59 protein-coding genes (2 of these 59 only partly in view) are annotated in these 53968 nt (G+C 64.1%); 27 read left to right on the top strand and 32 right to left on the bottom strand.

Features of this window, described 5'->3' with window-relative positions:
• The 5 genes from uvrA to ACNJX9_RS20875 form a co-directional block, all read left to right on the top strand.
• A protein-coding gene (gene uvrA, locus ACNJX9_RS20895) for an excinuclease ABC subunit UvrA (RefSeq protein ID WP_057755683.1) crosses the window boundary here: on the top strand, nt 1-1312 show its end. 1664 nt of this gene lie to the left of the window's left edge; the window shows 1312 of its 2976 coding nt (coding positions 1665-2976); its start codon lies beyond the left edge, outside the window; it ends in the stop codon at nt 1310-1312.
• A 79-nt stretch (nt 1313-1391) separates the two neighbouring features.
• Nucleotides 1392-1955, top strand: coding sequence for a DinB family protein (locus ACNJX9_RS20890; RefSeq protein ID WP_439404010.1), 564 nt, complete (start codon nt 1392-1394; stop codon nt 1953-1955).
• A gap of 126 nt (nt 1956-2081) precedes the next feature.
• Nucleotides 2082-2669, top strand: a complete 588-nt coding sequence (locus tag ACNJX9_RS20885) for a YcxB family protein (RefSeq protein WP_439404009.1) — start codon at nt 2082-2084, stop codon at nt 2667-2669.
• A gap of 12 nt (nt 2670-2681) precedes the next feature.
• Nucleotides 2682-3332 carry an HAD-IA family hydrolase gene (locus tag ACNJX9_RS20880; RefSeq protein ID WP_439404008.1) on the top strand — a complete coding sequence of 217 codons (651 nt, stop codon included), beginning with the start codon at nt 2682-2684 and terminating at the stop codon, nt 3330-3332.
• A gap of 443 nt (nt 3333-3775) precedes the next feature.
• Nucleotides 3776-5845, top strand: a complete 2070-nt coding sequence (locus tag ACNJX9_RS20875; RefSeq protein WP_439404007.1) for a DUF1217 domain-containing protein — start codon at nt 3776-3778, stop codon at nt 5843-5845.
• A gap of 195 nt (nt 5846-6040) precedes the next feature.
• On the opposite strand, the gene ACNJX9_RS20870 is transcribed toward ACNJX9_RS20875, so the two are convergent.
• The 3 genes from ACNJX9_RS20870 to ACNJX9_RS20860 all read right to left on the bottom strand — a co-directional run bounded on the left by ACNJX9_RS20870 (nt 6041) and on the right by ACNJX9_RS20860 (nt 9121).
• Nucleotides 6041-6901: a PCC domain-containing protein gene (locus tag ACNJX9_RS20870; protein ID WP_439404006.1), complete on the bottom strand. Its 861-nt coding sequence runs from the start codon at nt 6899-6901 to the stop codon at nt 6041-6043.
• Nucleotides 6902-6910: 9 nt separating this feature from the next.
• On the bottom strand, nt 6911-8518 hold the full coding sequence (locus ACNJX9_RS20865; RefSeq protein WP_439404005.1) for an acyl-CoA synthetase: 1608 nt from the start codon (nt 8516-8518) through the stop codon (nt 6911-6913).
• A gap of 105 nt (nt 8519-8623) precedes the next feature.
• Nucleotides 8624-9121, bottom strand: a complete 498-nt coding sequence (locus tag ACNJX9_RS20860; RefSeq protein WP_439404004.1) for a hypothetical protein — start codon at nt 9119-9121, stop codon at nt 8624-8626.
• A 93-nt stretch (nt 9122-9214) separates the two neighbouring features.
• Between ACNJX9_RS20860 and ACNJX9_RS20855 the strand changes: the two genes are divergently transcribed.
• Together ACNJX9_RS20855 and ACNJX9_RS20850 are read left to right on the top strand one after the other, a co-directional pair.
• Nucleotides 9215-9520, top strand: a complete 306-nt coding sequence (locus ACNJX9_RS20855) for a hypothetical protein (protein WP_057755713.1) — start codon at nt 9215-9217, stop codon at nt 9518-9520.
• A 138-nt stretch (nt 9521-9658) separates the two neighbouring features.
• Nucleotides 9659-9934, top strand: a complete 276-nt coding sequence (locus ACNJX9_RS20850) for a GNAT family N-acetyltransferase (RefSeq protein ID WP_439404003.1) — start codon at nt 9659-9661, stop codon at nt 9932-9934.
• 13 nt (nt 9935-9947) lie between these two features.
• Here ACNJX9_RS20850 and ACNJX9_RS20845 read toward each other — a convergent pair whose 3' ends face one another.
• A complete protein-coding gene (locus tag ACNJX9_RS20845) occupies nt 9948-10883 on the bottom strand; it encodes a tetratricopeptide repeat protein (RefSeq protein ID WP_439404002.1) in 936 nt (311 codons plus the stop codon).
• Nucleotides 10884-10986: 103 nt separating this feature from the next.
• Here ACNJX9_RS20845 and ACNJX9_RS20840 point away from each other — a divergent pair, with 103 nt between their 5' ends.
• Nucleotides 10987-11262 carry a GNAT family N-acetyltransferase gene (locus ACNJX9_RS20840; RefSeq protein WP_439404001.1) on the top strand — a complete coding sequence of 92 codons (276 nt, stop codon included), beginning with the start codon at nt 10987-10989 and terminating at the stop codon, nt 11260-11262.
• A 65-nt stretch (nt 11263-11327) separates the two neighbouring features.
• Here the strand turns inward: ACNJX9_RS20840 and ACNJX9_RS20835 are convergent, their stop codons facing one another.
• Nucleotides 11328-11741, bottom strand: a complete 414-nt coding sequence (locus ACNJX9_RS20835; RefSeq protein ID WP_439404000.1) for a DUF3597 domain-containing protein — start codon at nt 11739-11741, stop codon at nt 11328-11330.
• Nucleotides 11742-12074: 333 nt separating this feature from the next.
• On the opposite strand from ACNJX9_RS20835, the gene ACNJX9_RS20830 reads away from it, so the two are divergent.
• Both ACNJX9_RS20830 and ACNJX9_RS20825 read left to right on the top strand, forming a co-directional pair.
• Nucleotides 12075-12977 carry a DUF2189 domain-containing protein gene (locus tag ACNJX9_RS20830; RefSeq protein WP_057755721.1) on the top strand — a complete coding sequence of 301 codons (903 nt, stop codon included), beginning with the start codon at nt 12075-12077 and terminating at the stop codon, nt 12975-12977.
• A gap of 140 nt (nt 12978-13117) precedes the next feature.
• Nucleotides 13118-13942, top strand: coding sequence for a lytic murein transglycosylase (locus tag ACNJX9_RS20825; RefSeq protein ID WP_057755736.1), 825 nt, complete (start codon nt 13118-13120; stop codon nt 13940-13942).
• Nucleotides 13943-14032: 90 nt separating this feature from the next.
• Here ACNJX9_RS20825 and ACNJX9_RS20820 read toward each other — a convergent pair whose 3' ends face one another.
• A complete protein-coding gene (locus tag ACNJX9_RS20820; RefSeq protein ID WP_057755743.1) occupies nt 14033-14359 on the bottom strand; it encodes a hypothetical protein in 327 nt (108 codons plus the stop codon).
• A gap of 634 nt (nt 14360-14993) precedes the next feature.
• On the opposite strand from ACNJX9_RS20820, the gene ACNJX9_RS20815 reads away from it, so the two are divergent.
• From ACNJX9_RS20815 to ACNJX9_RS20795, 5 genes are all read left to right on the top strand, one after another.
• Nucleotides 14994-15146 (top strand): DUF1127 domain-containing protein, encoded by a 153-nt coding sequence (locus ACNJX9_RS20815; RefSeq protein WP_007590701.1) that lies wholly within the window; start codon nt 14994-14996, stop codon nt 15144-15146.
• A gap of 126 nt (nt 15147-15272) precedes the next feature.
• A complete protein-coding gene (gene trmFO / locus ACNJX9_RS20810; RefSeq protein WP_439403999.1) occupies nt 15273-16700 on the top strand; it encodes a methylenetetrahydrofolate--tRNA-(uracil(54)-C(5))-methyltransferase (FADH(2)-oxidizing) TrmFO in 1428 nt (475 codons plus the stop codon).
• Between the two features lie 7 nt (nt 16701-16707).
• On the top strand, nt 16708-17802 hold the full coding sequence (locus tag ACNJX9_RS20805) for a serine/threonine protein kinase (protein WP_439403998.1): 1095 nt from the start codon (nt 16708-16710) through the stop codon (nt 17800-17802).
• 76 nt (nt 17803-17878) lie between these two features.
• On the top strand, nt 17879-18460 hold the full coding sequence (locus tag ACNJX9_RS20800) for a CAP domain-containing protein (RefSeq protein ID WP_439403997.1): 582 nt from the start codon (nt 17879-17881) through the stop codon (nt 18458-18460).
• A 97-nt stretch (nt 18461-18557) separates the two neighbouring features.
• The gene (locus ACNJX9_RS20795; protein ID WP_057755747.1) at nt 18558-19736 is read left to right on the top strand and encodes an aminotransferase class V-fold PLP-dependent enzyme; all 1179 of its coding nucleotides are present in this window, start codon (nt 18558-18560) and stop codon (nt 19734-19736) included.
• Nucleotides 19737-19762: 26 nt separating this feature from the next.
• On the opposite strand, the gene ACNJX9_RS20790 is transcribed toward ACNJX9_RS20795, so the two are convergent.
• Nucleotides 19763-20224 carry a cupin domain-containing protein gene (locus ACNJX9_RS20790; protein WP_057756710.1) on the bottom strand — a complete coding sequence of 154 codons (462 nt, stop codon included), beginning with the start codon at nt 20222-20224 and terminating at the stop codon, nt 19763-19765.
• Nucleotides 20225-20350: 126 nt separating this feature from the next.
• Between ACNJX9_RS20790 and ACNJX9_RS20785 the strand changes: the two genes are divergently transcribed.
• Nucleotides 20351-21892 (top strand): winged helix-turn-helix domain-containing tetratricopeptide repeat protein, encoded by a 1542-nt coding sequence (locus ACNJX9_RS20785; RefSeq protein ID WP_439410093.1) that lies wholly within the window; start codon nt 20351-20353, stop codon nt 21890-21892.
• A gap of 14 nt (nt 21893-21906) precedes the next feature.
• Here the strand turns inward: ACNJX9_RS20785 and ACNJX9_RS20780 are convergent, their stop codons facing one another.
• From ACNJX9_RS20780 to yajC, 6 genes are read right to left on the bottom strand one after another with little or no spacing between them, the layout of a single operon-like run.
• Nucleotides 21907-23151 carry a threonine ammonia-lyase gene (locus ACNJX9_RS20780; RefSeq protein WP_439403996.1) on the bottom strand — a complete coding sequence of 415 codons (1245 nt, stop codon included), beginning with the start codon at nt 23149-23151 and terminating at the stop codon, nt 21907-21909.
• 45 nt (nt 23152-23196) lie between these two features.
• Nucleotides 23197-24060, bottom strand: coding sequence for a phytoene/squalene synthase family protein (locus tag ACNJX9_RS20775; protein ID WP_439403995.1), 864 nt, complete (start codon nt 24058-24060; stop codon nt 23197-23199).
• Nucleotides 24057-24440 carry an Mth938-like domain-containing protein gene (locus ACNJX9_RS20770; RefSeq protein ID WP_439403994.1) on the bottom strand — a complete coding sequence of 128 codons (384 nt, stop codon included), beginning with the start codon at nt 24438-24440 and terminating at the stop codon, nt 24057-24059. The genes ACNJX9_RS20775 and ACNJX9_RS20770 overlap by 4 nt, the downstream gene beginning before the upstream one ends.
• Before the next feature lie 60 nt (nt 24441-24500).
• The gene (gene secF / locus ACNJX9_RS20765) at nt 24501-25526 is read right to left on the bottom strand and encodes a protein translocase subunit SecF (protein WP_439403993.1); all 1026 of its coding nucleotides are present in this window, start codon (nt 25524-25526) and stop codon (nt 24501-24503) included.
• A 16-nt stretch (nt 25527-25542) separates the two neighbouring features.
• A complete protein-coding gene (gene secD / locus ACNJX9_RS20760; protein ID WP_057755760.1) occupies nt 25543-27141 on the bottom strand; it encodes a protein translocase subunit SecD in 1599 nt (532 codons plus the stop codon).
• A gap of 49 nt (nt 27142-27190) precedes the next feature.
• Nucleotides 27191-27559 carry a preprotein translocase subunit YajC gene (gene yajC / locus ACNJX9_RS20755; protein ID WP_057755761.1) on the bottom strand — a complete coding sequence of 123 codons (369 nt, stop codon included), beginning with the start codon at nt 27557-27559 and terminating at the stop codon, nt 27191-27193.
• A gap of 179 nt (nt 27560-27738) precedes the next feature.
• Here yajC and ACNJX9_RS20750 point away from each other — a divergent pair, with 179 nt between their 5' ends.
• Nucleotides 27739-28731, top strand: coding sequence for an ATP-binding protein (locus ACNJX9_RS20750; protein ID WP_439403992.1), 993 nt, complete (start codon nt 27739-27741; stop codon nt 28729-28731).
• Between the two features lie 179 nt (nt 28732-28910).
• On the opposite strand, the gene ACNJX9_RS20745 is transcribed toward ACNJX9_RS20750, so the two are convergent.
• Together ACNJX9_RS20745 and ACNJX9_RS20740 are read right to left on the bottom strand one after the other, a co-directional pair.
• Nucleotides 28911-30308 (bottom strand): peptidoglycan DD-metalloendopeptidase family protein, encoded by a 1398-nt coding sequence (locus ACNJX9_RS20745; RefSeq protein WP_439403991.1) that lies wholly within the window; start codon nt 30306-30308, stop codon nt 28911-28913.
• A 110-nt stretch (nt 30309-30418) separates the two neighbouring features.
• Complete coding sequence (locus ACNJX9_RS20740) at nt 30419-31069, bottom strand: protein-L-isoaspartate(D-aspartate) O-methyltransferase (RefSeq protein WP_439403990.1); 651 nt, start codon at nt 31067-31069, stop codon at nt 30419-30421.
• 240 nt (nt 31070-31309) lie between these two features.
• Between ACNJX9_RS20740 and ACNJX9_RS20735 the strand changes: the two genes are divergently transcribed.
• A complete protein-coding gene (locus ACNJX9_RS20735) occupies nt 31310-31681 on the top strand; it encodes a response regulator (protein WP_057756714.1) in 372 nt (123 codons plus the stop codon).
• 2 nt (nt 31682-31683) lie between these two features.
• Here ACNJX9_RS20735 and surE read toward each other — a convergent pair whose 3' ends face one another.
• The 12 genes from surE to ACNJX9_RS20675 form a co-directional block, all read right to left on the bottom strand.
• Nucleotides 31684-32451, bottom strand: a complete 768-nt coding sequence (surE, locus tag ACNJX9_RS20730; RefSeq protein ID WP_439403989.1) for a 5'/3'-nucleotidase SurE — start codon at nt 32449-32451, stop codon at nt 31684-31686.
• A 132-nt stretch (nt 32452-32583) separates the two neighbouring features.
• Entirely contained in the window at nt 32584-32949 is a 366-nt protein-coding gene (locus ACNJX9_RS20725) for a hypothetical protein (protein WP_057755774.1), read from the bottom strand.
• A gap of 97 nt (nt 32950-33046) precedes the next feature.
• The gene (serS, locus tag ACNJX9_RS20720) at nt 33047-34378 is read right to left on the bottom strand and encodes a serine--tRNA ligase (protein ID WP_439403988.1); all 1332 of its coding nucleotides are present in this window, start codon (nt 34376-34378) and stop codon (nt 33047-33049) included.
• Nucleotides 34379-34590: 212 nt separating this feature from the next.
• On the bottom strand, nt 34591-35403 hold the full coding sequence (gene tatC / locus ACNJX9_RS20715; RefSeq protein WP_057755777.1) for a twin-arginine translocase subunit TatC: 813 nt from the start codon (nt 35401-35403) through the stop codon (nt 34591-34593).
• Nucleotides 35400-35921 carry a Sec-independent protein translocase protein TatB gene (gene tatB, locus ACNJX9_RS20710; RefSeq protein ID WP_439403987.1) on the bottom strand — a complete coding sequence of 174 codons (522 nt, stop codon included), beginning with the start codon at nt 35919-35921 and terminating at the stop codon, nt 35400-35402. The genes tatC and tatB overlap by 4 nt, the downstream gene beginning before the upstream one ends.
• An 88-nt stretch (nt 35922-36009) precedes the next feature.
• Nucleotides 36010-36243: a twin-arginine translocase TatA/TatE family subunit gene (locus ACNJX9_RS20705; RefSeq protein WP_027529733.1), complete on the bottom strand. Its 234-nt coding sequence runs from the start codon at nt 36241-36243 to the stop codon at nt 36010-36012.
• A gap of 165 nt (nt 36244-36408) precedes the next feature.
• Entirely contained in the window at nt 36409-37161 is a 753-nt protein-coding gene (gene scpB, locus ACNJX9_RS20700; protein ID WP_439403986.1) for an SMC-Scp complex subunit ScpB, read from the bottom strand.
• 21 nt (nt 37162-37182) lie between these two features.
• Complete coding sequence (locus ACNJX9_RS20695) at nt 37183-38022, bottom strand: segregation and condensation protein A (protein ID WP_057755785.1); 840 nt, start codon at nt 38020-38022, stop codon at nt 37183-37185.
• Nucleotides 38019-38456, bottom strand: coding sequence for a hypothetical protein (locus tag ACNJX9_RS20690; RefSeq protein WP_439403985.1), 438 nt, complete (start codon nt 38454-38456; stop codon nt 38019-38021). Before ACNJX9_RS20690 ends, ACNJX9_RS20695 begins: the two co-directional genes overlap by 4 nt.
• A 45-nt stretch (nt 38457-38501) precedes the next feature.
• Nucleotides 38502-40052 (bottom strand): SPOR domain-containing protein, encoded by a 1551-nt coding sequence (locus ACNJX9_RS20685; protein ID WP_439403984.1) that lies wholly within the window; start codon nt 40050-40052, stop codon nt 38502-38504.
• A gap of 140 nt (nt 40053-40192) precedes the next feature.
• Nucleotides 40193-41983, bottom strand: coding sequence for an arginine--tRNA ligase (gene argS, locus ACNJX9_RS20680; protein ID WP_439403983.1), 1791 nt, complete (start codon nt 41981-41983; stop codon nt 40193-40195).
• Nucleotides 41984-41992: 9 nt separating this feature from the next.
• Nucleotides 41993-43201 carry a deoxyguanosinetriphosphate triphosphohydrolase gene (locus ACNJX9_RS20675; protein ID WP_439403982.1) on the bottom strand — a complete coding sequence of 403 codons (1209 nt, stop codon included), beginning with the start codon at nt 43199-43201 and terminating at the stop codon, nt 41993-41995.
• A 123-nt stretch (nt 43202-43324) separates the two neighbouring features.
• Here ACNJX9_RS20675 and erpA point away from each other — a divergent pair, with 123 nt between their 5' ends.
• Nucleotides 43325-43654, top strand: a complete 330-nt coding sequence (gene erpA / locus ACNJX9_RS20670) for an iron-sulfur cluster insertion protein ErpA (RefSeq protein WP_057755794.1) — start codon at nt 43325-43327, stop codon at nt 43652-43654.
• Nucleotides 43655-43953: 299 nt separating this feature from the next.
• Here the strand turns inward: erpA and ACNJX9_RS20665 are convergent, their stop codons facing one another.
• A complete protein-coding gene (locus tag ACNJX9_RS20665; RefSeq protein WP_439403981.1) occupies nt 43954-44376 on the bottom strand; it encodes a deoxycytidylate deaminase in 423 nt (140 codons plus the stop codon).
• 117 nt (nt 44377-44493) lie between these two features.
• Complete coding sequence (locus ACNJX9_RS20660; RefSeq protein ID WP_057755799.1) at nt 44494-45417, bottom strand: LysR family transcriptional regulator; 924 nt, start codon at nt 45415-45417, stop codon at nt 44494-44496.
• Nucleotides 45418-45593: 176 nt separating this feature from the next.
• On the opposite strand from ACNJX9_RS20660, the gene ACNJX9_RS20655 reads away from it, so the two are divergent.
• Genes ACNJX9_RS20655 through fdxA form a run of 7 tightly spaced genes read left to right on the top strand, consistent with a single transcriptional unit; the run spans nt 45594 to nt 52016 of the window.
• Nucleotides 45594-46628: an ABC transporter substrate-binding protein gene (locus ACNJX9_RS20655; RefSeq protein WP_439403980.1), complete on the top strand. Its 1035-nt coding sequence runs from the start codon at nt 45594-45596 to the stop codon at nt 46626-46628.
• A gap of 19 nt (nt 46629-46647) precedes the next feature.
• A complete protein-coding gene (locus ACNJX9_RS20650; RefSeq protein ID WP_057755803.1) occupies nt 46648-47463 on the top strand; it encodes an ABC transporter ATP-binding protein in 816 nt (271 codons plus the stop codon).
• Nucleotides 47463-48311, top strand: a complete 849-nt coding sequence (locus ACNJX9_RS20645; protein WP_083514644.1) for an ABC transporter permease — start codon at nt 47463-47465, stop codon at nt 48309-48311. The genes ACNJX9_RS20650 and ACNJX9_RS20645 overlap by 1 nt, the downstream gene beginning before the upstream one ends.
• A 25-nt stretch (nt 48312-48336) precedes the next feature.
• Nucleotides 48337-49689 carry an FAD-dependent oxidoreductase gene (locus ACNJX9_RS20640; RefSeq protein ID WP_439403979.1) on the top strand — a complete coding sequence of 451 codons (1353 nt, stop codon included), beginning with the start codon at nt 48337-48339 and terminating at the stop codon, nt 49687-49689.
• Nucleotides 49690-49700: 11 nt separating this feature from the next.
• Complete coding sequence (locus ACNJX9_RS20635) at nt 49701-50891, top strand: CaiB/BaiF CoA transferase family protein (protein ID WP_439403978.1); 1191 nt, start codon at nt 49701-49703, stop codon at nt 50889-50891.
• A complete protein-coding gene (locus tag ACNJX9_RS20630) occupies nt 50888-51664 on the top strand; it encodes an enoyl-CoA hydratase-related protein (RefSeq protein WP_439403977.1) in 777 nt (258 codons plus the stop codon). Before ACNJX9_RS20635 ends, ACNJX9_RS20630 begins: the two co-directional genes overlap by 4 nt.
• A gap of 16 nt (nt 51665-51680) precedes the next feature.
• Nucleotides 51681-52016, top strand: coding sequence for a ferredoxin (gene fdxA / locus ACNJX9_RS20625; RefSeq protein ID WP_439403976.1), 336 nt, complete (start codon nt 51681-51683; stop codon nt 52014-52016).
• A 47-nt stretch (nt 52017-52063) separates the two neighbouring features.
• On the opposite strand, the gene ACNJX9_RS20620 is transcribed toward fdxA, so the two are convergent.
• Together ACNJX9_RS20620 and ACNJX9_RS20615 are read right to left on the bottom strand one after the other, a co-directional pair.
• Entirely contained in the window at nt 52064-52840 is a 777-nt protein-coding gene (locus ACNJX9_RS20620; protein WP_439403975.1) for a class II glutamine amidotransferase, read from the bottom strand.
• A gap of 32 nt (nt 52841-52872) precedes the next feature.
• The gene (locus tag ACNJX9_RS20615; protein WP_057755815.1) at nt 52873-53106 is read right to left on the bottom strand and encodes a DUF6356 family protein; all 234 of its coding nucleotides are present in this window, start codon (nt 53104-53106) and stop codon (nt 52873-52875) included.
• Between the two features lie 128 nt (nt 53107-53234).
• On the opposite strand from ACNJX9_RS20615, the gene ACNJX9_RS20610 reads away from it, so the two are divergent.
• On the top strand, nt 53235-53708 hold the full coding sequence (locus ACNJX9_RS20610) for an Lrp/AsnC family transcriptional regulator (RefSeq protein ID WP_057755818.1): 474 nt from the start codon (nt 53235-53237) through the stop codon (nt 53706-53708).
• Nucleotides 53709-53769: 61 nt separating this feature from the next.
• Here the strand turns inward: ACNJX9_RS20610 and ACNJX9_RS20605 are convergent, their stop codons facing one another.
• Nucleotides 53770-53968, bottom strand: partial view of an ATP-binding protein gene (locus tag ACNJX9_RS20605; protein WP_439403974.1) — the end only. It continues 2132 nt past the right edge of the window; 199 of the gene's 2331 nt are visible here — the last part of the coding sequence; the start codon falls outside the window, past its right edge; its stop codon occupies nt 53770-53772.

Genomic DNA, 53968 nt, shown 5'->3' with positions numbered 1-53968 from the left:
CCTGCACCAGCGCGACAACGCGCGCCTGCTCGACACGCTCAAGCGGCTTCGCGACCTCGGCAATACCGTGGTCGTGGTCGAGCATGACGAGGACGCCATTCGCCTCGCCGACTACGTGCTCGACATCGGCCCCGGCGCCGGCATGCATGGTGGCAACATCGTCGCCGAAGGCACGCCCGAACAGATCATGCGCAACCCGAAATCGCTGACGGGCAAGTACCTGACCGGCGAACTCGAGGTCGAGGTGCCGGAACGGCGCCCGCCGAACCATCGCCGCACCATCAAGGTGGTGAACGCGCGCGGCAACAATCTCAAGAACGTCACGGCGGAGATTCCGCTCGGCCTGTTCACCGCCGTGACAGGCGTCTCCGGCGGCGGCAAGTCGACGCTTCTCATCGATACGCTCTACAAGGCGATCGCGCGCAAGCTCAACAACGCCAGCGAAGGCGCCGCCCCGCACGACCGCATCGAGGGCCTCGAGCATATCGACAAGATCATCGACATCGACCAGTCGCCGATCGGCCGCACCCCGCGCTCGAACCCGGCGACCTATACCGGCGCCTTCACGCCGATCCGGGAATGGTTTGCTGGGCTCCCGGAAGCCAAGGCCCGCGGCTACGAGCCCGGCCGCTTCTCCTTCAACGTCAAGGGCGGCCGCTGCGAGGCCTGCCAGGGCGACGGCGTCATCAAGATCGAGATGCACTTCCTGCCCGACGTCTACGTCACCTGCGACGTCTGCAAGGGCAAGCGCTACAACCGCGAGACGCTGGAGGTGCTGTTCAAGGGCAAGTCCATCGCCGACGTGCTCGACATGACCGTCGAGGAAGCCGCCGAGTTCTTCAAGGCGGTGCCGCGCGTGCGCGAGACTTTCCAGACGCTGCACCGCGTCGGCCTCGACTACATCCATGTCGGCCAGCAGGCGACGACTCTTTCAGGCGGCGAAGCCCAGCGCGTCAAGCTGGCAAAAGAACTGTCAAAGCGCGCCACCGGCCGCACGCTCTACATCCTGGACGAGCCGACCACCGGCCTGCACTTCCACGACGTCAAGAAGCTCTTGGAGGTGCTGCACGAGCTGGTCGCGCAAGGAAACACCGTCGTGGTCATCGAGCACAATCTCGAAGTCATCAAGACGGCAGACTGGGTCATCGACCTCGGCCCCGAAGGCGGCGACGGCGGCGGCGAGATCGTCGCCTGGGGCCCGCCGGAAGACATCGTGAAAGCGCAACGCAGCTACACCGGCAAGTTCCTGGAGCCGGTGCTGAAGAAGGCGCGCAAGCCGAAGCGAAGGAGCACGAGCGAGGCGGCGGAGTAAATGTTGGAGCCGTAGGGCGGATCAGCGAAGCGTAATCCGCCGCTGCTCTTCTTCTGAGAAGCGAGATCCGGGAAGCCGCATGTCCGCTGGCCTCGTTCAAACCTATCGCGCCTTCGCCCACAACAATGCCTGGGCGAACCATCGCCTGCTCACCGCCTGCGCCGGTCTCAGCCAGGCCGAGTTCGAAGCCCCGCGAACCGGTTTCTTCCCGAGCATTCAACGCACGCTGAACCACATCTACGTCATCGATCTCTTCTACATCGATGCGCTGGAGGGCGGCTGGCTCGGACCACGCGCCTGGACAAACGAGGTGCCGTACCCCTCGCTTGCCGAACTGAAGCCTGCCCAGGCCGCCATGGACCGGCGCTTGATCGCCATCTGCGATGCGCTGACTCCAGAGCTTCTCGACGGCATTGTCCGGATCAACCGCGACACGCGCGTCCAGACCGAACGCCGTGACCGGCTGCTGATGCATCTGTTCCAGCATCAAATCCACCATCGCGGGCAGGCGCACGCCATGCTGTCGGCAACGTCAGTCGCGCCGCCACAGCTCGATGAATTCTTCACAGAAGGGGAGGCCCCGCTGCGGGCAGCCGAGTTCGCCGAACTCGGCTGGAGCGAGCAGACGGTTTGGAAGTCCTAGGGCCCTAATCTCTCACCATGTTCTGAGCATCGTCCGTGCCACAATACTTAGTTCGTCCATCAGCAACCTCTGGTTAGTTGCTGATCCTTGCTGTACTGCTCTGATTTCGCCGTCGGGAGATCAGATTTGAGCAACGCAACTGAAGCAAGCGGCTTTCATTTCGAATTTCAAGTCACCAGAGCCGAAGACCGCGCTTTTGCAAATCTTACTGGTAAGCAGCTCGGGGCTCTCATTGACAAGCGCATCAGCGCTGGTGCGCCACTCGTCGCGATCTTCCTGATCATCGTTTGGGCCTGCACAGCCGTGGATCGAGGTCGGACGACGTCGGGCGCGGCATTCGGATCGTTACTATGGTTCATGCTGGGGTATTTCTTCGCATTCTTCGTGATGGGCTGGTGCAATCGCCGACTGTTCGACAAATTGTTCGAGATGCGTGGAGGCGCGCAGAAGACGTGGCAAGTTATTTTTGATGATGTCTCGATAATCGTTAGGACTCCGGGTATCGAAAGCCGGGTGCTCTGGAATGCGATTGCAGCGGTGAAGGATACTGATACGCTGGTCGCGCTCTGGTACGACGCACGGATTGGCTTTTTTATTCCAGCCAGGGTTTTCGCTGACTCGGCCTCGCGTATTGCATTTGCAGAGTGGGCCAATGAGCACGTGCGACGCGCCGCTTCCTCGGCCAAATCATCCGCAAGCCCGGCTAGCAGCTAGTAGCCTCCCTTCATGCCCTACGCCCTCGCCATCTTCGACCTCGACGGCACGCTGGTCGACAGCTTCCCCTGGTTCCTGCGCACCATCAATGACGTCGCCGACCGCTTCGGCTTTCGCCGCGTGCGGGATGAGGATATCGAGGAGCTCAGGCATGCATCGACGCGGGAGATCCTCTCCCGGCTCGAAGTGCCCGTGTGGAAGCTGCCCGCGATCGCGCGCTATGCCCGGCGGCTGAAGGGGGAAGCGGCCGCAGAGATTCCGCTGTTTGCCGGCACTGATGCGATGCTGCGGACGCTCGCGGAGAACGGCGTGCAGCTTGCGCTGGTGACGTCGGACAGCGAGGTCAACGCGCGGCAAAAGCTCGGTGCGTCGGCCGCGCTCTTCCAGCATTTCGACTGCGCCGCGTCGTTGTTCGGCAAGGCCGCGAAATTCCGCCGTGTGATCCGGCGCGCGGGAGCCGTTCCGAAAAACGTCATTTCCATCGGCGACGAGGTCCGCGACATCGAGGCTGCGCGCGCGGTGGGTGTTGCCTGCGGCGCGGTCAGTTGGGGCTATGCCGCATCGTCCGCGTTACAGGCGCTTTCGCCCGACTACATGTTCGCACAGATGGATGAGATCGCGGCCGCCTTATGCGGGAACGCAGGGTGGATTAGCGAAGCGTAATCCACCTCTGTTGGCATCCGCAGCCAAAGGCGGTGGATTACGCTTCGCTAATCCGCCCTACGCATTACGCTCTCCCACCATCCGTGGCGTTGCCCGACGGGCAAAACACGCCACCGCTCGGTCAATGCTTGCCGTGCAAATAATTCGCTTTACCACCGCAAAGCTCGGGCACGACGTGCCGCGAGACGGCGAAGACATGCGCGATGGCAATACCAAGGGATGAGCTTACGCGCGCTTGCTTGCGGGAGGCTTGCGGAAGCGCTCTGACGATGCGGCCCTTCGACGCAAGAAATACCTAAAATTGTCGTCCAGAATCGCAGTAATGAATCGAAACAATGTTTCTGCGTGCTGGCATGAGGCCAGTCCCTGCCTCGCGACCCGGCAATAACTGACGGACGTCCAGGCCTCCTCGACAAGACCCGCCGAGCCGTCAGGAATTGCCCATGGTGTCCACCTATTCCAGCTACAGCTATATCGCGTGCAATCTCACGCAGTCCCTCACGCGGGTGGCGCAGCAGTCGGACGTCTCGCGCGAAGCTGCCTACTACAAAGCCAATATCGGCAAGGCGCACAGCGTCGACGATCTGATGAAGGACTATCGCCTCTATCACTACGTCACGAAAGCCTATGGCCTGGAAGACATGGCCTACGCCAAGGCCTTCATGAAGAAGGTGCTACAGAGCGATCTCTCGGACCCCAGGAGCTTCGCCAACACGCTGATCGACAAGCGTTACCGGGAATTCGCCGCGGCATTCTCCTTCGGCGGCGGCACAACGAAAGTCGCGCAATCGGAAAGCCAGACCGACGACATGATCGGGCTGTACACCGCAGCCATGAAGAGCAACGTCGATGCAATTGCCGCCGACGCGAAATACTACAATGCCAAAATTGGCACCGTGACCAGCGTCGACGAGCTTCTGAACGACGATCGTCTCCGCAACTATGTCGCCTCGGCGTTCGGCATCGACCAGAGCAAATGGTCGCGCGACGCGATCAAGCAGGTCCTGACCAGCGACCCGTCAGATCCGAACAGCTACGTCAATGTCAACTTCTCGTCCAAGCTGGATGGCCTGAACGCGCAGCTTGCCCAGGCCAAATCGAATGCAACGGACGCCAGCACGAAGATCGCTGACTACACGACGCAACTGTCGCAGCCCGGCGCCGACGTCAATCAATTGAAGATCCAGATCCTGGTCGAAAGATATCGCCTGCAGTCGGCCGTGAGCAGCATATCTAGCACCAACGACGCGATCGCGACGACCAGGGGGTTCATGGATCTCGCCGCCGCGTTCGATTTTTCAGCCGACGGCTCGCTTCCACCGGGGACGCCGGCACAGACCGCTGCAAACCTTGCCAGCACCAACAAGAGATTCGACGACAGCAAGTCGGCGGTCTATGCGGCGGCCAGCCCGCTACAGGAAGCTGTGCTGATCGGGCAATTCAGAAAAGCCATCCCGAGCGTGACTTCACTTCAGGCGCTGGTCTCCATACCGGGCGCGTATGGTTTTGCGTTGGCTGCCGTCGGCCTCGATCCCGCACAAGTGCCGCAATCGATCGTGAAGGCTGTCCTCGAAAGCGACCTCAGCGATCCCACCAGCTATGTCTATACGCTCAATGACGATCGCTACCTCAAGCTCGCGCGTGCCTTCAATTTCGACGCCAAAGGCAATCTGACGACGCCGCTGGCGGCCCAGGATCCAGCCGAAATCCTCGATATCGCGAAGAACTACGTCATTGCGAAATTGAAATTTGCAAGCCCGCAGGCCCAGCCGAAGATCAAGGCGCAGGCACAGAAAGACGCATCCAGCTATCAGCAGGCGATCGGCGGCATCAAGAGCGTTGCCGATCTGCTCGCGAACAGGAAGCTGGTCGACTTCATCCTGGTCGCCAAGGGTTTGGACCCCGCAAAGGTGAGCACCACCTATCTGAAGAAAATCTTGGCTTCCGATCTGAATGACCCCAAGAGCTTCGCAAACACGGAAATCGATGCTCGCTTTGCCGAGATCGCAGCATCGTTCAATTTCGACAAGGACGGCAACGTCGCGCGCCTTGCGATGGAGGGTCCGCAAAAGCGCGATCAATTCCTGGCAACGCAGAAGAACTATCTCGAGCAAAGCCTGGAGCAGCAGCAGGGCGATGCCAATCCGGGCGTGCGCCTCGCACTGTACTTCCAGCGCATGGCGGGACACATCACATCCGCCTACGACATTCTCGCCGACAAGGCGCTCTCGGAGGTGTTCCGGACCACCTTCGACTTGCCCGATCAGATGGCCTCGATGCAGATCGATCAGCAGGCCAAGATCGTGGAGAAGTACCTCAATCTCAAAGACCTCGGAGATCCCACGAAAGTTGCAAAACTGCTCAGCCGCTTCTCGGCCATGTACGACGCGAAGAACGCCAGCCAAACCTATTCGCCGGTGCTCGACCTCTTCCAGGGATCGAGCCCGGGGGCGTCAGGCATCAGTGAATCGACATATCTCGCCATGGCGAAGATGCGCGCCAACCCGTGGTGATCATGGATGCATCCGCGATCTCAGACGCTGCTTGAAGAACCAAGCAGGCAACTACAAGCCGTCATTGCGAGCGTAGCGAAGCAATCCAGCCTGTTTCCGCTGAGGATTCTGGATTGCTTCGCTGCGCTCGCAATGACGGCGGAGAGAGAGGGTCGACTAGGCCGCGGCGCCTCCGGCAGCATGACGCTGCCGCGGCTAGTCCAGCACTTCGAGCACCAGCTCCATGGTCATCAGCACGGGATTGTCGCCACGAACCAGACGCCCCTCGGCGATGCCGCCGGTGTAGTCGATCAGGGCGACGTCGAGCGCGGCTTCCAGCGCGCCGGACGCGCCAGGCGCGATCGTCCCGTCTGTGATCGCGAGCTCCGTGGCAAACGGCTCGGTCACACCGCCATGGGTAAAGCGCGCGCCGACGGTCGAACCGACGCCGCCGTGGATTTTGGCGCGCGCGATGCCGTGTGCGCGGCAGAAGGCTTCGAGACAGAAAGCAAAATCCTGGTTGGGGCGCAGCCGCGCGGCAAAGGCGCGGGTGGTCGCCCGCGCACCTGTGCTTGCGGCTGCGACCGGCCCGAACAGCTTGAAATTGGTCTCGGGGTCTGGCTCGACGATGAACATTGCGCCATCCACGCCGAAGGCCTGCACCTCGAACGGCTCGGCGATGACAGTCCCATCCGGCAGCATGTGGCCGCCGCTCGCCTTGCCATCCGCCTCGGTCCAGAGCCCGTGGCAGTGAAAGAACGGCGCCCCGTCGCGCGATCCCAACGTCATGCTGCCGAGCTTGGTCCGTGTCACGCCCGCGGGCCGATAGGTATCGCTGTAGAACGCAGCATTCTCGCCCGTCTTCGACAGCGCCGGCATGACATAGCCGAACGGTCCGAGTGCGCCGGAGCCGAAATTCAGCACGCCGCCGGCAAATCCTTCGGCAGCAAAACCGCGGCGCGCGGCTTCGAGCAGCGGCAGGCCCGCCTCAAGCCTGAACGAGAAGGCGCGTCCCCTCGCCTCCACCCATTGGATACGTTCAGTGACGGGCACACCCGGCTGCTTGATGCTCCGCATGATCAGCGCTCAGCCCGTCTTCGTCGTGTCGAGATCGAGCAGCCCGCGTGCCTCGAGCTCATTGCGCACCATGCGTTTCGGCACCTTGCCATAGCCGGATTTCGGCAGCGCCTCCCAGAAGAAGAAGCGCTTCGGCATCTTGTAGCGCGGCAGCTTCGGCGACAGGAACGCGGCCATCTCGGCCTCGCTGACCGGCTTCGCACCCTCGCGCGCAACGCAGACGGCGACACCGACCTCACCCCAGGTCGCATCGGGCACACCGAGGACAGCGACCTCGCCGACCGCGGGATGCGTCAGGATCTTTTCCTCGATCTCGCGCGGATAGATGTTGGAGCCGCCGGAGATGTACATGTCCGACGCTCGTCCGGTGATATAGACGAAGCCCTCCTCGTCCATGTGGCCGAGATCGCCGGTACGGAACCAGCCGTTGCGGAACGCCTTCGCATTGGCTTCGGGATTGTCGTAATAGCCTGCGAGCACCGCAGGCCCGATCACGCAGATCTCGCCACTCTGGTTCGCGCCGAGCTCGCGGCCCTCGTCGTCCTGGATCGAGACCTGCATGCCGGTGCGCTCGAAGCCGCAGGTGCCGATCTTCGCATGCGGGCCGTCCTCGGGATCGTGCAACGCCGCCGGCAGCACCGTGATGTTGCCGGTAACCTCGCCGAGGCCGAAATACTGCACGATGACCTTGCCGAGCTTTTTGAGCGCGGCCTTCTGGTCCTCGCGATACATCGGTGCGCCGGCATAGATCACGTGGCGCAGCGAGGAATGATCGTATTTGTCGGCGGCGGGATGCTCGACCATCATCTTCAAAATCGTCGGCACCGTGAACAGATTGGCGATGCGGTGCTTTTCGATCAGGCGGAACGCCTCGTCGATGTCGAATTTCTCGGTCGGCAACAGCACCGTGCAGACGCCGCGCGCGGTCTGCACCAGCTGATGCACGCCGGCGCCATGCGACAGCGGCGCCACCACCAGCGACGCATCGGCTTCCGTCACGCCGGGAGTGAGATCAGCGAGATGATTGGTGACGACAAAGCCCATCTGGCCGTGGGTCAGCACCGCGGCCTTGGAGCGACCGGTGGTACCTGAAGTGAAGAAGAACCAGCAGGGATCGTCATGCTCGACCGCGACGTTCTCGACCACGGTGCCGGCCTGCGACGCGATGGCGTCAGCCACGGACCCCTCGCCGAACGAGGCCTTGCCGTCGACGCTCCAGGTGAACTCCAACGCGCCGCCCCTCACCGCCGCGGCATGCCCGGGGAAATCGACATGACACAGGAATGCCTTCGCGCCGGAGGCCTGCGCGAGATAGCCGACCTCATCCGGCATCAGGCGGAAATTGGTGGGCACCCAGACCGCGCCGAGCCGGAACGCGGCGAACATCGAGACAAACATCTCCTCGCCATTCTTGGAATGGACGAGGATGCGATCACCCTTGGCGATGCCACGCGCGGCGAGCGCAGCAGCGAGAGCCGAGACCCGCGCATCGATCTCGCGCCAGGTCCACGATTTGTCTCCCCAGACGAACCCGGGCCGCGATCCATGCCGCCGCGCGTTCTGCGTCAGCATGTAAGCGAGATTCATGACGCGGCGAGACATGCGGAGCGGTTGCATCGGGCTTCCTCTTCGACGGCGAACGGCACGGAGGCCGTCCGCTCATTGCAGCCCATTTATCGCGATCCGCCGCGGTGTAGCAAGGCCGCCGGCCGCGCACCTGCGTTACGGCTTTTTGAACTCGAACGGCGTCGCCGTGATCACCCTTTCCTTGACGCAGGCCTGCGAACCGAAACCGCCGCAATAGCTGCCGTGCAGGTCGAAGCGGACGGTGCGCGCCGCACCTCGCTTCATCGGCGGCGCCACAATGCTATAGCTGCGGACATAGCCGTCGAACACGGCGCGCACGCTGCCGTCGGGTCGCGCCACCAGGATATCCAGCAGGCAACCGCCGGTTCCGCAATAGATGCCCTCGCGTTCGCCGCATCTGGTATCGCGGAAATCGACGATGTAGTCGTCGCGGCCATCGCCGGTCAGGTCGATCTTGCGCACAGTATCGGGCGCGAAGCTCACCGCGCCGCCGCCCTGACTTTCGCATTCCTCATGGGCATAACGCAGCGCCTTCTGCACAGCAGGCGGATAGTCGGATGGGTCAAACGGCTTGGCATCATCGGCGCGCGCCGCGGCCATGAGCATCGTGAGCAGGACGAACAGACATCGCATACGTCTTGGTCGCAGGCGCGGCCCCATCGTTCAGGGAATTTTAAACATGATCAGCGCAACCTCGCTCAGTTCTCGCGTACAGAGTGCCGCACCATGGTCAAAGCGCCTGTCTTCCTCCTGCTGTCGTTGGCGCTTGCCGGATGCGCGGTGGCCCCGCAAGCCCACCTCGCCTCAGATCCCGTATTCCAGCCCGCGCGCTATGCCTGGGACGGCGCAGGCGAGAATCCCAATCAGCAACGCGCCACCGAGCGGGCAACACGCATCGCCGCCAAGCCCGCGCACGACGGAACCGACGCCGACCAGGACGCCAAGGTCAATCGCTCGCTGGTCATCTGCCAGGGCTGTCTCCCCGCAAAACCCCAGCAAGAAGATGCGCGGCTCGCCAAGGCGACGGATTGAACCCAACTGCGACTCCGCCTATTTCGTGCGCGAGGCCGGCAGCTGGAAGATCGACGACATCAAGGGTTCCTCCGACGGCGAGCCCTGGCCGATCCGCAAGATGCTGACGGACTCGCTGAAGAGCTGATTGGAGACGCGATGAGCGACGTGATCAACAACAAAGCCCGTCACCGCTACGAGCTTGAGGTCGAAGTCTATCTCGCGACGGAGCATTACAAGCTCGACGGCAACGTCATCACGTTCGAACATACCGACGTGCCGAAGGAGCTCGGCGGCAAGGGCGTCGGCTCGAGGCTGGTGCAAGGGGCGCTCGACCAGGTCCGCGCTGCCGGGCTGAAGCTAGTCCCGCAATGCCCGTTCGTGAAGGCGTGGATCGAGAAGCATCCGGACTATCAGGACCTGGTGGAGGTCTAGCCGAACCGGGGCGTCACAGCGCCCCAAGCTTCCTCAGCGAGTCCTGCGCTGTCTCCAACCCGGGCTTCAATTCCAGCGCCTTGCGGAAGTCGGCGATCGCTCCCTTGACGTCGCCAAGCCTCATCTTGGCCTGGCCACGATTATTCCAGGAAAATACATCGGCCGGATCATACTGCAGCGCCTTGTCGTAGTCGGCAAGACCGCCCTTGTTGTCGCCGAGATAGAGCCGGATCATGCCGCGATTGCGCCAGCCGCGCGCATCGGTCGGCGCAACGCGGATCGCCTCGCCATAATCGGCGGCCGCGCGGTCGAGTTGCTCGCTGTCTCGGTAGACGTTGCCGCGGTCGATATAGGCGAGCAGATCGGGTGCGAGCTTGATCCGCATGCTGAAGTCGGCCAGCGCATGAGCCGTGTCGTGCTTGCGGGCGTAGACGTAGCCCCGATTGGCGTAGGCTGTGGCATAGTTGGGATTGCGTTTGATCGCAGCGTCGAAATCGGCGATCGCTCCGTCGAGATCGCCCTTGTTGTAGCGGGACTCGCCACGATTGCTGTAGGCCGTCCCCATCGACGGATCGAGCTTGATAGCCTCATCGTACTCGGCGATGGCACGATCATAGTTGTGCTTGAAGCTGTAGACCCGGCCGCGATTGTTATAGGCGCAGGCATAGGTGGGATCCAGGCGCACGGCTTCATCGAGGTCGGACAGCGCCGCATCGAGCTCGCGCTTCTCGGTCAGACCATGACCGCGGTTGCAATAGGCGCCGGCGAGCCTGCGGCCGGTCTCGCCGTTGCTGTCGATCACCGTCGAGCAGGCCTTCACCCGCTCGTCCGGCGTGCTGCTCAACCCCACGCAGGCTTCCCAGGCCGGGCCGCCCTCGGCAGCGGCCGGCACCGTCGCCGTCAAGGCCAGCATGGCGAGCAAGGCCATCAGACTGAGCAGGACACGCATTTTGCAGATATCTCCCCTGCGGCAACCTCCCTTGGTCGCGGCTTGGCAAGGGTGGGTTCAGGTGCCTAGATCAGGGAATGAGCACGCTTCGGAAGGATCAGGCATGGCGGCATCGGTACGCGACAACAAGGTCAGGAGCCGCTTCGAGCTCGATGTCGGCAGCGAGCTCGCCTTCGCCAATTACCGGCTGACGCCGTCGGCAGTCATCATCACCCACACTGAGACGCCGCGTGCCCTGCGCGGCCGCGGCATTGCGTCCGAGTTGATCAAGGGCGCGCTCGAGATCATCCGCCGCGACGGCAAGAAGGTCATCGCGGGCTGCGGCTTCGTCGTCGACTATCTCGAACGGCATCCGGAGGATGCGGATCTGGTGGCCTGAACGAGAAAGAGCCCGCGAGGTCGCGGGCCCTTTTTGGTTGCTTGGCGTCGACCGATGCGCGTCGGTCAGTGCTTGATTTCGGGCGGCAGCTTGCCGCCATTGGCGGCGAGCTTGGACATCACCTGCTTGTGCAGCCAGACGTTCATGCTGGCGGAGTCGTTCATGTCGCCGCTATAGCCGAGCTCCTTGGCGAGATCCTTGCGCGCAGCCAAGCTCGAATCGACGTCGAGTGCCTTCATCAGGTCGACGATCGAGGTGCGCCACTCCAGCTTTTCGCCCTTATGCGCGGCGGCGGCCGCATCGACGATCGCGGCGACGTCCACCGTTTGGGCCGGCGCGGCGGCGGGTGCAGACGCTGGCGCCGATCCGCTCGGCGCGGCTCCTGCAGGCGCGCTGCCCGCGGATGCGCCGCCTGCGGGTGCAGCGGAAGCCGTAGGGCTGCCGAAGATTGCGCCCATGATTTTCCCGAAAATGCTCATGTCTGCTCCCCGAAAAGGATCCCGTTGGAAGGCCCTGAGTGGGCACTTATAGACGATGTTACGCTGGTGCGCCCGCGAAGTTCCGCGAGCCACAAACAGCATGAGCTTATCTGCGGCGAAATGACGACCCGATAACGTCAGCGCGGTTGCACTGCGGCAACGAATCTCACCCAGGCGTGAGGGACAGGACTCGGAAATAGGGGTACGCTTCCCGCTCAGCTCGCGATGCCACCCGGAATTCGCTGCTGGTTGGACTCGCGAAACCCAAAAAAGCGGCCGCTTGCGCCGTAGTCGGCGCCGAGTTCGGCTGCATGGCAAGGGAGCAAGCCGACCATGGCCACACTCTATCAGGGCAATGTCCCCAGGATGGGCCAGACCGCAGACGCGGCTGGACCGGTGATCCGAACCATAGAACTCTCCGACCTGCACGATGCGCTCAAGCGCGGCTGGGAAGACTTCAAGGCAGTCCCAAGCCACGCCATCATCCTCTGCGTGATCTATCCGGTGCTCGGCCTCGTGATCGCGCGCGTCGCGATGGGCTATTCCGTGATACCGCTGTTGTTTCCGCTCGCCGCGGGCTTCGCGCTGATCGGCCCGTTCGCAGCGCTCGGCCTCTACGAGCTCTCCAGCCGGCGCGAACGCTATGAGGAAGCAAGCGCCTGGGATGCCATGGAAGTCCTGCGCTCGCCCTCCTTCGGCGCCATGCTCGGCCTCGGCACCTTGCTGCTCGCACTGTTTGTGACCTGGGTCGCGACTGCGCAGGCGATCTATGTCGCAGCGTTCGGCTATGAAGGCGTCACCGGAATTTCGGACTTCCTGAGGCGGGTGCTGACAACCTCTCAAGGCTGGTGGCTGATCGTGGTGGGCTGCGGCACGGGCTTCCTGTTCGCGCTCGCAGCGCTCTGCATCAGCGCCGTATCATTCCCGCTGATGCTCGACCGCCATGCCGGCGCCCTGGAGGCAATGGTCACCTCGCTGCGCGTCGTCGCCAAGAACCCGGTGCCGATGGCGGCCTGGGGCCTCATCGTGGCGGTGTTGCTCGCGCTCGGCACGATCCCCGCGTTCCTCGGGCTCGCAGTCGTCATTCCCCTGCTCGGCCACGCCACCTGGCATCTCTATCGCAAGGTCATCGTCTCCGAGCCCGGTGCCCGGCCAGTGCCGCCCCCACCACAGCGCCCGCGCAAGCCTGCGGCCGATTTCCCCGCCAATCTCTTCCCGTGGCGGAACAGGGAATAGGACTGAAGCCAGGCGATCTCATCTGAGCGCTCCTGCCCGGGTCACCCCGGCGGGAGCGCTGCATAGGCCTTGCTTTGGCCGCGGTTACATCAGAGATTGCCGCCGCCGGTCGTGCCCCATCACGGAATCAATTACCTCTGATGACCCTGACGATTTCTCGTCTCGCTCTTGCAGCCCTCGCCCTTTCAGCCTCAATCCTGTCCGTCGAACCCGCGCTGGCCGCGGTTGCCTGCGGCTCGGGCAATTTCGACGCCTGGCTTGCGGATTTCAAAGCCGAGGCTGCGGCCAAGGGCATCTCGCAACAGGCCATCACCGCCGGACTTGCCGGTGTCACGCTGGACCAGAGCGTGCTCAACCGCGACAAGTCGCAAAAGGTCTTCACCCAGACCTTTGAGGAGTTTTCCGGCCGCATGGTGCCGCCGCGGATGACGCGCGGCTCCAACATGATGAAGCAATACGGATCGGTGCTGTCGCGGATCGAGCAGGCCTATGGCGTGCCAGGCGAGATCCTGGTCGCGATCTGGGGCCTGGAGACCGATTTCGGCGTCAACACCGGCAAGTTCTCGACCATCCGCTCACTGGCGACACTGGCCTATGATTGTCGCCGTGCCGAGCAGTTTCGCGGCGAGCTGATGGATGCGCTGCGCATCGTTCAGCGTGGCGATCTCACGCCTGCTGAAATGAAGGGCGCCTGGGCCGGCGAGCTTGGCCAAACCCAGTTCATGCCGTCGTCCTGGCTGAAATATGCGGTCGATTTCGACGGGAACGGCAAGCGTGACCTCCTGCACAACGCTCCCGACGTGCTTGCCTCCACGGCCAACTATCTCGCCGGATACGGATGGCAGAAGGGCAAGGACTGGCAGCCGGGCAGTCCGAACTTCGCGGTGCTGCAGCAGTGGAACAAGAGCGAAGTCTACTGCAAGACGGTGGCCTATTTTGCTACCCAGCTCGCGCACGCTCCTTAAGATATCTCGAAAAGATACCTCGAAATCAAAACCCGTAGGGCCGATCGGTAAGGCGACCGGCCCCCTCTTGGATTGCGCCTGCCTACCCGTCTACTTGCCCATGGTGGCTTGCATCGCCTTGTTCAGGTGCATGCCGCACACACCCATCTTGCCGTTGAGCAGCGCGTCCTGGGCCGCCGTGATCTCCTTCTCGGCGACGAACTTGCTATCGCCGTCAGGCATGGCCTCGATCGCGGTCTCAGTCTTTTCCAGATTGGCCCCGCTGCAACCACCCATGCTGTGCTTGGCGGCCTGAGCCGGTGCGACGGCGAATGCAACGGCGGCAATTGCGATAACCCCGAGTAACTTCGTCATGATGTTACTTTCCTTCTCTTTTTCTTGGGACAGACCCGGCGACATTGCCGGAATCCGCAACATGACTTTGCTGCCGACGCGGCAACTTGCCGCAATAAATTCCCCGCGAGAATTGCGTGATGTTGCGCGCGGCGCAGAGCCGCATGCGAAATTTCTGATTTTCATTACAACTTTGTAACAAGGCTCTACACGCTCGACGTGTGCGCTGCACCATCAGGCTGGCGTTCAGCCACGAATTTGGCGCGCGATTACCGCTCCCCTCGAACGGCGAACATGACCGTGGGGCGGCCCGGCCCGCGATCTTGCGCCTGCAACCGCCGTTCGACCGGTACTCAAAATATGATTTTATATTCAGACTTATAAATCAGGAGTGCATGCGAATCATGCATGCCGGACTTGGGCCTACGAGCTGGACCAACACCTTGCTGAGGACGGGAACGTCACTTATTCGCAAGTATGGGAACTGCCAGCCACCGGCTAAATCCGTTATTTTACGGGCGTTTATCAGCTCCGCTTGGGGATTTCGCCCAACCGTTGGGCGGAAGCGCCCAGAGGTTAAGCGTCTCTTACCTAGGCCATGCGCCAAACGCTTAGCTGCATCGCAACATAGGAACTTTCGCACTGCATCACTCTCACCTATATTCATTTCAACGATGACGCCCGGGCAAGGGCTGAATCGAACTACAGGAGACTACCAATGCTGCTCTCGCTCATCCGCATGATCCAGGCTTTCCGGGACTATCAGCGCAATGTTGCCGAGCTGTCCCAGCTCAGCGATCGCGAACTGGCCGATATCGGCCTCGATCGCTCGGACATCCCGCGCGTTGCCGCCGGTCAGTATCAGGGCTGATATCGTTCAGCCCTTCACTGGACGAACCGATAACGCCCGCCTCGAGCGGGCGTTGTCGTTTTCAGCGGCAGAAAACTCGATCTCGGCGATTCCACTGGCCGCCGAAAAGCGCTACCTGTCCGCCCCATGACAGGACCCCTATCCAAACCCGTGCACGTCATCGGTGCCGGCCTCGCCGGTTCCGAAGCCGCCTGGCAGGTCGCGAAAGCCGGCCTGCCCGTGGTGCTGCATGAGATGCGGCCCGATCGCATGACCGAGGCGCACCGCACCGACGGGCTCGCCGAGCTCGTCTGCTCCAATTCGTTCCGCTCGGACGATGCCGCCAACAACGCGGTCGGCCTTCTCCATGCGGAGATGCGCCGCCTTGATTCGCTGATCATGCGCGCAGCCGATGCCAATCAAGTGCCGGCCGGCGGCGCGCTGGCCGTCGACCGCGATGGCTTCTCCGCGGCCGTAACAAAGGCGCTGAACGAGCATCCCCGTGTCGAGATCGCCCGCGGCGAAATTAAAGGCCTGCCGCCGGCGGACTGGAGCAACGTGATCGTTGCGACGGGCCCCCTCACCTCCGCGCCGCTGGCCGATGCCATCCGCGAATTGACTGACGAGAACGCGCTCGCCTTCTTCGACGCCATCGCGCCGATCGTGCACCGCGAATCCATCGACATGTCGGTGGCCTGGTTCCAGTCGCGCTACGACAAGGTCGGTCCCGGCGGCAACGGCGCCGACTACATCAACTGCCCCATGACCAAGGAGCAATATGATGGCTTCGTCGCCGCGCTGATCTCGGGCGAGAAGACCGAGTTCAAGGAGTGGGAGACCAATACGCCCTATTTCGACGGTTGCCTGCCGATCGAGGTGATGGCGGAGCGCGGTCCCGAGACACTGCGCCACGGTCCGATGAAGCCGGTCGGCCTCACCAATCCGCACGATCCCACGACGAAGCCCTACGCGGTCGTGCAACTGCGCCAGGACAACAAGCTCGGCACGCTCTACAACATCGTCGGATTCCAGACGAAGCTGAAATACGGCGAGCAGCAGCGCATCTTCCGCACCATTCCCGGGCTGGAGAAAGCCGAGTTCGCCCGCCTCGGCGGCCTGCATCGCAACACCTTCCTCAACTCGCCAAAACTGCTCGACAGCCAGCTGCGCCTACGCGCGCAGCCGCGACTGCGCTTTGCCGGCCAGATGACGGGCTGCGAAGGTTATGTGGAGTCCGCCAGCGTCGGCCTGATCGCCGGCCTCTATGCGGCAGCCGACGCGCGCGGCGCGCAGCTTGCGAGCCCGCCGGCCACCACGGCGCTCGGGTCGCTTCTCGGCCATATCACTGGCGGTCATATCGAGACCATCGAGCCGGGCACGCGCTCGTTCCAACCGATGAACGTCAATTTCGGCCTGTTCCCGCCACTCGCCAGCCCGCCCACGAAGAAGCCCGACGGCACGCGCCTGCGAGGCAACGAGAAGACCGTGGCCAAGAAGCAGGCCATGAGCGCGTTGGCGCTTGCCGATCTCGATCGCTGGATCGCCGATCATTTGCGCATTGCCGCAGCCGCGTGAGTTTTCGATGAGTCTTCCGAAAGACGACGCCGCGGTGCTGTCGGCGCGCTGGACCGAGGGCGTGCTGCTCAAGCGCGACGTGTTCTCGATCGTCGAGCGCGGCCGTTTCCGCAGCGACAGTGGCGAGGTCGACGCCGTGCTGCGCCGGCTCGATGAGGTGCCCTGGTGGTCGTTTCCGCTGGCGCGCCATCTGTTCGCACGCGAGAAGCACGCGCTGGCGCTCGCAAAGGGCCTTCATGTCGGACCCGAGCTGCTGTGGGCGGGACGTCGTGCGCTAGTGCGCGGCTTCGTTGACGGCGTCGCGCTGCATCTGGCAAAGCCTCATGGCGATCTCGCCTATTTCCGCTCGGCGAAGGACGTGCTGCGCCGATTGCGCCGTGCCGGCATCTGCCACAATGATCTCGCCAAGGAACAGAACTGGCTGGTCGGCCGCGATGGCCGCGCCTATGTGACCGACTTCCAGCTTGCGGCGTGCTTCAAGCGACGCGGCCGGCTCTACCGCATCCTCGCCTACGAAGACCTCCGTCATCTGCTCAAGCATAAGCGTTCCTATGCGCCGGAGGCGCTGACGCCGCGCGAGCGGAAGGTGCTGGCGAAGAAATCGTTCGCCGCGAGCCTCTGGCTTGCAACCGGCAAGAAGGTCTATCGCGCCATCACCCGCGGCCTGTTCAACTTCACCGATCGTGAGGGTGGCGGCCGCCGGCTCGTCAACGATGCGCCTGTCATCGCGGAGCTGATCCGCAAGAACCCCGCCGTGCGCGACACCGCCATCGTCGCTTTTGCCGACCGCCGTTCCGGCGTCGGGCTTTATGCCTTCGTCGAAGCCGATCAGGCCGCGCTCGAGGGCCAGCTCCGCAACGAGCTCACGGCTGCCAGGGGCCCAAAGCCCCCTGAGCATATCCAGGTCGTGCATGCATTGCCGCGCGATGCCGGTGGCAGGCCACGCACCGAGATCCTGCAACTGGTCGCGATGAACCAGCTCGACCTGATCGAGCCGATGATGAGGAACGACCAGGATCGCGCCTTCCTCAAGGACATCCTGGAGCAGCGCAAGAACCTGCGCGATCGCTTCAACTTCGAGGCGGACCTGCCGACCGGTTAGACTGCGCGAGGCGGGGCGCCTTGAAGCGTCCACAATGCCGGTGGAGAAGCCGGGGATTGCACCGATTTGGGGACCAATGACTCGCTGGGGGACGATAAGGCGCCGCGCTGCCCTGCTGCTTGCAGGGCTGGTGCTGCTGGCCGCCACGCCGGTCACGGCGGCCGAATCCCCGGCCGAACAGATCTCCGGCTTCCGGGCGAAGCACGGAGAGGGCCGCGTCGTACGCGACACAACGCTGGACCGCATTGCCATGGATCAGGCGCGCGCAATGGCGGCGAAGGACGATCTCAGCCATGACGCCCTCGGTCCGTTCAATAAGCGCGTCGCGCCGTCGGGCGCAGGACGCGCCGCCGAGAACATCGCCTATGGCTACGACAGTTTCGAGAAGACGCTGGGACAGTGGATCGATTCCTCCGGCCACCGCAAGAACCTGCTGCTCCACAACGCCACCCGCGTCGGCATCGCGAGCGCAAAAAATGCCAGCGGCAAGCGCACTTATTGGGCCATGGTGATCGCCGGCGATTACGAGCCGAAGCCGAGCAAGGGCAAAGGCAAGAAGGATATCGAGCCGCTTGTGGCCGTGAAGCGCGAGGTCACCCCCACCAGCAAGCCCAAAGTCACCAACTGCCACGTCAAGCTGCTCGGCCTCTGTATCTGAGAGGAAGCCGGCCCGGCCGTTCGCCGGCACGCAGTCTTGCTTGCCTTGCCAGGGGCGTCTAATCCATCCCATGGAACCTGCGAGAGGGAGAGGCCCGTTGATCGACATCGACCGAATCCGGGCCGACACTCCGGCCGCCTCCCGGCTCACCTATCTGCACAACGCCGGCGCGGCTCTCATGCCCACCACCGTCGTCGCGGCGATGAAGCAGCATATCGACCTCGAGAGCGAGATCGGAGGTTACGCCGCCGCCGACCGCGAGTCTGGCCGGCTCGATGCGGTCTACGGTTCCGTGGCACGCTTGCTGAACGCGGCACGGGACGAGATCGCGCTGATGGAGAACGCGACCGTCGCCTGGCAGATGGCGTTCTATGCGCTGCAATTTCGCGCCGGCGACCGGATCCTGACCGCCGAGGCCGAATACGCCGCCAACTATGTCGCCTTTCTCCAGGTCGCCAAACGCACCGGCGCGGTCATCGACATCGTGCCGAGCGATGCCAATGGCGAGCTCGATGTTCACGCGCTCGAACGCATGATCGACGGCCGCGTAAAACTCATCGCCATCACCTGGGTTCCGACCAATGGCGGGCTGATCAATCCGGCCGCAGCGATCGGCAGAATCGCGCGGACACATGGCATTCCCTATCTGCTCGACGCCTGTCAGGCGGTGGGCCAGATGCAGGTCGACGTCGCAGCGATCGGCTGCGACATGCTGTCAGCCACAGGCCGCAAATTCCTGCGCGGCCCGCGCGGCACAGGCTTTCTCTATGTTCGCCGCGAGCTGCTGCAGCAGCTTGAGCCGCCGATGATCGACCATTTTGCGGCGCCCTGGGTCTCCCGAAACCGCTATCAGCTCCGCGACGATGCGCGCCGGTTCGAGACCTGGGAGAACAATTACGCAGCGCGGCTCGGGCTTGGTGCGGCCGTCGACTACGCCCTTGCGATCGGCATCGGCCCGATCGAGCGACGCTGCCGCTTGCTGGCAGACCGCCTTCGCAGCGGCCTCGCCGCCATCGACGGTATCACCATTCGCGATCTCGGCCGCGCACCGGGCGCCATCGTCAGCTTCACGATGGAGGGCTGCGAGGCGGACGCGATCGTCAGCAGCGCCGCCGCAGCCGGTATCACCATCGGTGCCTCAGATCCGTGGAGCACCCGGATCGACGCGGAAGTCCGCGCGCTGCCGGTCGTCGTGCGCGCTTCTCCGCATTACTACAACACGGAAGCCGAGATCGATCGGTTGGTCGCTCACATGGCGGGTCTAGCACCACGCTAGTGTGACACCAGACCAGCGGCGCAGACCTAGGCTCTCGTCGTCAGTGCCGACAACTGGTCGGTGTCGAAGCGAGCGCGCAACTCGCTGATGGCCTTCGCGTCCGGCGTTCCGCTGGCGGTGAGCTTGGCCAATTCCTCGAAGTAATGCTCATGCCCCGGCGGAGACACGGTCATGAGCACGCGCGCGGGCTTGTCGCTGACATTGGTAATGTTGTGGGGAACGCCTGGAGGAATGAACAGGTACGTTCCCGGCGTGGCCCGGACGACCTCGTCGGCGACGTGCCATTCGCACTCGCCTTCAAGCATGTAGAAGGTCTCTTCCTGCACGCGATGAACGTGCCGGCCCGTGGCGAACCCGGCCGGTATCGTCCAATCGAACATGCTGGTGTGGCGGCTGTCCTCTCCCGTCACCAGAAAGGCCATCGGCTGACCGCGCAGCATTACTCCCGTCGTTTCGCCGGGCCGGCGGACGAGTGGCTTTGCGTTCATGTACTCCTCCATGGCTGGGCGCCAATTGCGCGATAACGGCGCCATCATGGTCCGCCAGTTCCGGGAAGTAGCGAAGCAGCGCGGAAATCGTTGCAAAAAACCTGCGAAATGTGCCCTTCTTTGGCGATGGCCGCGATACATGAATTTGGTCCCTTCCGCCTCGACGCCGAAGCGGGGATACTGTTCCGCGGGGCCGAGCCAACCCCGCTCGGCCAGCGCGCAGTGCAGCTTTTGGCCTTGCTGGTGCAGCGAGCCGGCATGCCGGTATCGAAAGACGCTTTGATCGAGGCGGCATGGCCCGGCCAGGCCGTTGAAGACAGCAACCTGACCGTCCAGATGGCGGCGGTCCGGCGCACGCTGGCAGACGGCTGCGGAGAATCGCAATGGATCGAGACCCTGCCACGGCGCGGCTATCGCTATGTCGGTCCGGCGGTGACGTCGTCGGCCTCCGACCGAACAACCGCACCATCGCTGACCTTGCCTGAGAGGCCATCGATCGCGGTATTGCCGTTTGCGGACCTGAGCGGCGATACGGAGCAGGACTATTTTGCCGACGGAATGGTCGACGACATCATCACCGGCCTGTCCCGCATCAACTGGCTGTTCGTGATCGCGCGAAATTCCACGTTCACATACAAGGGCCGAGCGGTCGATGTGAAACAGATCGGTCGCGAGCTTGGCGTTCGCTACGTGCTGGAAGGCAGCATCCGGAAAACCGGGGGCAATGTGCGTATCACTGGACAGCTGATCGATGCGTCAACCGGCATGCATGTGTGGGCCGAACGCTATGACCGCCACTCCGATGATATTTTCGCGCTTCAGGACGACATCGCCATGTCCGTCGTCGGCGCCATCGCGCCGAGCCTTCGCCGCGCCGAAATCAACCGGGTCAAACGCAAACGGCCCGACAGTCTCGATGCCTATGATCTCGTCCTGCGGGCTCAGCCGGATGTCGATTCCGGCATGCCGGAGCAAGTCACGCAGGCGCTCGTCCTGCTCGAGCGCGCAATCATGCTCCAGCCCTCCTATGCGCTGGCGCACGGTAACGCTGCGATGTGCCACCATTGCCTGTTCCTCCGCGCTGGTTTGCAGGAGGGAAGCCGCGCCGCCTCGATCAAGCATGCGCGATCGGCCATCGCCCACGGGCAGGATGACGCCCTTGCCCTTACGCTGGCAGGCTTTTCAATCGGCATGGACGGGCACGATCGCGCGGCGGCATTCACCGCACTCGATGCCGCGCTCGCGATCAGCCCGTCATCGGCGCTGACTTACATCCTCGGTAGCGTGATGCTCGGCTGGGGTGGTGATGCCGACCGCGCGATCGATTGGAGCGAGCGCGGCATGCGGCTCAGCCCGTTTGATTCCTGGGCCTTCGCAGCCTTTGACGCACAGGCGATGGGGCATTTCCATCGCGGTCGGTATGAAGAGGCCTGTCGCGCGGCCTACCGCGCGGTTCAGGCTAACCCGCGTCACAGCATTACCCATGTGCAACTGGCGGCGGCGCTTGCAAAGCTCGGGCGATTGCAGGAAGCGAGAGCCGCCGCGGCCCGGGTGTTGGAATTGCACCCGACCTTCCGCTATGGCCGCCAATTCCAGGGCGTCAATTGCGCACCGGCCCTGGCGGCATCGCTTGGTGAGGCCCTGCGGGCCGCGGGGCTGCCGGAGTAATTGTCAAACCCGCTTCAGGTGCAGCGGGCGCTCAATCCGGATGCGCCGAGCTTGGCCATGACCTCGTCGAGATGGGCGCTGTCGCGTGTCTCGATGACGAGCTGCAACAGCGTTGCCTTGGCGGGGAGGTCCGAGAAGGTCCGCTGATGCGAGACCTCGATGATGTTGGCACCGGCCTCAGCCAGCAGCGCCGCGACCGCGGCCAGCTGGCCGGGTCTGTCGGGGATGTCGAGCGAAAGCTGCGTCAGCCGCCCCTCGCGGGCAAGCTCGCGCGTCAGCACGGAAGCGATCAGCCTGGTGTCGATGTTGCCGCCACTCAGGACCAGGCCAACCTTCTCACCGGCAAAGCGCGTAGGATCCGACATGATCGCCGCGAGGCCGGCAGCGCCCGCACCCTCGACGACCGTCTTCTCGATTGAGATCAAGGTTGCGACCGCGCGCTCGAGCTCGGCTTCGTTGACGAGCGCGATGTCGTCGACGAGGCCGCGGACGATCTCGGTGGTGATCCTGCCCGGCGATTTGACCGCGATGCCTTCGGCGAGCGTATCGCCGCGCGCCGGCAGATTGCCACCATGGATGGCGTTGTACATCGAGGGATAGAGCCAGGCCTCGACGCCGAGAATCCGCAGCGACGGCTTTAGCGATTTCGCCGCAATGGCGATGCCGCTGATCAGGCCGCCACCGCCGATCGGCACGACCAGCGTGTCGAGTTCCGGCACCGCCCTGAGTATTTCCAGCCCGACCGTGCCCTGCCCCGCAATCACCAGCGGATCATCGTAGGGGTGAACGAAGATCATGCCGCGGGCTTCGCCATGGCTGCGCGCAAACGCAGCCGCCTCTTCCAGCGTCGCGCCCGTCACGACGACCTCGGCGCCGTGATGCCTGGTGTTTTCGACCTTCACCATCGGCGTGCCCACCGGCATCACGATGGTGGCGGGAATGCCGAGCCGCCTGGCGTGATAGGCAACGCCCTGCGCGTGATTGCCCGCGGACATGGCAATGACCCCCCGCACACGCTCGTCCGGCGTCAGCGCGTTGAGCCGGTTCAGCGCACCACGCTCCTTGAACGACGACGTGAACTGGAGGTTCTCGAATTTGAGCCAGAGGTCACAGCCGCAGATATTGCTCAGCGTTCGGCTGTAGCTGCAGGGCGTCTCGACGACGGCGCCGCGGATGATCTCGGCAGCGGCGTGAATGTCAGCCGGCGAAACCGGAAAGCCGCTCAGATCGGGAGATGCGGATTGGGACAATTCGGCCATAGGACAGCATAGTGCATTTGGCCGGCTGCGGCGATAAGCCAGCTTCTATTTGGTAAATTCCCGGGATCGTGAAGCCCGCCACAGCGTCCATAGCGTGCGCAACCGCGAGACCGGCTGCGCAGCGAAGGAATTACGCCCTGGCCGCGCCAGGCGATCGAGATCTGACCGCGCCTGGCTCAGCGGCAGGAAGGCGGCCCGCGTCGAGGGCGGCAGCTGCGCCAGCAGGGACGACGCTGTCCCCAGATGCTGCCGCGCATCGCCGATAAGCTGGTCCAGCGCGGCTTGGAGATTGGGCGTCTGCCTGCCCGCGAACACATCCTCGGTGGAGCAGGCATGGCTGGTCAGGAGTTGCTGCGGCAGGAACAATTGCCGATGGGAGGCGTCCCGGGGCAGGTTCGCGATCACCTGGGCGATGCCCTGTGCCAGTCCGGCGTGCCGGGCCACATGCTCGGCCGCGTCCGAAGCGTCGCCCATGATCCGCGCCGCAAGCGTGAAAAGGGCCGAAGAGGTCGCAGCCAGATACCCTTCGAGCGCCGTCATGGTCGGCATCGGATCGTTGTAGAGATCGAACTGATGCTCATCGACCAGCAATGACAGCGGCCCGACCGGCAGGTCGAAATCGCGGATGGCGCGGAGCAGCTCGGCCGCCACCGGATTGCCCTCGGCGCTGCCGTGGACCAGGCCGGAGAACAGATCGGTCCACCATTGGAAGCGGATCTCGCCGGGCAAAGGCTGGCTCACTTGGTCGCGAACGCGGACGATCTCGACATTGAAGGCGTAGAGGGCAAGCAGCGCGCGGCGCTCGGCGGCCGGTGCGAACAGCGCCGCGACGTAGCGGGGAAAGTCGTGGCCGCGCACGAGGTCGGCGCAGTAGGTCGCGGTGTCGGGCGGCGTCGCGGCGCTGCTCATGGCACCGCTATCAGCGCGGCCGCGACGCGGCGCCGTTCGCCGATCATGATGTTGTAGGTGCGCACGGCGGGGCCGGTCTGCATGGTGTCCAGGACAACCCTCACCGCCTTCAGCGCCTGGCGCAGCTCCGGCGGCGGCAGCCAGAGCCCGGTTCCCGTACCAACCAGCAGCGTGTCGATGCCGTTGGCGGCCGTAAAAACCCGATCCAGCGAATAGCGGTCGATCTTGGTGGGATCGGTGACGTCCCAGGCCCAGATCGCATCGGGCAGGCACAGCAGCGAGCCTCGGTGCGACATGCCGCCAAAGGCGAAGCCGCCCTTGCCATAGGCCTCGATCGGCGCCGAGCGCGGGAAATGGGGAGCGTTGGGATCGCCGGCCATGAGCTTCGTCCGAATGAGCTGACTACCCTCGCAAACCCATGCGAGGGCATGCGGTTCGGATCATGCCTTGTTTTTCTTCGCCGGCGCAGCCTCTTCTCTCGCATCTTCGCGGTGCTCGCCGACGCCGAGATAGATCAGGATCGGCGCGGCGATGAAGATCGAGGTGTAGGTGCCGACCAGCACCACGCCGAACATCATCACGGCCGTGAAGCTGTGGATGGCGTGACCGCCGAACAGCAGCAGCGCCAGCAATGCCAGCGTTACCGTCAAGTGGGTGATGATCGAGCGCGACAGCGTCGAATTGATGGACTCGTTCAGCAGCTGCGGCATCGGCATCTTCTTGTAACGCCGCAGCATTTCACGGATGCGGTCATAGATGACGACGGTGTCGTTGAGCGAATAGCCCAGAATGGTCAGAAGCGCCGCGATGCTGGTCAGGTCGAAATCGACCTGGCTGATCGACATGAAGCCGATCGTCAGCACGATATCGTGCACGTTGGCGATCATGGCGCCGAGCGCGAACTGCCATTCGAAGCGGAACCAGAGATAGACCAGGATGGCAATGATCGCCAGCATCAGGCCGGCCATGCCCCAACCCAGCAGCTCACCGGAGACGCGCGGACCCACCACCTCGACGCGGCGATATTCCACGGAGTCGCCGAGGGCGCCGCGAACCTTGTCCACGGCTTCCTGCTGCGCCTTGTCGCCGCCCGGCTGCTCGGCAACGCGAAGCAGCACGTCGGCGGCGCCGCCGAATTGCTGCAGCTGGACTTCGCCAAGGCCCAGGCTGCCAAGGGTCGTGCGCATCTGCGCAAGGTCTGCGGTGCCCGACTTGGCCCGCACTTCCATCAAGGTGCCGCCCCTGAAGTCGATGCCGAAGTTCAGCCCATGGGTGAAGAACAGCACAATGGCGATGATCGAGAGCGTCGCCGAGATCGGGAACGAGATGCGGCGGAACTGGGTGAAGTCGAAATGCGTATCGTCTGGCACGATGCGCAGCGACGGTAGGAGGCCGAGCACGCTGACCACGGTCAGCACGGCAATCAGGACGCCGAGAGAGATGAGAACGATTTGAGTAGTGGTCACAGCCGGCCTCGAATGATCAAATCGGCACGGTCTTCGGCCGCTTCCACTGCACCCACCAAGCCACGATCAGACGGGTCATGGTGAAGGCGGTGAACACAGTGGTGATGATGCCGATGCCGAGCGTTACAGCGAAGCCGCGCACCGGTCCGGTGCCGATCATGAACAGCACGGCTGCGGCAATGAAGGTCGTGATGTTGGAATCGAGAATGGTCGCGAGCGCCCGCTTGAAGCCTGCGTCGATCGCCGAGATCGGGCTCCTCCCGCCGCGCAGCTCCTCGCGGATGCGCTCATAGATCAGCACGTTGGAGTCGACCGCGATGCCGACGGTGAGCACGATGCCGGCAATGCCGGGCAGGGTCAGCGTGGCGCTCAGCAGCGACAACAGGCCGAAGATCATCGCGACGTTGATACAGACGGCGATGTTGGCGAACACGCCGAACAGCCGGTACGTCAACAGCATGAACACGACGACCATGATCGATCCGACATAGGCCGCAAGCTCGCCCTTCTCGATCGAGTCCTGGCCGAGGCCCGGACCGACCGTGCGCTCTTCCACGACGGTCAGCGGCGCCGGTAGCGCGCCCGCGCGCAAGAGGATCGCGAGATCATTCGCCGACTGCACGGTGAAACTGCCGGAGATCTGGCCCTGACCACCGGTGATCGGCTCGCGAATGACCGGCGCAGAGATCACCTTGTTGTCGAGGATGATCGCGAAAGGCAGTCCGACATTCTCCTGAGTCGCCTGCGCGAACTTGCGCGCGCCCGAGGTATTGAACTTGAAGCTGACGACCGGCTCATTGGTGCGCTGGTCGAAGGTCGCCTGGGCGTCGGTCAAATCGCCGCCCGCAACCAGCACCTGCTTCTTGACCACGTAGCCGGGCGGCGGCGGCGTGGCGGCGGGCAGGAACTCGGTGTCAGGCGGCAACCCGCCCTGCTGGGCCTGGTCCAGCGGCACCGAGGGGTCGACCATGCGGAATTCCATCTTCGCCGTCTTGCCCAGCAGTTCCTTCAAATGGGTGGGATCCTGCAAACCCGGCACCTGCACCAGGATGCGGTCGTTACCCTGACGCTGGATGATGGGCTCGACGGTGCCGAGCTCGTTGACGCGCTTCTCGACGATCTGGATCGACTGCTCGATGGTCTTGCGCAAACGGTCGATCATCGCCGGCTCCGGAATGCTGAGGCGGATCAAACCGCCACCGGCGTCGGCGACTTCAATGTCGCGCTGGCCGCTCGACCCCATGAGGCCGCCGATCGGCTGCGCAAGGTCGCGCAACTTGGCGAGTGTCGTCTGGACATCCGCGTCCTTGACGCGCACCTCGACGGCATCGCCCTTCGTGACGAGACCGGTGTAAACGATCTTGGCCTCGCGCAGAACGCGACGGACGTCGTCGCGAATCTGGTCGAGCTTTTCCTTCTTCACATAGTTGGAATCGACCTCGAGCTGCAGAGAGGAGCCGCCCTGCAAGTCGAGACCCAGCACCAGGCGCCGCTGCGCCCAGGCGGGCCAGGTCTTGACCCGCGCTTCGGGGAAGAAGTTCGGGACCGCAAAGAGGCACACGATCAGCGCTGTCAGGATGATCCCGAGCGCCTTCCACCGCGTGAAATACAACATCGACTGGACCTGTCAGATCAGGAGAATTGAGATGCCTGCAGGAAAGCGCTCACTTCGCCCCGGCGTCGTCCTTGGCGCTTTCCTTCGCGCTGTCCTTGGCCGGCTCGCCCTTGGCGCGCACGCCCGAGATCATCGAGCGCATCTGGCGCACGCGCACACCGTCGGAAATTTCGAACTCGATCTGGTCGTCGTCGACCACCTTGGTGACCTTGCCGACGAGGCCGCCCGAGGTCACGACGGTGTCGCCGCGGCGGATATTCTTCACGAGCTCGGCGTGGTCCTTCACCTTCTTCTGCTGCGGACGCAGAATCAGGAAGTACATGATCACGAAGATCAGGGCGAACGGCAGCAGCGACATCAACATGCTGTTGGTGTCGCCAGCGCCCGCGGCCTGGGCATACGCAGGGGTAATCAGCATTCGGACGATCCTCGTGGAAACGGGGGAAGCCGGTCAGGCCTTGACGGCGACCGGCTCGGTCAAATTCGCGCGGACTATAGCGACCACCGCCCCAATTGCAACGCTGCCAGACCGGCGATTTGGCCACCTTGCGGCGCGCCGTCAGGCCCGATAAGGCTGCATTCTCAGGAACTTCGGACATGCCCAAAAAACCAAGTAAAAGCCCGGCCGGCAAAGGCCCCCGTGCCCCTGCTTTGAAGCCCGCCCTGGTCGCGGCAAAACGCCCCAATGCGGTCTCAAAGGCTGCCCCTCAGGCCTCCCCTGAGCTCTCCCAGGAACGCATCGCGCGCGCGCTGGAGACCATTGCGGCCCACCTCGCCGCCCAGGGCAAGCCGGCGATCGAGCGCGAGTCGTTCGAGAAGGCGGACGCCTATGTCTGGCACCCCGACGGCCGCCTGGCGGCGGTGCCGCGGGTCAGCCGGGTCGAGCTGTTCCTGCTCAAGGGCGTCGACCGGATGCGCGACATCCTGATCGAGAACACCGAGCGCTTCGCCAACGGCCTGCCTGCCAACAACGCCCTGCTCTGGGGCGCGCGCGGCATGGGCAAGTCGTCGCTGGTGAAGGCGGCCCATGCCAGCATCAACGCGGACCGCAAGCCCGCCGACAGACTCAAGCTGATCGAGATCCATCGCGAGGATATCGAAACGCTGCCGACGCTGATGGAGAAGCTTCGCGACGCTGACTTCAACTTCATCGTATTCATCGACGACCTCTCCTTCGACGGCAATGATGCGTCCTACAAATCGCTCAAGGCCGTGCTCGAAGGCGGCATCGAGGGGCGGCCCGAGAACGTCATCCTCTACGCCACCTCGAACCGCCGCCATCTGCTGGCGCGCGACATGATCGAGAACGAGCGTTCGACCGCGATCAATCCCGGCGAAGCGGTCGAGGAAAAGGTTTCGCTGTCGGATCGCTTCGGCCTCTGGCTCGGCTTCCACCGCTGCAGCCAGGACGAATACCTTGCCATGGTGCGCGGCTATTGCAGCCATTTCGGCATCAAGGTCGACGACGAGGCGCTGGAGCGCGAAGCGCTGGAATGGTCGACCACGCGCGGCTCGCGCTCGGGCCGCGTCGCCTGGCAGTTCGTGCAGGAGCTGGCGGGCCGGCTCGGTGTCAAGCTGGCGGCGAAATAGCTGTAGCCGAAGCTATAACCCAAACCGCAACTGGATTCCCCGCGAAAGCGGGGAATCCAGTACGCCGCGCCTTATCGGCTCAATAACACCTGTCTCTGGAATACTGGATCGCCCGGTCGAAGCCGGGCGATGACGGCGTGCTTTGTGGTGATGGCGTGCGCCGAACTGGAGCCCTAGCCTTATGCCCCGTTGAGGAACTGAAGCGGGTCAACCGGGCTCGATCCCTTGCGGATCTCGAAGTGGAGTTGCGGCGACGCCACCTCCCCTGATTGACCCGACTTGGCAATGACCTGGCCGCGCTTGATGGTATCGCCACGCTTCACCAGCAGCTCACTCGCATGGGCATAGGCGGTCACGTAGCCGTTGGAGTGCCGAACCAGGACCAGATTGCCGTAACCTTTCAGCTCGTTGCCGGAATAGGCGACGACGCCGTCTTCAGCCGCCTTGACCGGCGTACCCTCGGGCACCGCGACATTGATGCCGTCATTGGACTTGCCGTTGGTCTTGGCGCCGTAGCTCGTGATCACCTTGCCGCGCACCGGCCAGCGGAAGGTCGGCAGCGAGCTGGTGGTCTCGGCCGCCTTTGCGGGCGCCTCGGCTGCCGGCTTCTCTTCGATATTGGTGGTGGCCTGCGCCAGACGCGCGCTCTGCACCGGTTGGGCGACAGCGGCCATCTTGGTGGCAGGCACTGGTGCGGCCGCAACCGGCTGCAACGCGGCCGCCACGGGAACCGCGGCAACCGGCGCCGGAGCAAGCGGAGCGGTAACGGCCGCGGTCTTGGCGCCCGGCACGGTCAGCTTGGTGCCGAGCTTGAGCTTCGCCGACGGCTCGAGACCATTGGCGCGAGCAAGCTCGGCCGCGGAGATATGATTCTTGCGCGCGATGCTGGCGAGCGTGTCGCCGTGATTGACGAAGTGTAAGCTGGGCGGCGCGGCGACGGCCGCAACCGGCTTCGACGCCATCGCGGGCGCCGCGGCAACCGGAGTTGTAACGGGCGCCGGCGCAGCCGCCACAGCACCCGGATGCGGGATAACGAGCTGCTGGCCTGGCGAAAGTGCGCGCGGCCCCTTGTAGCCGTTGGCGGCAAGAATCGCCTGCGGCGTCACGTGATAGCGTTTGGCGAGCACATCGAGCGTGTCGCTGGTCCCGACGATGATCTTGGTCCCGCCAGCCGGCTGTGCGGCCACGACGGAGCGTTGCGGCACCGTGCCGGTGGCTTCGAGACGCGGCTGAGCCGGCGGCGTGTAGGAGCCGAGGCCCCGCCCGCCTCCAGAGACGCCCCCACCCGCCGCAACCGGATAGGATTGCGGCGCAGCGACTGCCGGCGGCGGCAGCGCCTGGGACTGATAAGAGCCCGGCTGGGTCTGCGGCCGCGCATATTGCGGCAGCTCGCGCTGCGCCGGCGGCGCCTGCTGCACCGAACCGGTCTGCTCGGACGAGAAGGGATTTGAGAAGTTCGACTGGGACAGCCGCGACGACATGTCGGCACTGCACCCTGCGAAACTCAAGGAAATCAGCGCCAGCACCGCGACCTGCGGTACGCGGCGCGAGTAAAGCAACTCGGCGACAACAGACATGGTTACTCACTCGTACGCAACAGAACTGGTTTTTTTAAGTAAACACGCGCCGAGTAAATAACGGCTTAACCCTCCCAATAAGATGTTGGATGCACTGCCGATCCGGAGTTTTACAGCTCCCGCGCCACGCCAGGCAGCGCCGGCACGAAACGCACCTCAACGAGTTCCCTGCGTTCGATCCCGGCCTCGCTGCGGGTGAGCCGCGTCAGCGTCTGCACGCCCTGATGCGGGCCGACCGGCGCGATCAGGATGCCGCCGACCTCGAGCCGCTCGACCAGGTTCTCCGGAATCTGCTCCACCGCGGCGGTGACGATGATGCGGTCGAACGGACCGATGTTCGGCGGAAGGTTCAAGCCGTCGCCGAGCATCACCTCGACATTGTGACAGCCGAGCTTTTCGAGCCTGGCGCGTGCGGCGTCCGCGAGCTTTCGATATCGCTCAACGGTGAGGACCTCACGCGCCAGCTTCGACAGCACCGCGGCCTGGTAGCCGGAGCCGGCGCCGATCTCGAGCACGCGATGGCTCTTCTGGAGCTGAAGCTGCTCGGTCATGTAGGCGACGACAAAGGGCTGGCTGATGGTCTGCCCGCAGGCAATCGGGAGCGCGCTGTCACGGTAGGCGCCCTCGCGATCGGAGGCCTCGACGAAGAGCTCGCGCGGCACCTCCTCCATGGTCCGCAATACGGTCTGATCGCTGATGCCGCGACGTCTCAGCGTGAGCTGGAACATCATTTTTTCCGGCGGGGGCTGATTGGAGGTCATCGCTGCTCGTGTCGTCTCATCCGGTCCCGGATCGATGGTTTCCGCGCCAATGTCCAGAGCCAGAATCTTGTTCCTGCTGGGGAACCCATGATAACCCTTTGCGCTTAGGATTTGGCCATAAATTGGCCTGGAGCCGACAGCCACCACGGCCATTTTCAAGTGCCGGTTAGGCGAAACGCGCATTGCGTCGATTCGTGTTATCTGCGAACGTTTTCGGGAATGGGCAAGGACTCAACGACAATGACCGCGACAGGGCTCTCGGGCCGCTCTGTATTTCTCGTCGAGGACGAGGTCATGATCCGAATGATGGTTGCGGATATGCTGGAAGAGCTCGGCTACAAGATCGCGGCCGAAGCAGGCGACATCGCCGAGGCGATGCGGCTCGCCCAGGCGACCGAGTTCGACATCGCCATCCTCGACGTCAACGTCAACGGCAAGGTGATCTCGCCGGTCGCCGACGTCATCAAGGCCAAGGGCTGCCCGTTCATCTTCGCCACCGGCTACGGCTCATCCGGCCTGCCGGAGCAATATCGCGACCGGCCCGCGCTTCAGAAGCCGTTTCAGCTCGATGCGCTCGGCAAGACCATCGAAGCCGCGCTTCGCGCCGGCTAACCCTACTTCAGCGTCGCGCTCAGCTCTTCGGAAAACGCTTCATTGGTGCGGTCGAGCCTGAGTGGGGTGACCGAAACGTATCGTTCCCGCAGCGCCGCGAGATCGGTCCCTTCGGCCGGCGTATCCATCATCGCTGTACGTTCGAAGCCAATCCAGAAATAGGGATTGTTGCGCCCGTCCCTGCGCTCGTCGATCCTGAGAAAGCCGAGATTGCGCTTGCCCTGCCGCGTCACGCGAATGCCGAGCACCTCTTCCGGCGCGCATGACGGGAAGTTGACGTTGATGACGGTGTCCTTGGGGATTCCGGCCTTGATCACCTTGCGCAGGATGTCGGGCCCGAATTTGCGCGCGGTGTCCCACGGCGGCCGCTCGCGCGTCTCGACGCTGAATTCCTGCGACAGCGCGAACGACGGGATACCCAGAATAGTGCCTTCGAGCGCGCCGGCGATGGTGCCGGAATAGACCACGTCCTCGGCAACGTTGCGCCCCTTGTTGACGCCGGAGAGCACGACGTCGGGCAGCTTGGCGCCGAGGATATGGCGCGCGCCCATGATGACGCAGTCGGTCGGGGTGCCGCGCACGGCAAAGTGCCGCTCGCCGACCTCGCGCAGGCGCAGGGGATCGTTCAGCGACAGCGAATGCGACACGCCGGACTGGTCGAGCTCGGGCGCCACCACCCAGACATCGTCGGACAGCGCGCGTGCGATCTCCTCCACGACCTTGAGGCCGGGAGCGTGGATGCCGTCGTCATTGGTGCAGAGAATGCGCATGCCGGGGGTCGATTCCTGAGCTGGGGTCAGGCCGTCTTATCCGGCTATCACACGTCAGGCAAACCGGCTTCGGCGCAGTCCTGACCCGTGATTCATGCTCATCGCCGCAGCGCAGCAATTGCCCGGTCCGTTCTAACGGCGGACCCGCCATTGCGGCAGGAAGCGCGCCAGCCTGCCCTCCGCACGCAGTTGCATTGCCGGCAGGGCCGGACTCGCGGCGGGCGTTGTTTCAATGACGCCAAGCGCCTTGAGTTGCGCGACGAGCGGCTCCGCCACCGGCATCTGCGGATAGCGCCCCCGCGCCACCGTCAGCGCCTTGTCAAAATCCACGACATTGACGCCGGCCTTCGCTCTGCGATCCTGAATGAGCGCGTCGTCCCAAAGCCGCGCGATGTCGATGTCCAGCACGCCACGCAAGCGCTGGTCGACGGCCTGGATGCCGGCACCCGTCACCGCCCATTGTCGGCCGATCCAGAAGATATCGCGGTGCAAGGCCATGGACGGTAGTTTCGCATTCGCAGGTCACCGGCAGGATAGCCGGCGGCCCGAACTTCGCAACCAAACGTTTCTGCCATTGCGTGCGGGCAATCACACTTTATTCGCGTGCAACCACCTTCAACCCGCCCATATAGGGCTGGAGTACGCTGGGGACCGCGATTGAACCGTCCTCCTGCTGATAGGTCTCCATCACGGCAATCAGCGCGCGGCCAACAGCGGTGCCGGAGCCGTTCAGCGTGTGCACGAAGCGCGGCTTGCCGTCCGGACCGCGCGAGCGCGCATCCATGCGGCGCGCCTGGAAATCACCGCAGACCGAGCAGCTGGAGATTTCGCGGAACATGCCGCCCTCGCCCTGCCCGGGCATCCACACTTCGATGTCATAGGTTTTTTGCGACGAAAAACCCATGTCTCCTGCACAGAGCGTCATCACGCGATAATGCAGGTCGAGCTTCTGCAGCACCTGCTCGGCGCAGGACAGCATCCGCTCCAGCTCGTCCTTGCTGGTCTCGGGCGTGGTGATCGAGACCAGCTCGACCTTGGTGAACTGATGCTGGCGGATCATACCGCGGGTGTCGCGCCCGGCCGCGCCCGCCTCGGCGCGGAAGCACGGCGTCAGCGCGGTGAGGCGCATCGGCAGTTGCTTCTCGTCGAGAATGGACTCGCGCGCGAGGTTGGTGAGCGAGACCTCGGCGGTCGGGATGAGGCCAAGGCGCTCGGTCTTCAGCCGTTCATGATCGGGTTCCGCCAGCAGCTCGCCCTTGATCGCCCAGAACTGATCGTCCTCGAATTTCGGCAACTGCCCGGTACCGAACATCACCTCGTTGCGCACGAGCAACGGTGGATTGATCTCGGTGTAACCATGCTCGATGGTGTGCAGGTCGAGCATGAACTGGCCGATCGCGCGTTCGAGACGCGCGAGCCCCTTCTTCAGCACGACGAAGCGCGCGCCGGAGAGTTTTGCCGCCGCCTCGAAATCCATGTAGCCGAGGGCGGTGCCGAGATCGTCATGCAGCTTCGGCGCGAAGCCGTAGTTGCGCTTGGCGCCGAACACGTGGTGTTGGACGTTGCCGTGCTCATCCATGCCATCGGGCACTTCGTCGAATGGAATGTTCGGAATCGCGGACAGCTCTTTGGTGAGCTCCTCGTCGAGAGCCTTCGCGGCGGCCTCGAGCTCCGGCATCGTGGTCTTGAGCTCTGCAACCTCGGCCATCAGCTTGGCCGCGCGCGCCTCGTCCTTGGCTTTCTTGGCGTCGCCGATTTCCTTGGACGCAGCATTGCGCCGCGCCTGCGCCTGCTCCGAGGCCAGGATCGCCGCCCGCCGCCTCTCGTCGATCGCAAGCAGCGACGCCGACAACGGCTTCAGACCCCGCCGGGCGAGGCCGGCGTCGAAGGCTTGCGGATTATCGCGGATCGATTTGATGTCGTGCATGGCGGCGGTCCTGTATCAGCGCGTAAACCTACAACGGCAAACGCTGTACGTCAGCGCGCCTCCCCTAGCACAGCTGTCATCGCCCGCGAAAGCGGGCGATCCAGTATTCCAGAGAGGGCGAGGATTCCTCGATAGGCCGCGGCGTAGTGGATGCCCCGCCCCCGTGCGCAATTGCGCACTCGGCGGGGCCTGACGGCGGAGGGTGTGGCCCCCTACTCCGCCGGATTCGCGTCCGACGACGCGTTAGTGCCCGTGGTGGCCTGCGAGGCGGCCGCCTTCTTCTCCACCATCGACACCGAGATGATCGAGCCCTCGTAGAGCGCGAGCAGCGGAATCGCCAGCGAGCACTGGCTGAGGATATCAGGCGGCGTCAGCACCGCCGCGATGATGAAAGCCAGCACGATGAAATAGCGCCGCTTCTCGCGCAGCATTTTCGAGGTGATGATGCCGATCCGTCCGAGCAGCGTCAGGATCACCGGAAGCTGGAAGGCAATGCCGAAGGCGAAGATCAGCGACATCATCAGCGACAGATATTCGCCGACCTTGGGCAACAGCTGGATCTGCGCGGTCTCGGCGCCCCCCATCTGCTGCATGCCGAGCGAGAAGCGCACCAGCATCGGCAGCACGACGAAATAGACCAGCATCGCGCCCAGCACGAAGAAGAACGGGGTCGCGACCAGATAAGGCAGGAAGGCCTGCTTCTCGTGCTTGTAGAGGCCCGGCGCGACGAACTTGTAGATCTGCGTCGCAACTATCGGGAACGAGATGAAGCCGGCGCCGAACAGCGCGAGCTTGAGCTGGGTGATGAAATATTCCAGCAGCGCCGTATAGATGAACTTCGAGTTCTCCGCGCCCGCGACCCAAACGAACGGCCAGACCAGCACGTTGTAGATCTGCTTGGCGAAGAAGAAACAGAAAATGAAGGCCACGCCGAAGCCGAGCAGCGCCTTGATCAGCCGCGACCGCAGCTCGATCAGGTGGTCCATCAGCGGAGCTTTGCTGGCCTCGATATCGGCGTCGCTCATGACGCTTTGACGTCCTTGATTGCTTCGGGTGCGGTGTCCTGCGCAACCGGTGTCTGCTCCACCTCCTGGGTGACGGCGAGCGGCTCATTCGCAGCGGAATGTGCTTCCGCTTCCACGAAGGTTTCAGGCGTTGGAGCTTCCGGCGTCGTCGGCGTCGCCGGCGCTTCACTTGAAGCCGCTGGTGGTTCGACAGCAGCGGTCGTCGGCGTCTCAGCCGGCTTGTCGAGCGCATCGACGCGCAGCGCGTCGCTGACGTCCTTCTGCAGCGAGGTCATCAGACCGCCGCCGGTGAAGCCGGAGGCGGCTTCCTTGACCTCGTCAAAGCTCTTCTTGAGGTCGGCCATCTCGGCCTCGCGCATCGCCTCCTGGAACTGGCCCTGGAATTCGGCGGCCATCTTGCGCGCCTTGCCCATCCATTGGCCGACCATGCGCAAAACGCCCGGCAGCTCTTTCGGGCCAATGGCGACCAGGGCCACGACCCCGATCAGAACCAGCTCACTCCAGCCGATGTCGAACATGACGTCTTCCGTTCACGCGAAATGACGATCGGCCCAATCCCTCACGCGCAGGATCGGGTCCGCTTCCCGCGTCTCGCGTGCTCCTGGCTCAGACGGCCTTGCTGCCAACGTCGGATCGCGCCGCGGTCGGAGCGGCATTGTGCTCGATGGACTTCGAGGGCTCCTGCTTCTCGGCGGGCTTGTCGTCGTCCTGCATGCCCTTCTTGAAGGCCTTGATGCCCTGCGCCACGTCGCCCATCAGATCCGAAATCTTGCCACGGCCAAACAGCAGCAGGACCACTGCGATCACCAAGATCCAGTGCCAAATGCTAAGTGAACCCATCCTGCAACCCTCCAAACGCGCATGGCCGGGACCCGGCCGATCTTGACCGGAACGTAGGCTTCGCAAGGGCCAAAAACAAGGACCAAGGCAGCGCCAATTCGCTGTTGGCGCTACGTAATCTTGCTAGTGTTAACCTGTCGCAGGAGCCCCTAGAAGGCCGGAGGATCACTCCTCGCCACCCCCCTCATCGCCCTCATTGCCACCTTCCGGTGGCGTCTCCGGCTCGACCGCCGGCGCCAGGGACAGATCGAGTTCCTCGCCCGGTTCCAAGGGATCCTCGTCCTCACGCAGCGCCGGATCATCCGACGGCGTCGGCACGCTGAATCCGGTCGGCAGGCGCGAATCCAAGAGGCCTGTGCCCTTTAGCTCCTCCAGACCCGGCAGGTCGCCGAGCTGTTCCAGGGTGAACTGCGACAGGAAGTCCTCGGTGGTTCCGAAGGTCAGCGGACGGCCGGGCGTCTTGCGGCGGCCGCGCGGCTTGATCCAGCCGGTCTCCAGCAGCACATCGAGCGTTCCCTTGGAAGTGACCACTCCGCGGATCTCTTCGATCTCGGCGCGCGTCACCGGTTGGTGATAGGCGATGATCGCCAACACCTCGATCGCGGCACGCGACAGGCGCTTGGTCTCGGTGCTCTCGCGCGTCATCAACCAGGCGAGATCGCCGGCGGTACGGAAGGTCCATTTGTTGGCGACCCGCACGAGGTTGACGCCGCGCGAGGCATAGTCCGCCTGGAGCTGCTCCAGCGCAGCCTTGACGTCGACGCCCTCGGGCATCCGCTTGGCCAGGGTCGCGGTGTCCAGTGGTTCACTCGAGGCGAACAGCAGCGCTTCCAGCAGCCGCAATTCTTCGGGGCGTGCCTGGGGCCCATTCTCCATCGGCTCGGCCTCTTCTACCCGCACTTCAGCCAGGCTTGCCATGGCAGCTTCTCCTTCTTGCACTTAACCGACCGGGGCATCGGGCGCAGACGTTGCGTCCACGATCGGTTTCCCGCGCCCCTTTCGGAAATAGATGGGCGCAAACGCCTCTTTCTGGTTCAGCTCAAGCTGCCCCTCACGCACCAGCTCGAGCGCGGCGGCGAAGCTCGAGGCGAACACCGTCGCGCGCTGCGTCGGATCGGCGACATGACGGATCAGGAAATCGTCGAGCACGCCCCAATCGTCCTGCTCGGTGATGCTGCCGACCAGCCGCTCCAGCGTGGCCCGCGCCTCGGCGAGCGACCACACCGTGCGCTTGGCCAGATGCACGCTCGCCAGCACGCGCGACTGACGCTGCGAGGCGTAGGCTGTGAGCAAATCGTACAGCGTCGCGGTGTATTTCGGATGCTTGATCTCGGCGATCTGCTCGGGCTCGCCGCGCGGGAAAACGTCACGCAGCAATTGCGCCCGGTTCATCAGCCGGTTGGCGGCTTCGCGAATGGCTTCGAGACGGCGCAGACGGTTGGCAAGCGCGGTTGCCATTTGCTCGGCGCTCGGACCTTCCGCGCTCGGCGGTTCCGGCAGCAGCAGGCGCGACTTCAGGAAGGCGAGCCAGGCCGCCATCACCAGATAGTCTGCGGCCAGCTCGAGGCGGATCTTTCGCGCGGCTTCGATGAAGTGGAGGTACTGGTCCGCCAGCGCCAGGATCGAGATCTTGGCGAGGTCGACCTTCTGCTGCCGTGCCAGTGCGAGCAGCAGATCGAGCGGGCCTTCATAGCCCTCGACGTCCACCACCAACGCCGGCTCGCCCTCGGCGAGCTCTGCGGGCCGGCCGGTTTCAAACGATAGAATTTCTGCGGTCATGCGGATGCCGTGTTTGCGGTCAATGCGTCCAGTTGCGCATTGTCGTTGCTGTGACGCGGCGCGCCAGCCGCCTGCATGGCGCGACCTGCGTCGCCAATGCGTCCCGCCAGCGTCTTCATCGGCACGTCATTACTCATTAACAAACCCTGGAACCCGATTGCGCTGCGAATCACCTGAGCAATCATTGTCGCAGAACTCGGCATTGGATGGACCGGCTTGGCGGCGCCATCCACGGGAATGCTGTGACCGGCGGGTCCGGCCGCGACCAGCTGTCCCGCGTTCAATTCCCTAGTGCGGCCCGCGGCTTGAGTCGAAATCTCAAAGCTATGCCTGAAGGGAATCAAGTCCCACGAGCCTTCGGCACGGACAAATGCCCGCTCAGCGGCGGTCAGTTCCGGCCCGGATACGCCCGTAATGAAAGCCCGCGTGCTCATAGGGCCGATTAACCCTGCCCCCGGAGGGGGTCAAGGAAACGACCGTTAATTCCTCTGGACGAAGCAGGACGGCAGGCCAGCCGATTTCAGATTGTTGCAGGCCTGCACCGCCTCATCAGCCGAGGCGTACGGTCCGGCGAAGGCACGGTAGACGATGCCCTTGCCCTTGTCGGTCAGGTCGACCCGCTTGATGACCGGAGAGCGGGAACCCAGCACGCTGCCGTATTTGCTCTGGAGCACCCGGTAGGACGCGGCGGCGCTCTCCTCGGTCTGTTGTGAAGAGACCTGCACGACATAGCCGCCGCTGGGCGCGGGCGCGATCTGTGTAGGGTTGGTCGCAGCCACGCGCTGCGGTGGCTCGGCCGGGGCGGCTTGCGGAGCCAGCGATAGCGGCTGATTGGCGCTGGCATTGGCTGACGTCGGAGGGGTGCGCGGGGCGGCCGGCGCGGCGACCGGCTTCGGCGCAGCCGCCGACTTGGCGGGCGACGGTGCAGCGGCCTGCGCCGCGGTGGCGTCGGTTTGATCACCCTTCACAACGACGACCTTGACCGAGCGGGGCGCGCCGTTCGGCATCGTCCCGTTGCTCGGGACCACCCCGGCGCCCGGTGGCGGAACGGTCGATGGCGACACGCTCGCGACCGACGGCGGGTTGGCATTCTGGTTCAGCGCCGGAAACACCACGCGGGGACCGGCCGCCTTGGCATTGACGTCGACAGGCGCTTCCTCGCGCGGCACGATCTTCTCGCTGCCGTCGCCGCTCACCATGCGATCCGGCACCTTGGCCGAGGAGTCCGACGGTGCCGGCACGATCTTGGTCGGCGTGTTATCGGCCTTGATGATCGGCGGCTCGCCGCTGCGGGGCGAGCCGATATAGGTCTTGTAGGCGAAAGCAGCGCCAGTTCCGACCACGGCAAGCGCGAGGATCGCCGCAACGGTCATCATGCCGCCGCGCGATTTCCTGGGCTCATCGAGATCAGCCTCGGGATAGTCGCTCTGGAATGCGTAGGGATCATCAGGATAGGCCGGCTCGCGCTGAAAATCCTGCTCGCCCGATTCGAGCCGCCCGTAGAGAGCGTCGTCGTAGCGCGCCGGATCAGGCTGCTCGTAGGGCGCTTCATAGGCTTGATGCTGGGCCGGCTCCTGACGGTAGGCTTGCTCATGGTAAGCCTGATCCTGATAGGACTGCTGCGGCTGATGAAACTGCGGCTCGGGCGCGGCTGGCTGGGCCGAATAGCGATGCAGCGGATGAATCGGATTCACGGTAACAGGATGGTCGGGCTCGGGCGCCGGCCGCGGCTGCACGTTGGCGCGGCGCATCCATGAGGGCGGCCCAGGCTGAGCCGGCGGCGCGGGCTCGGCATGATCCTGCTGATAATCCTCCTGCTGGTAATCGTCGTCCTGATAGCTCTGCGTCGGCGCAGGTGCCGCTGCCGCTGCCGGCCGCGCACCCGGACGGCCCTGCGCTGCGAACGGATCGGTCTGCCCGATCAGGCGCGCAAGCTCGGCCAAGGGATCGCTGTCCGCTCTCCCATGCTGGTCGGCGCCGCGACCATAGTCATCGGAAGGAAACGGTCTGTCGTGATATCGATCGGCCATCGTGATGATGCGTCCCTTCGGGAAAGCTGCGCGCCCCTCGACCAAGGCGCAGCTTTCGACCCACAAGGCTTTCAACCAAGTCTAAGCGATCCGGCTTCTGCCGGTACCCCCAATATTCCCCTTAAGTAGTTCGCCCCAAACTACCGCATCTCGTCCGGAGCATGGACGCCGAGGATGGCGAGGCCCGATGCCAGGACAGAGACGACGCCCTGGACCATGGCCAGTCGCGCCTTTGTAAGATCTGCATCATTATTGATAATGAAGCGTAAATAGGGCAAATCCCGCCCTTTCGTCCAAAGTGCGTGAAATTCGCTCGCTAAGTCATAGAGATAAAAGGCAATACGGTGCGGCTCATGGGCCGCGGCGGCAGCCTCCAGCATCCGCGGATAAATTGCGAGGCGCTTAAGAAGATCGAGCTCGACGGGGTCGGACAGCCGTTCCAGGGCCGACTCACTGAGCCAGGCAATGCGCTTGCCGGTATCCTCTGGCAGGTCCGGGAACAGCTCCGCCCGAGCGTTGCGGAAGATCGAGTGGCCGCGGGCGTGGCCGTACTGCACGTAGAACACCGGGTTGTCGCGCGACTGTTCCATGACCTTGGCGAGGTCGAAGTCGAGCACCGCGTCGTTCTTGCGGTAGAGCATCATGAAGCGGACGGCGTCCTGGCCGACTTCATCCACCACCTCACGCAAGGTGACGAAGTCCCCGCTCCGCTTTGACATTTTCACGGGCTCGCCGTTGCGCAGCAACTTCACGAGCTGGACGATCTTGACGTCAAGCGATCCCTTGCCGGACGTCGTCGCCCTCACCGCCGCCTGCATGCGCTTGATGTAGCCGCCGTGATCGGCGCCCCAGACGTCGATCATCTCCGCAAAACCACGGTCGAACTTGTTCTTGTGGTAGGCGATGTCGGAGGCGAAGTAGGTGTAGGAATTGTCCGACTTGATCAGCGGCCGATCGACATCGTCGCCATAGGCGGTCGCCTTGAACAGCAACTGCTCGCGGTCTTCCCAATCCTCGACCGGCGCGCCCTTCGGCGGCGGCAGGCGGCCCTCATAGATGTCGCCCTTGGCCTTCAGGAAATCGATGGTCTCGGCAACCTTGTTGTTGCCGGTCTCGATCAGCGAGCGCTCCGAGAAGAAGACATCGTGGCGGATGTTGAGGGCGGCGAGATCGTCCTTGATCTCGTCCATCATCATCGCGATCGCCTTGGCCCGCACCGTCGGCAGCCACTCGGTTTCGCTCATCGCGAGCAGCTTATCGCCGTGTTCCTTCGCGAGCGCTGCGCCCACAGGCTTTAGATAGTCGCCGGGATAGAGCCCTTCCGGGATCGCCCCGATGTCCTCGCCGAGCGCCTCGCGGTACCGGAGAAACGCGGAGCGTGCGAGCACGTCGACCTGGGCGCCGGCGTCGTTGATGTAATATTCGCGGGTGACGTCGTGGCCGCCGAACTGGAGCAGGCTCGCCAGCGCGTCGCCGAACACGGCACCGCGGCAATGGCCGACATGCATCGGTCCGGTCGGATTGGCCGAGACATATTCGACATTGACCTTGGAGCCGCCGCGGACGCGGCCGTAGTCAGCCCCCTCGCGCAGCACTGTCCGCAGCGCCTCGGCCCAGGCAGAGGGCTTGAGCGTCAGATTGATGAAGCCGGGACCGGCGACATCGACCCTGGCGATCAGCGCGTCAGCGCGGAGCTTCTCGGCGATCTGCTCGGCGAGGTCGCGCGGCTTCCTCTTTGCCTCTTTCGCAAGCACCATCGCGGCGTTGGTCGCCATATCGCCGTGGGAGGCATCGCGCGGCGGCTCGACCACCACGCGGGAAAAATCGACGCCCTCGGGCCAGTTGGCTTCGGCCGCGAGCGCGCGGCAGGCGGCGTGCACGCGTGCGAGCACGTCGGCGAACAGATGCGGGCTTGAGGATGTGTCGGGCATGGCCGCCGCCTAACGCAAATCCGGGGTCGAGTCAAAGAGCCGCTGGTGCTCGGTCAGGGCGAAACGGTCGGTCATTCCGGCAATGAAATTGCCGATCCGCCGGGCCCGGTCGCCCCCGTCGTCCGCGTCTGCCCCGACCAGCCATTCCGGCGGCAGGTCATCAGGCGATTTCAGATACTTCGCGAACAGGTCGAACAGGATCTGTTCGGCCTCCCCCATCACCCGCACCACCCGGTTGTGGCGGTACATGTGCCCATAGAGGAAACTCTTGATGGCAGCCTCCTCCTCGGCCACGTCAGGCGGGAACGTGATCAGCGCCCGGCTCTGCTGGCGGACGTCCTGGGCCGACTGGGGGCGGACGGCGGCAATGTTCTTTTGCGCCTCCGCGAACACCGCGCCGATCAGGTGCGAGATCAGTTCGCGCACCAGTTCGGCCCCGCGCCTGACCTCTTCGAGATCGGGGTAATGCGCGGAGGTCTCGGCGATGATCTCGGCCGTGAGCGGCATAACCTTGAGATCGTCGAGATGGAACAGGCCGGCGCGCAGGCCGTCGTCGATGTCGTGGGCGTCGTAGGCGATGTCGTCGGCGATCGCGGCGACCTGGGCTTCGAGCGAAGCAAAGCTCCAGAGCTCGAGGTCGTAGGTCCTGACGTAGTCGGCGATGCCGACGGGAATGCCATGTTCGCGATAGCGGCCGACGGGCGCGCCGCCGCGATCGGTCAGCGGGCCGTTGTGCTTGACGATGCCCTCGAGCGATTCCCAGGTCAGGTTCAGCCCGTCGAATTCAGGGTAGCGGTGCTCCAGCGAGCCGACGACCCGGAGCGCCTGGGCGTTATGGTCGAAGCCGCCGAAATCCTTCAGGCAGGCATCCAGCGCCCGCTCGCCGGCATGGCCGAAAGGCGGATGGCCGAGATCATGGGCGAGCGCCAGGGTTTCGGTGAGGTCTTCGTCCAAGCCTAGCTGCCGGGCCAGCGCACGGGCGATCTGGGCCACCTCCAGCGAATGGGTCAGCCGGGTTCGGTAATGGTCGCCCTCATGGAACACGAACACCTGGGTCTTGTACTTCAGGCGCCGGAACGCGGTCGAATGGATCACCCGGTCGCAATCCCGCCGGAACGGGCTGCGGGTCCGGCTCGGCGGCTCGGCGACCAGCCGGCCGCGGCTGCGATCAGGGTCGCAGGCATAGGGCGCGCGGGGGGCTGCCATTCCGACGGACACGGCGAATTTAGTCCCTATCCATTTGATTCTGCGTATGGTGGCACTTAACTATGTCGGACGCGGGATACCAAATGAATTGGGCAAGTGAACTTGGTATGACCGCGAGACTATCGGAGACCAGCAATGACGACTGCCGTGACCATCAGTGACCGCGCCGCCCGCCGGATCGGGGAGATCCTCAAGGGCGAAGGGTCAGGCGCGATGCTGCGTATCTCGGTCGAAGGCGGCGGCTGCTCCGGCTTCCAGTACAAGTTCGACATCGACCGCGACCGCACCGAGGACGATCTCGTCATCGAGCAGGACAACGCGGTGGTGCTGGTCGATTCCGCCTCCCAGCCGTTCCTGGCGGGCTCGCAGGTCGACTTCGTCGACGATTTGATCGGCGCCTCCTTCCGGGTCAACAATCCCAACGCGACGGCGTCCTGCGGCTGCGGCACCAGCTTCTCGATCTAGCCCGACCGCAAATCTCGAAAACAACCCCATGCACAGTAGCCGGACGCCGGCACGGCATGATTCGGCTTTTACGAAAATCGCTTGCGGCGTCGGGCAAAACAGGGGTAGGATGTCATCGTCGCGAGGTCCCCAAAAGGGAAGCTCTACGGGACTCCGCTAAGATCCCCCATTCTCCACGACATCCTCGCATTCATGGCGACAATCTCTCCAACGCTCGCCAAACGCACAATATTACGAGCCATATTCAGCAGCGACAGGATCAATCATGCCCATCACAGCGGGCTTGATGACGCTGCCTCTCATGCGCCGCTGCCGGCGTCGACCACACGAATTTCCACGCCGCCCTCCTCGAGGATGATCTGCGAGCGCTCGAACGAAGCGCCCCAGACCGGATCGCCGAAGGCGGGGGCCGGCGTGTCGAGGCAGACGATGCCCGCATCGACGATGGCGCGCGCGCAATCGATGCACGGAAAAAACGTCGACGTGATATGAGCACCGGCCGTCGCCACCCCTGCCCTGGCGGCGTTGAAGATGGCGTGGCGCTCGGCGTGCTCCATCCACACAAAGCGGCCGTCGCCCTCATGGCGCTCGTCGAGATCGCGCACCCCCGGTGGAAACGTGTTGCAGCTCGCGATTTCGGTACCGTCCTGCGCGACCAGCACGGCGCCGACCTTGCGTATGCGGTTGGGGCTATCGTTTGCGGCACGAAGCGCCGACGGCATGTAGGCGCCCAGGGGCACCGGGCGATGGCGAGATGGGGACTCGTGAGCCAAAGCGATCTCCTGATCGAAGGACTGATGATGAGCAGGCTGGAATGGGAATACGAAACATTGGAATCGCTACCGGCGCGGAATTGCGCGAAAATCCTGCTCCAGCAGATTGAATTCCCGCTTCAGTTCGTCGGCGACGACGCTGATGTGATGAGCGCCGGCGCGGATCCGGTGCACGAACAAGCCGATTTCGCTCGCCGCAAGGCCCGCTTCCGAGAGGGGCACATGAACCAGCTCGCCGCGGGCAATCTCGTCGACAAAGCCGGCCGGAGTGAAGAAGCCGATGCCGAGGCCCGCCTTCATCGTCTCTTTCATGACGATGAGCGAGTTGGAGGTGATGCGCGGGGAAAACTGGGCGCCGCTGTGAATGAATTCGGCCTCCGATGCGGCGTCGAGCTGCCACGCATCGGCGAGCATGACGACCGGATAGGCGGCGCACTCGGTGAGAGTCACATGCTTGCGGTCCGCCAGCGGGTGGTCGGCGCACATGAGGGCTCCGAGCACGGTGTGCAGGCGGGCCGCGATGTCGTAGTGGCGATAGCGCTTGTCGATGAAATGCAGCGCGATATCGGGCCTCGCGGCACGCATCTCCTCGCCGTGCTCGGCGGGATCGGCGTCGATGACGCGAAACGAGATATTGGGGTGGCGGGCAGCGATCGTCCTGATCGCCCTGGGCACGACCCGCACCAGAAGTGAGGGGATCGCCGTGATCCGGACCTCGCCCCTGATATCGCCGGCAATTGAGGCGATCTCCAGCCGGGTGCGACGCCATTCGGCGAGGGTGCTGCGCGTGTGGCGCAGCAACTGTTCTCCAGCCGGTGTCAGCCGTACCCCGTTGCCCCGGCGCTCGAAAATCGCGACGCCGATTTCGGCCTCGAGCTTGAGAATCTGGCGGTTGACCGCGGACGAGGCGACATTGAGCTGTTCGGCCGCGCGCCTTATCGAGCCGACCTTGGCGACCTGGTCCAGATAGCGCAGAACAACGGCGTGCATGGCGCAATTCAAGCCCGGGTTAGAGTGCTGCCGAAAAGGCATCACCTATCACGAAACTCTATCCTTCCCAACACCGCCCGGCCTCCACTAGCCTTTCGTTCGCGCCCAGCGGCGGGCGGGACCCGGTGCCGGAATGGTGAGCAGCTTTTCGGCGCCTGGCAAAGGGAGGCACGATCATGGCGAACAGGCTCATTGGGACGCGGCGAAGCTTGCTCCAGGGCGGAGCCGCACTCGCGGTCGGCGCGGCATTGTCCCCCATCACCACCCGGCGCAGCCGGGCTGCGAGCCTGCAGACCGTCAACATGCAACTCGGCTGGATCACCGGCGGCAATCAGATCGGCGAGGTGGTCGCCAAACGCCTCGGCTATTTCGAGCAGGAAAACATCAACTTCGCGATCCAGCCCGGCGGCCCCAATATCGACGGCGTCGCGATCGTGGCTTCGGGGCGGTACGAGATTGGTCAGCTTTCGTCGAGTCCTTCGCTGATGCTGGCCGCCTCGCAGGGCATTCCGGTCACCTGCTTTGCTGTCGGCGCCCAGGAGCATCCCTACGCCTTCTTCTCGCTGCCCAAGACGCCAATCCGCAAGCCGCAGGACATGATCGGCCGCAAGGTCGGCGTGCAGGCGACGGGGCAAGTTCTACTCACGGCGCTGCTGCGCCGGAACGGCATCCCTGAAGACAAGGTGCAGAAAGTGATCGTCGGCTCCGACATGACGCCGCTGCTCACCGGGCAGGTCGACGCCATAACCGGATGGCGTACCAATACGACGGCGCTCAAGGTGCTCGGGCCCGAAATTATCACGATGCGACTGTGGGACAACGGCGTCAGGCTCTATGCGCTGCCTTACTACACGACGACGGACTTCCTGAAGACGAAGCCCGATTTGCTTGCCGGCTTCTTGCGTGCCGCTGGCCGTGGCTGGGCCTACGCCAAGGCCAATCCCGAAAAGGCGGTCGATCTTCTCGTTCAGGAGTATCCGAATCTCGTGAGGGCGGACGAACTGGAAGCTCTCCCGATCATGTTGAACGCTGAGTTCACGGAGCGGACCAAGACTTTCGCTTGGGGCAGCTTCGATCCCGCCGTCTGGCAGGAGCAAATCGATTTGCACGACGAGCTCAAGCAGTTTGCTGCCGGCAAGCCCAAGCTCGAGCAAGTCATGACCACCAGGATTCTGGATATGACCGCCAACGACCGCCCCAAGATCGGCTGAAACAAGATCGGCTGAAACCATGAGCATCATGTCGCAAACGACTGTCCTGGACCGTACACCGGTTCGGGATGAGAGCCTGGCTGTCCGCCTTCAAGATGTCACGGTGCGTTTCCCGACCGAGCGCGGCGTTGTCACGGCGCTGGAGCGGGTGAGTTTGACCATTCCGAGCGGCGGCTTCCTGACGCTGCTCGGCCCGTCGGGCTGCGGGAAGTCGACGCTGCTCCGGGTCGTCTCCGATCTGATCCCGGCGACCTCGGGCCAGGTCGAGGTGCTTGGCACCACGGCCGCCGCCGCGCGGGCGCGGCGCGACATCGGCTTCGTTTTCCAGGACGCTTCGCTGCTGGCCTGGCGTACGGCGCTCGAGAATGTGCAGTTGCCGCTGGAAGTCGGCGGTCGGAGCAAGCGAGGCGGCGCGCGCGACGCGCGCGAATTGCTGGCGCTGGTCGGCCTCACGGGCTGGGAGAATGCCTATCCACACGAACTGTCCGGCGGCATGCGTCAGCGTGTCGCGATCGCGCGGGCCCTGATCAACGATCCCAAGCTGCTTTTGATGGACGAGCCGTTCGGTGCGCTCGACGAAATCAAGCGCGACCGGCTGAACGAGGAATTGCTGCGGGTCTGGGAGGAAACCGGCGCGACCATCCTGTTCGTCACCCATTCGATCTACGAGGCCGCCTTTCTAGGCCAGCAGGTGATGCTGATGGCCGCGCGTCCCGGGCGGGTTCGCGAGATCGTCCCCGTCGATCTGCCGAGCCCGCGCCGCGTCGCCTTGCGCGAGACGCCGCAGTTCATCGCGCTTGCTGCACACCTGCGAACCGTTCTGGAGGCTTGCTGATGAGCATGCCGGCATTGTCGTCTCACGACGCCAGCGAAATCACCTCCGCCGATGCCGAAGCACAGGCCGGCTTCGCCGCCGCAGCCCGCCTCGCCGCCTGGCGACGCCGCCTGCTCCCGCTGGCAGCAGTCATTGCCCTGCTCGTCCTGTGGGAGCTCGGCGTGATGATTTTCAAGATCCGGCCGTTTATCGCGCCCGCGCCGACCGCGGTGGCGATGACGCTCTATGGCAAGCTCGGCATGCTGCTCGGCAATCTCTTGCCGACGGCGATCGAGGCGGTCGCCGGTTTCTTGATCGGCAATAGCGCCGCGATCCTGCTCGCGACGACGTTCGTCTATCAGCGGACCGCCGAAGAGGCTCTGTTTCCGATCGCGGTGATGTTCCACACCATTCCGGTGATGGCTTATGCGCCGATCCTGGTGCTGTTGCTCGGCAACGGGCTGGAAGCCAAGGTGGCGATCGCCGCACTGATCTGCTTCTTTCCGACATTGGTCAACATGACACGCGGCTTGCGTTCGGTCAGCTCGCAACAGATGGAGCTGATGCGCATCCTGTCGGCCACGCCCAGCGAGATCTTCTTCAAGCTGCGGCTCAAGAGCTCTTTGCCGTATCTGTTTTCGGCGCTCAAGATCGCGTCCGCAACCTCGGTGATCGGCGCGATCGTCGGCGAGTGGATCGGCGCGACCACGGGCATCGGCGCGCTGATCATTCAGGCGACCTACAATTTCGACTCGCCGCTGCTGTACGCCACCATCGTGGTCGGCTCGGCGTTTTCCGCGGCGTTTTTCGCTGTGATCTCCTGGCTGGAGCGCTACTTCCTGAAATGGAACGTGGCGCAGACCGCTTGAACCCGCGCCCTTCGAGGAGCCTCCTATGACAAATCCTGACCGGATCATCGAGCCCGCGGCTGAAATTCCCGTCGTGCGCCGCGCCGATCTCGTGGTGGTTGGCGGCGGGCCTGCGGGCATCGCAGCAGCGGTCGCAGGCGCCCGCAACGGCCTCTGTGTGACATTGATCGAACGATATGCCTATCTCGGCGGCCTCGCCTCGGGCGGCATGGTGCTGGTGCTCGATGACATGTGCAACGGCGAAGAGATCAGTGTTCGCGGGATTTGCAGCGAAATGATCGAGCGCATGGAGCATATGGGCCTGTGCGTGGTGCCGCCGGAAGCCGAGCGCCGCTCCAGCGCGGAGCTGTGGCGCAAATGGTCGCGGTGGGGCGTGTTCGATTTTCACTCCCATACCAAGCCGCAGCCGATCTGCTACGCTGCCGCGTTCGATCCGGACGGCTACAAGCGGGCGGCGAACGCGATGATCAGCGAAGCGAAGGTCGACCTGCGGCTGCACAGCTGGTTCTCGCGGGCGATTGTCGAAGACGGTCGCATCACCGGCGTCATCTGCGACACCAAGAGCGGGCGACAGGCCATCATGGGAAGCGCCGTGATCGACGCCAGCGGCGATCTCGATGTCGCTGCCTCCGCCGGCGCGCCGTTCAGCCACGGCTCCTACATCATGACCACCGTGTTCCGCCTCGGCGGCGTCGATGTCGAAGCCGCCGAACGCTTCGAATACGAAGAGCCGGAGGCGTTCGGCGCCATCGACCGCGAAGCCAAGAAGATCATGGGTGGGTCCTGGGCCAAGTGGTGGTTGAAGACGCCGCTGCCTGATATCGTCTGGTGCAACTGCCCGCATATGACCGGCTTCGACGGCGTCAAGGTCGAGGATTTGACCCGGGCCGATTTCCAGGGCCGCGAGCGCATCGCCGCGCTGGTCGAATTTGTCCGTGCCAAGCTGCCGGGATTCCAGACGTGCTTCGTGGTCGACGTTGCGCCCCAGATCGGCGTGCGCCAGACCCGATTGCTCGACGGCGTCTACGTGATGAGCAAGGACGATGTGATGCATCGGCGCCATTTCGCCGACAGCGTCGCGCGCGGCCGCGACTATTACTATCCGTATCGCACGCTGCTGCCGCGAAACGTCGGCCAGTTGCTGGTCGCCGGCCGGCACTATTCCGCGACCTCGTCGGCGCAACGCACCTCGCGCGAAATTCCGCCGTGCATGGCGATGGGCGAAGCAGCCGGCGTTGCCGCCGCGCTCGCCATCGATGCCAACGTTGCGGTCGATCGTGTCGATATCAGGAAGCTTCAGGCGCGATTGCGGGCGCAGGGAGCCGATCCGGGCGACCAGCCCGCCGCCAACGCGCTCGTGACCGTTGCCGCAGAATAGGAACATCAGGAATGGATAGCTCTTCCGCGCAGCCGCTGTCGGGCGTGCGTGTCATCGATTTCACCCAGGTGATGCTGGGACCGAGCGCGACGCAGGTACTTGCCGACTACGGCGCCGACGTGATCAAGATCGAACGGCCGGGAGCCGGCGACCTGTCGCGTTCCTCGATTCCTGACGATCCCGACGGTCTCGACAATCCGGTGTTTCGCAGCCTCAATCGCAACAAGCGCTCGATCGCGCTCGATCTGCGCAAGGCGGAAGGCAGAGAGATCATCTATGATCTCGTTCGCACCGCCGACGTGGTGGTGAACAACTTCCGCGCAGGCGTCATGGAACGCATGGGCTTCGGCTACGAGCAGCTGTCCAAGATCAACCCGCGGATCATTTGCGCATTCGGCTCCGGCTTCGGCCAGGCCGGGCCGTTGTCCCACAAGGGCGGCCAGGACATTCTCGCACAGGCGCTGTCCGGTGTGATGCGTCGCAAGTGCAATGACGACGAGCCGCTCACGGTCTACGCGACGGCGCTGTGCGACTACACCGCCGGCATGCATCTGGTGCAGGCGATCCTGCTCGCCCTTCTGCAGCGTGAGAAAACCGGCCGAGGGCAGCAGGTTGCGGTCTCGTTGTTCGAGTCGATGCTGGCCATGCAAATGCAGGAAGCCGCGATGTGGCTGCACCGTGGCAAGGACCTCAGCTGGGGATCGTATCCCCTCACCGGGTGCTTTGCGACCACCGACGGCGCCGTCGTTCTGGTCGGCGCCTTCAAGGCCAACCCGCTGCAGGATATCTGCAAGGCGCTGGAACTGCCCGATCTCTCGGCCGATCCGCGTTACGCAACGTTCCAGGGCCAGGTCGAGCACAAGGCCGAGCTGCAGGGCAAATTCCGCGAACGCTTTGCGTCGAACACGACCGCCTCTTGGCTGGCGCGGCTCGACGAGCAGGATTTGTTGTGCTCGCCCGTGCTGACGCTTGCGGAAGCGCTCGGTCACGAACAGACCAAGCTGAACGGCACAGTGGTGACGCTGAGCGGTGGCGCGACGACCATGGCGCTGATTGGCACGCCGCTGACCATGGCTCCCGATGCCTTCCAGCTTCGCCGCCCGCCGCCCGCACTGGGCGCCGATGGCACGGCCGTACTCACCGAGGCCGGGTTCTCCGCAGAGCGCATCGCCGCTCTCAAGGCGCAGGGGATCGTCGCATGAGCGTGCAATTCACAGTGCAGGACCATGTCGCGCGCGTGACGCTCGACCGGCCAGATCGCCTCAACGCAGTCGATCAGGCGACCGAGGCCGAGCTGATCCGGATCTGGGAGACGATCGAGCGCGACCGCGACATTCGCGTGGTGGTGCTCACCGGCGTCGGCGAGCGTGCTTTCTGCACCGGCGCGGACATGAAGGGCGGATCCGGCTCCAGCGGGCTCGACTATTGGGCGGCCGCACGTCCGGGCGGTTTCGGCGGCATCGCGCTGCGGGAGACGCTCGACATCCCCGTCATCGCCCGTGTCAACGGGCACGCGCTCGGCGGCGGCATGGAGATGATGCTCGGCTGCGACATCGTCATCGCCTCTGATAACGCGACCTTCGGCCTGCCGGAACCGCGGGTCGGCCGGCTTGCGCTCGACGGCGGCATCGCCCTGCTCGCGCGTCGCATTCCTCATGTCTGGGCGATGGGAATGCTGCTGACGGGACGTCGCATCAGTGCGGCGGACGCGTTGCGGTTCGGGCTCGTCAACGAGGTGGTCGCCCCCGAAACGCTCGACGATGCGGTCACGCGCTGGATCACGGATATTCTCGCCTGCGCGCCGCTGTCGGTGCGGGCGATCAAGCAGATGGTGCGGGCCGGTCAGCGTCTGTCGCCGACGGACGCGCAGATGTTGCGGTTGCCCGCGCTTGTCGAAGCGCTGCAATCGTCCGACAAGGACGAAGGCGTGCGCGCCTTCCAGGAGAAGCGTGCGCCGAAATGGCGCGGCCGCTGACCATCAGGAGATCGTCATGGCCTACGTCATTGCCTCGACCTGCATCGACGTCAAGGACGGGGCCTGCCAGGATGTCTGCCCGGTCGAGAGCATCTACGAAGGCGGACGTATGATGTATATTCAGCCCGACGAATGCATCGACTGCGGCTTGTGCCTGTCGGTCTGTCCGGTCTCGGCGATATACGCGCAGGATGAATTGCCGGAGCACGAGCGTGATTTCCTGCGCGCCAACGCCGAATTTTTTGGAAGCTCGGTGACCGGCTGGGGCTCGCCCGGCGGCGCGGATGCGCGACACATCAGCACGCTCGATCATCCGCTCGTGGCCGGGCACAAGATTCCGGCGCCCTACTGAGGGTCGGACATTCGAATCGCTCCAGTGGGATCGCCACCCGCGAGCCATCATGATCGGCGAAACGGGCTCACGACAATGCCGGCGCGATCGATGCGCACGAAGCTCTGCGGCGGAATGGAGTCCCAGCAGGTCGTGGCGTCGTCGATCGGCTCGGACACGATGAGCGCACCGCCTCCTGATCCGCGCGTGTTGAGATAGAGCGTCGGCGGACGCAAATCGCTGGCATAGCGGATCGCGTAGAGCTTTTCGCCGTCGGACATCGCGGCGGTGAAGCGCAGGGGTTCATTGACCGCGCTCGCGGCCATCTGCCGCTCGATCAGGTCGATCACCGCAGCGAACGCACCCTCGGCATCGGACGAAAACCCGAACGCCAGCAGGAGAAGGAAGATCGCTTCGCTGTCGGTCGTGCCCTGGCGACTGGCGTAGTGGTTATCAGGGATATGCGCTTCGAGGGCACGGCGCACGCGTTGCCAGCCGCCGATCTGGCCATTGTGCATGAACAGGTAGCGATCCGCCGCGAAGGGATGACAATTGGTGCGGATGGTTGCGGTCCCGGTCGCCGCACGCACATGCGCCAGAAACAGCGAGGAGCGAATCTGGTGCGCGATCGAGAGCAGGTTCTCGTCGCTCCAGGCCGGCCGCACGTCGCGAAACAGGCCGGGCCGCTCGCGTTCACCATACCAGCCGACCCCGAATCCGTCCGCGTTGACCTCGGACTTGGCCTCGCGGCAATGCCGGCTTTGCGCAATCAGGCTCTGGCAGGGTTTTGCGATGAAGTCCTCGAGGAAAACCGGCGCGCCCAGATAGGCCAACCATCGGCACATATTGATCCCAGACTCTCGGGTCGCGGCGCTGGCTACTCGGCGGGCTGCAGCGCGTGGCCGCGACGCGCGATGCGCTCGTGCATCTGCCGGATCATGCGGCTGGCGGTGGTCTCGAACAGGCAGGGAATGACGGCGTGCACCAGCGCCGCCAATGCGGCGCCGAACAGGCGCGCCGCGAAGCCGAGCGCGAACAGGAAATGCTCGCCGTAGGATTCATCGACGCTCTCAGGATGGGACAGAAACAGCCGGTGCAGGGTGGTTTGCATGCTGGGCTCCAGGGACGCGGTTCGCCTGCAATCCCTAGGGGATTCGGATCAAGAAGATGTCCCAAATATCACGCCATCGGGCCTAATCCGGTTGAATTTAGACGACGATCTCTTGTATTGTTGGGATAATGGATGAAACAGATCGCAAACTGCTCAACCTGATCCAGCATGACGCCGCCCTGTCGCTGGACGAGCTTAGCGAGCGGGCGGGACTTTCCCGCAACGCCTGCTGGCGCCGCATCAAGCGCCTGGAGGATGACGGCATCATCAAGGGCCGCGTGACCCTGCTCGATGCCAGCCGCATCAATGTCGGCCTGACCGCGTTCATTGCGCTGCGCACCACCGAGCACAGCGCCAGCTGGCTCAAGCAGTTTTCGAACGCCGTGCGCGACATTCCCGAGATCATCGGCGTCTACCGCATGACCGGCGATGTCGATTATCTGCTGCAGGCCGTGATCCCTGACGTTGCCGCCTATGACAGGCTCTACCAGCGCCTGATCGGGAGGATCACGCTCGCGGACGTCTCGTCGTCATTCGTGATGCAGGAGATCAAGGCGACGACGGTGCTGCCGCTCGACTATGCGCCGGAGCGGCGCGGGTGAAGGCGGAGGCCGCGAAGGCAGTCGCCGCGCGCGTCTATGGAAAACCAAGACCGGCGCCGCCTTAAGCGCCCGTCATCTGCCTTTCCTCGTCCGTCCATTCCAGCCCATCAGGCATCAGCGCGGGCTGCAGCGGTGCCTCCTCCGTCATCACATGGCCGTCTAGCGCGCGCAGCAGGGCCGCGATCAGCGCCGGCTTGCGCAACGGTTTGGCCAGGAAGTCCGACATGCCGGCCTCGCGGCAGATCGTGACGTCCTCGGGG

Source organism: Bradyrhizobium sp. BLXBL-03 (assembly GCF_051853015.1).
Lineage (GTDB): Bacteria > Pseudomonadota > Alphaproteobacteria > Rhizobiales > Xanthobacteraceae > Bradyrhizobium > Bradyrhizobium manausense.
Note: the sequence above shows the minus strand (reverse complement) of the source record. Positions and strands in the feature narration are given on the sequence as shown.

What these genes read in the sequence shown, in the direction of transcription:
- ACNJX9_RS20890 (WP_439404010.1), top strand. Translation starts at nt 1,392, where the DNA reads ATGTCCGCTGGCCTCGTTCAAACCTATCGCGCCTTCGCCCACAACAAT.
- ACNJX9_RS20880 (WP_439404008.1), top strand. Translation starts at nt 2,682, where the DNA reads ATGCCCTACGCCCTCGCCATCTTCGACCTCGACGGCACGCTGGTCGAC.
- ACNJX9_RS20875 (WP_439404007.1), top strand. Translation starts at nt 3,776, where the DNA reads ATGGTGTCCACCTATTCCAGCTACAGCTATATCGCGTGCAATCTCACG.
- ACNJX9_RS20870 (WP_439404006.1), bottom strand. Translation starts at nt 6,901, where the DNA reads ATGCGGAGCATCAAGCAGCCGGGTGTGCCCGTCACTGAACGTATCCAA.
- ACNJX9_RS20865 (WP_439404005.1), bottom strand. Translation starts at nt 8,518, where the DNA reads ATGCAACCGCTCCGCATGTCTCGCCGCGTCATGAATCTCGCTTACATG.
- ACNJX9_RS20860 (WP_439404004.1), bottom strand. Translation starts at nt 9,121, where the DNA reads ATGCGATGTCTGTTCGTCCTGCTCACGATGCTCATGGCCGCGGCGCGC.
- ACNJX9_RS20855 (WP_057755713.1), top strand. Translation starts at nt 9,215, where the DNA reads ATGGTCAAAGCGCCTGTCTTCCTCCTGCTGTCGTTGGCGCTTGCCGGA.
- ACNJX9_RS20850 (WP_439404003.1), top strand. Translation starts at nt 9,659, where the DNA reads ATGAGCGACGTGATCAACAACAAAGCCCGTCACCGCTACGAGCTTGAG.
- ACNJX9_RS20845 (WP_439404002.1), bottom strand. Translation starts at nt 10,883, where the DNA reads ATGCGTGTCCTGCTCAGTCTGATGGCCTTGCTCGCCATGCTGGCCTTG.
- ACNJX9_RS20840 (WP_439404001.1), top strand. Translation starts at nt 10,987, where the DNA reads ATGGCGGCATCGGTACGCGACAACAAGGTCAGGAGCCGCTTCGAGCTC.
- ACNJX9_RS20835 (WP_439404000.1), bottom strand. Translation starts at nt 11,741, where the DNA reads ATGAGCATTTTCGGGAAAATCATGGGCGCAATCTTCGGCAGCCCTACG.
- ACNJX9_RS20830 (WP_057755721.1), top strand. Translation starts at nt 12,075, where the DNA reads ATGGCCACACTCTATCAGGGCAATGTCCCCAGGATGGGCCAGACCGCA.
- ACNJX9_RS20825 (WP_057755736.1), top strand. Translation starts at nt 13,118, where the DNA reads ATGACCCTGACGATTTCTCGTCTCGCTCTTGCAGCCCTCGCCCTTTCA.
- ACNJX9_RS20820 (WP_057755743.1), bottom strand. Translation starts at nt 14,359, where the DNA reads ATGTTGCGGATTCCGGCAATGTCGCCGGGTCTGTCCCAAGAAAAAGAG.
- ACNJX9_RS20815 (WP_007590701.1), top strand. Translation starts at nt 14,994, where the DNA reads ATGCTGCTCTCGCTCATCCGCATGATCCAGGCTTTCCGGGACTATCAG.
- trmFO (WP_439403999.1), top strand. Translation starts at nt 15,273, where the DNA reads ATGACAGGACCCCTATCCAAACCCGTGCACGTCATCGGTGCCGGCCTC.
- ACNJX9_RS20805 (WP_439403998.1), top strand. Translation starts at nt 16,708, where the DNA reads ATGAGTCTTCCGAAAGACGACGCCGCGGTGCTGTCGGCGCGCTGGACC.
- ACNJX9_RS20800 (WP_439403997.1), top strand. Translation starts at nt 17,879, where the DNA reads ATGACTCGCTGGGGGACGATAAGGCGCCGCGCTGCCCTGCTGCTTGCA.
- ACNJX9_RS20790 (WP_057756710.1), bottom strand. Translation starts at nt 20,224, where the DNA reads ATGAACGCAAAGCCACTCGTCCGCCGGCCCGGCGAAACGACGGGAGTA.
- ACNJX9_RS20785 (WP_439410093.1), top strand. Translation starts at nt 20,351, where the DNA reads ATGGCCGCGATACATGAATTTGGTCCCTTCCGCCTCGACGCCGAAGCG.
- ACNJX9_RS20780 (WP_439403996.1), bottom strand. Translation starts at nt 23,151, where the DNA reads ATGGCCGAATTGTCCCAATCCGCATCTCCCGATCTGAGCGGCTTTCCG.
- ACNJX9_RS20775 (WP_439403995.1), bottom strand. Translation starts at nt 24,060, where the DNA reads ATGAGCAGCGCCGCGACGCCGCCCGACACCGCGACCTACTGCGCCGAC.
- ACNJX9_RS20770 (WP_439403994.1), bottom strand. Translation starts at nt 24,440, where the DNA reads ATGGCCGGCGATCCCAACGCTCCCCATTTCCCGCGCTCGGCGCCGATC.
- secD (WP_057755760.1), bottom strand. Translation starts at nt 27,141, where the DNA reads ATGTTGTATTTCACGCGGTGGAAGGCGCTCGGGATCATCCTGACAGCG.
- yajC (WP_057755761.1), bottom strand. Translation starts at nt 27,559, where the DNA reads ATGCTGATTACCCCTGCGTATGCCCAGGCCGCGGGCGCTGGCGACACC.
- ACNJX9_RS20750 (WP_439403992.1), top strand. Translation starts at nt 27,739, where the DNA reads ATGCCCAAAAAACCAAGTAAAAGCCCGGCCGGCAAAGGCCCCCGTGCC.
- ACNJX9_RS20745 (WP_439403991.1), bottom strand. Translation starts at nt 30,308, where the DNA reads ATGTCTGTTGTCGCCGAGTTGCTTTACTCGCGCCGCGTACCGCAGGTC.
- ACNJX9_RS20740 (WP_439403990.1), bottom strand. Translation starts at nt 31,069, where the DNA reads ATGACCTCCAATCAGCCCCCGCCGGAAAAAATGATGTTCCAGCTCACG.
- ACNJX9_RS20735 (WP_057756714.1), top strand. Translation starts at nt 31,310, where the DNA reads ATGACCGCGACAGGGCTCTCGGGCCGCTCTGTATTTCTCGTCGAGGAC.
- surE (WP_439403989.1), bottom strand. Translation starts at nt 32,451, where the DNA reads ATGCGCATTCTCTGCACCAATGACGACGGCATCCACGCTCCCGGCCTC.
- ACNJX9_RS20725 (WP_057755774.1), bottom strand. Translation starts at nt 32,949, where the DNA reads ATGGCCTTGCACCGCGATATCTTCTGGATCGGCCGACAATGGGCGGTG.
- serS (WP_439403988.1), bottom strand. Translation starts at nt 34,378, where the DNA reads ATGCACGACATCAAATCGATCCGCGATAATCCGCAAGCCTTCGACGCC.
- tatC (WP_057755777.1), bottom strand. Translation starts at nt 35,403, where the DNA reads ATGAGCGACGCCGATATCGAGGCCAGCAAAGCTCCGCTGATGGACCAC.
- tatB (WP_439403987.1), bottom strand. Translation starts at nt 35,921, where the DNA reads ATGTTCGACATCGGCTGGAGTGAGCTGGTTCTGATCGGGGTCGTGGCC.
- ACNJX9_RS20705 (WP_027529733.1), bottom strand. Translation starts at nt 36,243, where the DNA reads ATGGGTTCACTTAGCATTTGGCACTGGATCTTGGTGATCGCAGTGGTC.
- scpB (WP_439403986.1), bottom strand. Translation starts at nt 37,161, where the DNA reads ATGGCAAGCCTGGCTGAAGTGCGGGTAGAAGAGGCCGAGCCGATGGAG.
- ACNJX9_RS20695 (WP_057755785.1), bottom strand. Translation starts at nt 38,022, where the DNA reads ATGACCGCAGAAATTCTATCGTTTGAAACCGGCCGGCCCGCAGAGCTC.
- ACNJX9_RS20690 (WP_439403985.1), bottom strand. Translation starts at nt 38,456, where the DNA reads ATGAGCACGCGGGCTTTCATTACGGGCGTATCCGGGCCGGAACTGACC.
- ACNJX9_RS20685 (WP_439403984.1), bottom strand. Translation starts at nt 40,052, where the DNA reads ATGGCCGATCGATATCACGACAGACCGTTTCCTTCCGATGACTATGGT.
- argS (WP_439403983.1), bottom strand. Translation starts at nt 41,983, where the DNA reads ATGCCCGACACATCCTCAAGCCCGCATCTGTTCGCCGACGTGCTCGCA.
- erpA (WP_057755794.1), top strand. Translation starts at nt 43,325, where the DNA reads ATGACGACTGCCGTGACCATCAGTGACCGCGCCGCCCGCCGGATCGGG.
- ACNJX9_RS20665 (WP_439403981.1), bottom strand. Translation starts at nt 44,376, where the DNA reads ATGCCGTCGGCGCTTCGTGCCGCAAACGATAGCCCCAACCGCATACGC.
- ACNJX9_RS20660 (WP_057755799.1), bottom strand. Translation starts at nt 45,417, where the DNA reads ATGCACGCCGTTGTTCTGCGCTATCTGGACCAGGTCGCCAAGGTCGGC.
- ACNJX9_RS20655 (WP_439403980.1), top strand. Translation starts at nt 45,594, where the DNA reads ATGGCGAACAGGCTCATTGGGACGCGGCGAAGCTTGCTCCAGGGCGGA.
- ACNJX9_RS20650 (WP_057755803.1), top strand. Translation starts at nt 46,648, where the DNA reads ATGAGCATCATGTCGCAAACGACTGTCCTGGACCGTACACCGGTTCGG.
- ACNJX9_RS20645 (WP_083514644.1), top strand. Translation starts at nt 47,463, where the DNA reads ATGAGCATGCCGGCATTGTCGTCTCACGACGCCAGCGAAATCACCTCC.
- ACNJX9_RS20640 (WP_439403979.1), top strand. Translation starts at nt 48,337, where the DNA reads ATGACAAATCCTGACCGGATCATCGAGCCCGCGGCTGAAATTCCCGTC.
- ACNJX9_RS20635 (WP_439403978.1), top strand. Translation starts at nt 49,701, where the DNA reads ATGGATAGCTCTTCCGCGCAGCCGCTGTCGGGCGTGCGTGTCATCGAT.
- ACNJX9_RS20630 (WP_439403977.1), top strand. Translation starts at nt 50,888, where the DNA reads ATGAGCGTGCAATTCACAGTGCAGGACCATGTCGCGCGCGTGACGCTC.
- fdxA (WP_439403976.1), top strand. Translation starts at nt 51,681, where the DNA reads ATGGCCTACGTCATTGCCTCGACCTGCATCGACGTCAAGGACGGGGCC.
- ACNJX9_RS20620 (WP_439403975.1), bottom strand. Translation starts at nt 52,840, where the DNA reads ATGTGCCGATGGTTGGCCTATCTGGGCGCGCCGGTTTTCCTCGAGGAC.
- ACNJX9_RS20615 (WP_057755815.1), bottom strand. Translation starts at nt 53,106, where the DNA reads ATGCAAACCACCCTGCACCGGCTGTTTCTGTCCCATCCTGAGAGCGTC.
- ACNJX9_RS20610 (WP_057755818.1), top strand. Translation starts at nt 53,235, where the DNA reads ATGGATGAAACAGATCGCAAACTGCTCAACCTGATCCAGCATGACGCC.